Raw genomic sequence first — 56,012 nt, forward strand, 5'->3', positions numbered from 1 at the left:
TTGGCAACAACATCAAAATCAACGGTAACCGCTTGACCGGCAGCTACAGCGCCGCTGTGCAGGTCACGCAGGACCGCGGAAAGGTTTCCAACTTCAGCTTCACCAACAACTACGCCGACGGCGGACACTGCACCGTGAACATCGCACAGAAGACCTACGGTCCGCTGCAAGGCACCGTCATCAAGGACAACAAATTCGGCCGCGACACCGACAACTACAACTGCGGCATCATCGCGTCCACCGCAACCACCATCGACCACGCCCGCAACTTCTTCACCGACGGCACCCCCGTCACCATCCGCAAGGNCCCCACCAACCCGCAAGCCCCACCAAGAATTCCCTCGCGGGAACGAGGCGGGCCCCACGTGCACAGCACGCAGGGCCCGCTTTTTTGGCTGTGTCAGCCCTCCCAACGTGCGTAGCTCACCATCGATCAACGCTGGCCGTCTTCGGAACTCGCCCCTTTCCAGTTGCAGGGGTGCGCACCAACTTGGCACCATTGACTATGCAAGAAGCATCACAGCGGATTTGGGCGGGCACGACCCGGTGATGCACGGTTTCGAAAAAGATTATTGGGAACAGCACTGAAACGAGACCGACGATTCACGCGTTGGCGTACCGAATCCCCATCTCGTCCCGGAGACGAGCTCACTCACTCCCGGAACAGCGCTTGACGCCGGATGCGGTGCCGGCGCCGAAGCCCTCTCGTTACGTGAGAGTAATCTCCAGATCTCGCTCGTGACGATTGCGCCCCCGCGAGCACGGTGGCACTATCTCTTCGCGACGCTCAACCATTCACGTACGAGGAGAGAACATGCCCGTCATTACCGTCCCGGTTCAGAACGATACCGACGTTGAACTTCACTATGAAGATGTTGGCGTCGGCAATCCCGTCGTGCTCATTCACGGCTGGCCCCTCAGCGGCAGGTCGTGGGAGGGCCAGGTGCCCGCACTGGTCGACGCCGGCCACAGGGTCATCACTTACGACCGCCGTGGGTTCGGTCAGTCATCACAGCCGTGGAACGGGTACGACTACGACACGTTCGCTGCCGACCTCAAGGTCGTTCTGGACACCCTTGACCTGCGAGAGGTCACCCTGATCGGATTCTCGATGGGCGGTGGCGAGCTCGCCCGATATGTCAGCACCTACGGCACCGATCGCATTGCGAAGCTGGTCTTCGCCAGCGCAGTGCCGCCGTACCTCTGGAAATCGGATGACAACCCTGAAGGGGGTGTCGACGAAGCGCTGGCCCAGTGGTTCCATGACGGCTTGACCGGAGACCGGCCGGCGTTCCTGCATGAATTTCTTCAGATGTTCTTCACAGCGGGTAAGCCATCGTTGGTCAACAAGCCCCAGGTCAGCTCCGAGCAGATTGCCTATAACCTCGATATCGCTCTGCTGGCCTCACCGAAAGGCACCCTCGACGGCACGACAGCATTCGCGACGACGGACTTTCGCGATGATCTGACGAAAATCACCGTGCCGACCCTGGTGATTCACGGCGACTCCGACACCATCGTGCCGTTCGAGGTCAGTGGCAAGCGCACGCACGAGGCCATCTCCGGCAGCGAACTCGTGCTGATCGAAGGCGCGCCGCACGGTCTCATCGTGTCGCACACAGATGAATGGAACCGGCACGTACTCGCCTTTCTGGCCAAGTAGCTGAACCAAGGAGGGTTCTTCACCTGCGGTGGAGGACCCTCTCAGCAGTAGTACGAGGTTGATGACCACGATTGCGGCGCGATCGCGCCGGGGGTTCCTGGGCCGAATACGGTCCGTGCGCAAAACCCCACTCAACGCAGAATGAGCCACCTTTTAGTCTGATGTCGGGATGAGATTCTCGGCGCGATAGCGGTTAAACAGGGCGGTGAAGGAGTCGATCGTGCGGTGGTGCGGGGTGAAACCCGCGAGGCGGCTCTTGGTGATGTCGGTGAAGACCTCGATGTTGCGGCCGAGATCGGCGTCGGTGTGCCACCACGAGGCGATGCGCCCCAGGTCGGCCTCAACGAGGCCGTTCGCGGCGGCGAGTTCGGCCCAGACCGGCTCCAGGCCGGCCATCTGAACCTCAAGGGGACGCGGCTCGTTCATGAAACCCTGCGGCTCGACGCCGAAGTATGCGGCGATCTTCGGCCACATCGCGCGCCAGCGAAAGACGTCGCCGTTGACCACGTTGAACGCCTGGTTGGCGCCGGCATCCGTTGTCGCTGCCCACACCATCTGCTCAGCGAGGATCGTCGCGTCGGTCATGTCGGTGACGCCGTTCCACTGGGTCTCGCTGCCGGGGAACACAAACGGAATACCGAGGTGCTTGCACAGGGACGCCTGCGCGGCGAGGGTGAGGCCCATATTCATCAGGTTGCCGACAGCGTGACCGATCACGGTGTGCGAGCGGTGCACCGACCAGGTAAATCCCTGGCGAGCGGATGCCGCGAACAGCTCGTCTTCCTGCGCATAGTAGAAGTTCGCCACGTCGAGGCGCGGTTCGTCTTCATGGAAGGGGGTGTCGGGCATGTTGCCCTGCCCGTAGGCCTCGAACGGGCCGAGGTAGTGCTTGAGTCCGGTGACGAGGGCGACGTGGGCAACCGGCGCGTGGGCGAGCGCGGCGAGGAGGTCGCGGACCATGCCGGCGTTCACCTCGATGTTGAGCTCTTCGGTTTCTTGACGGGACCACGCGGTGAAGAAGACCTGCTCGGGGTTCTCGTCGGCCAGTGCTTGCTGGAGGTCGGCGGCGGAGCGGAGGTCTGCCTGAATCCACCGCACCCCGGGGAGGTCGCGGCCGCTGCGGCGTGCGAGGGCGAGCACCTGCCAGCCCTCGGCCGAGAGCTGGTCGACGACGGCGGATCCGGTGATGCCGGAAGCTCCGACAACGAGGGCGGTGCGGGTGCGGGGCTGGGGTGAAGTAGTCATTACTGGGTGCAACCTTCTGGGGGACTAGGTATTCCTCCCGCCGTGGCAGCCCAGGTGATGGGTGAGGCTGACCGGGCCGGATGCGGCGGCACGACCGCCGCTGGCGGGCATCCGTTTTTGAGGTGAGGTTGGGCAACGACGACAACGCGCTCACTAGACGCGCGGCGGTGAGTGTTCCTCCGCAACGACGTCTGGCCTGTTTCGCTTGAGCCAACCCGATATTTTGACAACGATCACAACGATGATCAGGCCCAGGATGAGGCCGAATACGGCCGACATCGCGGTGTCGGTTAGCCAGACGACGACGGGTCCGGCGGATTCGACAGCGCCGGTGACGGCGTGCAACACGTCAGAGGGGCCATGCCAAAAAGTCTCGGCCAGGTTGGTGATCACGAGGTGGCCGCCGACCCACAGCATGGCAACCGTGCCAATGATACCGATCACGCGAAATACGGCCGGCATGGCGGCCACGATGCGGTCGCCGGTGCGGCGCACCCGTGGCGCGGGGTTTTTCATGAGCGACAGGCCGATGTCGTCGATTTTGACCAGCAGCGCGACCGCGCCGTAGACGAGCACCGTCATACCGAGGCCGATCACTACCAAAGCGCCCAGCGTCATCCAAATGCCAAAATCGGGGTCGAGGCTGGCCAGCGCGATCAGCATGATCTCGGTGCTGAGAATGAGGTCGGTGCGGATGGCGCCGAAGATGAGCTTGCTCTCATCGCGCGATTCGGTTTCGCCGGCGGCGTGATGAGCGCCGAACCATTCGGTGACTTTCTCCGCACCTTCGAAGCACAAGTAGGTACCGCCGAGAATGAGCAGCCAGGGCAACACCCAGGGCGCGAACGCTGACAGGAGCAATGCGAGCGGGATGATGATGATGAACTTGTTGAACAGACTGCCCAGTGCGATGCGCCAGACGACGTGCAGCTCACGCGCCGGCGACAGCCCTTGAACGTATTGCGGGGTGACGGCCGCGTCGTCGATGACGACGCCGGCGGTCTTGGCGCTGGCTTTAAGCGCGGCGGTGAGGATGTCATCAACGACGGCGAGCAAACCGACTGACATTTGGTTCTCCTTGGATGGGGTCCGCGTGGGGCAGCGGCAATGTTCTCCAGAATACCGTGAGGAGGTGGTCGTCGACATCTGCGCCACCGGGATGGGGCGCGGCGTACCGGGGTGGATTTGACGGGCGGAGTATCACGGCACCTAAACTGCAGCTCACCGCCCACCCTGATCGACGCGGTTCCAGACGGCCTCAAGGACGTCGACAGCGATTGGGTTGGCGCGTACGTCTCGCGTCCTTACCTGGCCGGTGGCCCAGATGCGAGCTTCGTGTACCTGGGTGAGGTCGATGAGGCCGTTCATTCTTCGCGGCCGCCCGCTCGGGAGCGGGCGGCCAGCCTTGGCATGCCGATGGGCTCGCCTTGCCCGAGTCGATGCGCCCGGAGCTGATCGCGCCCTACCTGCTCGCCCACCTCAACTAGCACCACTAGTCCAGACCGGCACGCCCGGTCTGGACTGGTGGCAAGCGTCCGGCTCGACTAACGAGAAGGAGCGAGCCTTGACTGCTCCCGTGACGGGGTGGCGTCGGGGAGGGCCGGGAGCGCTACTTTTTCGTCGAAATCGCCCTCAACTAGCTGATGGCGCATTACCGCTCAGGGAGAACGGTGTGCCACGGATGCTTGGGCCTTGACCGGGCGGCTCGCAGCTAGTGCAGAACTCCGCAGGCGACCGGGTCTGTCGCCTCGGCGGGGAGGGTGGGGTCAAGTTCGCTCGCATTTTCGGGATCACTGAGGTTGTACGTTCCGTTGCCGTCGTAGTCGTTTCCGTGGATCACGACGACGCCTTGACCGTCGCGGATGGCTTCAGCGATCTGCGCGGCGGTACCGATTCCGGCCACGTCCGTGAAGCTGATGTTGGTGCGGAGGTAGTTATAGGAGCCGTTCTTCGAGACGGGGAACCGGGAAACGTCCAGAAAACTGGCCGGCGTGGTGTCTCCACTGGTGTTCAGGGAGACCACAACGGGGCCGTAGGCCGGAACACCCTCCACGGTGTTCAGTCGCCCGTCACCGTTGCTGTCCAACTCCAGGGTGGGGCACTCGTTCTGTGCCTGTTCCCCATAGTGGATGTGCTGGGCGTGCGGAGCATCGGGCGTCAAGCCCTTTGCTCGGATGCCGATCGCCCGGATCGTCTCGCCGCGAACGACCGCGATCGCCTTTCCCGAGGCTCCTGAGCCGTTAAGCGCCGTGAGGTTGGCGGTCAGCACTACGTTGCCGCGCACGGGTTTTGGGACATGTGCTGATGCCGGCACAGCGCCCAGTGACACGGCGACCAGCGCGATAGCACTCGCTCCGAGTACCAATCTGATGTTCTTTTTCACGATTCACTCCATTGTGTTCGCGCCCATCGGGACGATCCCCATGGTTAGATGCGACAGCGTTAGTTCGTAGCCGTCTATCAGATGGATTGGTTTTATTCGCGCGCGTCCTTCGCCCGCGAGAACGGCGCCGGTTGCGTCATCATTCTCGGGTTGGTTGATGGGCGCAGCCATCGCACCGCAGCTACCCGCCGAGTCCGCAGCACACTGACCCGGGCCGTGGCACCAGCGTGGGTGGTGACATCCGCTCTGGCAATGAGGGGGCGCCTAGAGATCTCAAAGGCTTTGCCTACCAGGGCCCGCAGGTTGTCGACGGCAGCAGTTCAAGGCCCAACCCAAAAGCAGCGGCGGGCTGTGCCAGTCCACGGCTCGTCGCGCACGGTTGCTCACATCGCGGGCGCTGGAATATCTCGGACAACATGGCCCTTGTACCAGCTATGACTACTATCGCAATCATCGGAGCTGGCTCAGGACTCGGGGCCGCCGTCGCGCGGCGCTTTGGGGCCGAAGGCTTCACCGTCGCTCTCATCGCCCGCCACCAGGGACGTGTCGATGCCCTCGCCGCCGAACTGCGGGCCGAGGGCATCTCAGCTCACGGTTTCACCGCCGACGTGCGCGATCCGGCCTCGATCACTCGCACTCTCGAACAGGTCGCAGAGACTCTCGGCCCGATCGAGGTACTGCAGTACAGCCCGTTGCCACAGAAGGACTTCATGCGCCCGGTTCTGGAGACCACTCCGGCCGACCTCGTGGGCCCGATTGAGTTCTCCATCTACGGACCCGTCGCCGCCGTTCACCAGGTCCTGCCCGGCATGCGTTTTCTCGGCGCCAACCGAGGCACCATCCTCTTCGTCAACGGTGGATCCGCCGTGACTCCAGGCCGCAATGTCACCGGCACGTCGATCGCATTCGCCGGACAGGCCGCCTACGCGCAGCTGCTCAACGAAGTCCTCGCAGAAGAAGGAATCCAGGTCTCCCAGCTCATCATCGGCGGGCGTATCATCGCCGGTGACCCCGAGAAGGACCCGTCAGTGCTCGCTGAGCACCTCTGGAATCTGCACAGCCGTCGCGATCGCTTTCGCCACCAGGTCAGCGCTGACTAGACAGCATCTTTCACGGATGAGCATCCGTTCTAGAAGAAATGTCTTAACCTCGCCAGACGTTGTCTGTGCGCGTACGTTATTGAAAGGAATTTGCTCATGAGCAAGACGTGGTTTATTACAGGTGCGTCCAAGGGCTTTGGCCGCGAGTGGGCGGAGGCCGCGCTGGAGCGTGGGGACTCTGTCGCGGGCACCGCACGCAAATTGGAAACACTCGACACCCTCCGTGACGAATACCCCGAAACGTTTCTGCCTCTTCAGCTTGACGTCACGGATAAGGCTGCGGGCATCGCGGCCGTGCAGAAGGCAGCCGAGCACTTCAGCCGCCTCGATGTTGTCATCAACAACGCTGGATACGGTCATTTCGGCATGGTGGAGGAGGTGACTGAAGCTGAAGCTCGAGCGCAACTGGAGACGAACTTGTTCGGCGCCCTGTGGATTACCCAAGCGGCGTTGCCGATCATGCGTCAGCAGGGTTCGGGCCACATCATCCAGGTGTCGAGCATTGGCGGGATCAGCGCGTTCCCATCTGTTGGCATCTACCATGCGTCGAAGTGGGCACTGGAGGGTTTCTCGCAGTCTCTCTCACAGGAGGTTGCAGGCTTTGGCATCAACGTGACGCTGGTGGAACCCGGTGGCTTCTCGACCGATTGGTCCGGGCCATCCGCCTCACATAGCAAGCAGATGTCGGAGTACGCCGATGTCCGACAGGCCGCGGCGAATCGTCCCTCGGCGAACAACCCGGGCGATCCTACGGCCACCCGCGGCGCGATCCTCAAGGTCGTCGACGCGGAAAAGCCGCCACTGCGCATCTTCTTCGGTAAGGCGCCCCTAGACATCGCCACGAAGGATTATGAATCACGCCTGGCGACGTGGAACGAATGGCAGCCGGTTTCGATCGAGGCACACGGCCACTGAGACTCTGCTGAGTGACATCGTCGGCGTCTGAAAACTTGTGGCGCTGACGCGGGCCTCGGGAATTGGACGCCCCCTGGCCCGCCGATCAAATCGTCAGCATCCATTCTGGTCGTCAGTGAGTTGCCCATTCGCTATTCGCGGTGATCGCCACTTGTGCAGCGGAATTTCCGCCCATTTCAGGTACTCATAGACAAGGCGGGTTTTGTCATCACCAGCCGCGTTGTTTCCACTCGGAGAGCTTGCTCCGCTCGGCTCCAATCGTTGTCCCTGCTCCGTGGCCGGGGTGCACCAGTGTGTCGTCGGGAAGGTAGTCGAAGATTCGGGTGACGATGTCGTTGTACAACGATGTGAAACGCTCAGCATCACCGTTGGTGTTCCCAACTCCGCCGGGGAACAGCGAATCGCCAGTGAACAGATGGGCGGGACCAGACGGATCGCGGTAGAGCACGGCAATCGACCCGGGGGTGTGTCCGCGCAGGTGGATTACTTCGAGTTCAATGCCTTCGATGGACCTGACGTCCCCGTGGTGCAAGGGCATGTCTGTAGGCACGGCAATGTCCGCGATATCGTCGAGACCCGCCGCAGTTGGTGCCTTCGTGAGTTCCCTGACCTCGCCAAGTGCCCGCACATGATCCCAGTGCGAGTGTGTGGTGATTATGAGGGCCAGCCTGGCGATGGCACTCGTGTCTTTCTGTGCATCTTCGAGCAGGGTGAAGATAGCGGATGCATCGTCCGCGGCGTCGATCAGTACCTGCGCGCCATTGGATTTCGAAGTGAGTACGTACACGTTGTTGCTCATCTCAGACACTGAGATGCTGCGAACCGTAAGGTCATTGAGATCGTGCATAGTCCTGTTCCTGTAACCGGTTGTTGGTCTCGCTCGGTGGCGTCGACCAATTCAGCAATCACCCATTTTTTTGCTACTGCGGCATCGTCATTTCTCCCAATGGGCCCCAACCTTCAGCATCGATACGCTCGCTGATGACCTCTGGAATCTTCACGAGCGCTTGAGGCATGGCCTTCATAGCCGCCGAGAAGTGACTGCTGTTCACGTGAGCTCCCGCGGCGTCATCGTGGAATGCCTCGACGAGGACGAACTGGTGAGGATCGTCAACACTGCGCGACCAATCGAACCACAGGTTGCCTGGTTCTTGGCGCGTGGCCTCTGTGAAGTCTCGTGTGAGGTCCAGCCAGCGATCACTCCACTCTGGTTTTACAGTGAACTTGGCAACGATGAAAATCATGGAATGGTTCCTTTCGTCGGTCACGTCCCATTGAATGGTGGCGCTTCCTAAAAACCTGACGGTGAGTTGTCCTAGTTTAGGTGGGGCCGCCGATAGTGGCAGTTGGATGATGGATGTTTCGGCGCCGGGCTCGTCGGGAAGTTCTCCGCACTGCACGACGACTGGGTCTATGCCTGCGATCGCCACTAAAACTACGTGTCCCGGGTACGACGGCAGCGCCAGAGGAGGGCTTCGTGCAGTCGCCGACAGTCCTCTTAAGGCACCGCTCAAATCACCGTGACGATCCTGCTGACCAATTTCAGCCTCCACAAGATCACCGCGTTCATCAGCGACAAAATCAAAGCCAACACGAAGAAGCAGACGTTCGGCGAACCGGGCGTGGCGCTCGTCCGACGCCGCGACCGGGAATTCTATGACTCTGTACACCGGGACCTACCCGCCAGCGGTGACGCCGTCAGGTACGGCCACAGCGCGCACACTATCCGATGGGACCGGCGGATCTCCCCGGAGAACCTAAACCGGCCCATCGAGGCCACTTGTACCGTCCGAGAGGGCAAACCCTTAGCGTTCTGGACAATCCGACGTGCCCTGAAAGGCCCAGAATCGCCAGTCCGGCAGCCAAACGCCGCGAATGGCCGGTCGAGGTTCGCGCAGCAGCATCCGTTTAAGCAAGAAATCGCTCCTGAGAAGTCTCAGGAGCGATTTCTTTTTGTTCCGACCGGGCGGTTTCGTGAAGAGTTTCGCGAACGGCCCAAATGTGGGCTGTTCACGTAACCCAGCAGGGCGCGGATCGAGAGAATACCGGGAAGTGTTTTTCCTCCGCACTGCGCGCGGTTTTTCTCCACTTCGCAGAAATCAGCACTCAACGCTTGGTCGGGATTTAGGTGACCGCGGCGCGGAGCGCGGCCGTGCGCAGCCTCCTGAACTGCCAGCGGTCACCGCACTGTGAGTGGATGTCCTTGAGCGGTAGCAACAAATCGTCGATGATGCGGCCTTTGACACTGCATCGAGCATCCAGACCTCTCTTGGCCGCAAGGCCCACGCCGAGAGGCATCGACGTGGCACGGGCGGGAGTTGACAGGGTAGTACGGTGCGAGAAAACCTCGCATGAAATCCCCGCGGCTTTGCCGGACATGCCTCAGTATGAGAGTTGTGACCGACACTGACACCGACGCCGAGCGTGGGAAGCGGATGCGCAAACTCGTCGAGCTCGTCGTCGACCCTGTGCGCCGCTACCTGTACCGCCGCACCGACGCCGCGACGGCCGACGACGTGATCGGCGACACCCTTCTGGTGTGCTGGCGCCGCCTCGATGAGGTGCCCGACGATGCCCTCCCGTGGGCGATCGTCGTCGCGCGGCAGTGCCTCAGCAACGCCCAACGTGCCGAGCGTCGCCGCATCCGTCTTATCGGCCGCATTATCGCCATCGACCCGCCGCTGGATGCTGCGGACGAGAACCCCGCAGCATCCAGCGGCGATGGCACCGTCGAGGCGGCCCGCGTGACTGCCGCTCTTGCCTGCCTGCGTCGAAACGACGCCGAGATTTTGCGGCTGTGGGCGTGGGACGAGTTGACGAGTCCGCAGCTTGCTGTTGTGCTCGGCATCAGCGCCAACGCAGCGGCGATCCGTCTTCACCGGGCTAAGGCGCGCCTTAAGCAGGAGCTACTGAAATCCGTCAGCGCGACCGGACATATCACTTACGACGAAGGGAGCGAGAATGCACGACGATGACCGTGCGCTGCGCGATCAGCTGCGCGCCGCCGATCCGGCCCGCGCGCTGCTCCCTGCCTCGCCGACGTGGCTCGACCACAGAATAGAGCAGATCATGACCGACCAGTCCTCCACCACTACAACCGTGACCCCCGAGGCGCCGCGACGTGCCTTTCGGCGGTGGATGCCGGCGGTTGGTGTCGCCGCCGGCCTCGCCATCGCTGCTGCGATCGTCGCGCCCCTCGTTTTCGGTGGCCCAGAACCTACCGTCGAGTCGCTGCGGCCTCCCACGGACGGAGGCCTCGCGAGTGGAAGCTGCCTCGTGCTTGAGCCGGCGACCGTAGCTGCGCAGGAGCAAGCGTTCGCCGCGACGGTGCTGTCGGTCCAGGGCGACACCGTTGTGCTGGACGTCACGGAGCGCTTCGGCGGCGACGTCGCTGACCGCGTCGAGGTGGCGCAGGTCGATGCCATGACTTCAGACTTCTCGGGCGTACCCTTCGAGGCCGGCCAGAGCTATCTCGTCGGCGCAGTCGATGGAACGATCACCGGGTGCGGCGTCACCGGGGCCGACAGTGCCGAGCTCCGCGCGGTCTACGACGCAGCGTTCCCCGGCTGACGGGAACAGTGCGGGGAATCGCCCTGATAACGAGATGCCACGGCGGTCACTGCGAGCGCGGTGGCATTTCCCAAAAGCCCCACGACGCCGTCGCCGTGTGAGCGGGGCCAGCCGCCGGTCGTTTGGAGTTATGGTGCTGACCAAGGACGACAGTCCAGGCTATATTTTCCATATTCTCGCCGGCAAGTGAGGCGTGTCTGACTCAAATTCGCCAGTCCGGCAGCCAAACGCCTCGGATACCGGGCAGACGCTCGCGCAGCATCCACTTGAACAAGAAATTGCTCCGAAGAATCCTCAGAAGCGATTTCTTTTTGTTCCGACCAGACCGTTGAATCGCATCGGCTTGGGCTGACTCTGCGCAGCACCTGGCGGCGCATTCCCCGCACCACCGGTTTCTGTGCGGTTTGCGCACGGGTATGTTCGGCAGAATGAGCGACGAGATGCCCCGATTTTAGCCGGAGTACCGTGCTGAATGGCGAGCATGGCTGGCGCAGCATTTGACGCGCGGCATCCGTTTGGGTGGTGTCGTGGAAGAAATCGTCGGGCAGGACGGGCCCGAGTTACGACGAACTATAGTGTCGGAGACGCTTGCCTTCGGCTGGATCGACGGCGAGGGTGACAGCATCGACAGCGACTGCACCATGCGCTATTTTCCAGCCGCAAGCGCGAATACGAACTCACGGCTCTGTGCAAGCGAAGGCTACCTGTGCGGCATAACTGGCGACGATCGTTTTTTTGCAATCGGGGTGATCGACAAACTGTAGGGGAACCATGTCGCGGCGTTTTGGGACAACTGCCTTAATCGGCCTCATGGCCATTCTGGTGTTGAGCGGATGCTCGGTGCCCGCACCAGAGTCGGCCGCGACCACCGATCCCTTTAATTTAGTGGCACCCATCGAGCCGACCTGGACCGCAGAGGCCGATCTGGTCGGGTATCCGATCTACCACGACGGCTTCGTCGCCTCATACGTTGCGGCCCCAAACGGAGCGCTCCATGTGGTCGTGTGGGACGCGGCCACTGGCTCTGAGGTGTGGCGCGACATCGCAGGGTTAGGGGCTACCTCTTCCGGCCTCATCACCCTGGCCGGCTTGGAATCAGGCGGAAAGTCCTTCGTCACCTACCTGAGCCCGTCGTCGAACCCGGACGACGCAGACAGCTGGTCCGACCTTATGATCGCAGAGATTGGCACTGCTACCTCAACGATCGGCATGGACAGTGAAATCTGGGCGCAGACGATCCCGACCGTTTGCGCCGATCAAACCGCGGTGTGTTTCTCCGGATTCCTGAAGGAGACAGCGGGTGGCGACAGTGCAGGGTTTCGCAGTGAGCCCGATTCAGGCACCATCGTCGTCGATACCGACGTCGTGCCCGCAAATGCACGCAGGATCGGTGCGAACCTCTTCTCCACCAATGACCGGTCGGACGGCGCAATTGAACAGCTCGGGTACAGCGCCGGCGGTGCCATCGTGTGGCAAGTTCCGTACGGTGAGGTGTTTGGTGACGGCTACTCAGCCGACGGCGGCACACACTGGGGAATTTTCGCCTCGGATGCGGTGATTGTGGGTGAGGGTCATTTCGTCGACCGGGACAGAACCTACGGCAGTGAGTATGTGGCAAATGCGACCCTCCAAACGGTGGTCGGTCTCAACCCTGCGAGCGGTGAGGTGCTCTGGCGCCTCGCCGGTGCTGAGAACTGTTGGGGGGATGCGAGCGAATTAGAGCTCATCGACGGCCTGGTTCCCCTGTGTCGCATGAACGCGGGAACGACGACCAACGCATTCGGATCCGACGGCACCACCATGGAAACAACACGGGCAGATTACGACATCGATCTGTTGGGCGTGGATCCGCTTTCTGGCGAGGTCGTCTGGACGTCACCGCTGGGCGATGCAGGCTTAGACTCACCGACTTCCGATCTCTCCTTTCAAAGCCTTTCGGGCATGCGACCCGTCAATATCTCCGGCACGGCCAGACTGGTCGATATCCTGCGGGGTGAGGCCAGCGATCTGCCTGACGGTGCGATTCTGGCGTGCAACGACCCTCGGGACCCGTTCCAGGCGCCGAGCCTCGAAACCGAGACCGAGACCATGTCGGAGTATGGCGCCGGGAGCGATTTGATTCCGTGCACGAGCGACCTGATCGCGATCGAAGGCAACGCGTACTCTGCCGCTGCCGTGCGTATGGCCGGCCGAGAAACCGTCGAGAACACCTTCGTCATTGGCGGAGCGTCGGGGCTGTCGTCCTACACACTGTCCGACTGATCCGGGCGCATCGGAGAATTCGCTCGCCCGCAATACGGCATAGTTATCGAAGGTCCTGTGTTCGCGATCGGAGACGATCGACGAACCACAGGGAATCTATGTCACGGCAGGTCACGAAAACCGCATTGAGCGGGATGATCGTCATCGCCGCGTTGAGCGGATGCGCCACCACCACTGCAGAACCGAAACCGACCACGGCGGCTGCCGTTACCGACTTCGTAACCCCCATCGAGCCGACGTGGACGATCGATGTCGACCTTGTTGGAAAACCGATCTACCAGAACGGCTACGTCGCATCGTATGTCGCGGCTGCGGACGGCGCACTCAACGTGATCGCGTGGGATGCCACGAGCGGCGTCGAGGTCTGGCGCGATGTTGCGGCCGTTGGCGCCGCGACCCAGGGCGTCGTGGTCAACCTGGATGGCCTGGAGTCGGGCGGAAAATCCTTCGTCACCTACCTGAGCCCGATCGTGGGCGATGACTCCGGCTGGACCGAGCTCGTGATCGCGGAGATCGGCTCCGGCATCTCGACGTCCATCACCAACAACATGGTCTGGGCGACCCAGCGGCCAGCTGCCTGCGCCGATGACATCGCCGTGTGCTTCACCGGATTTCTCCAAGCGGCCCACGACGCCGACAAAGCTAAGTTTCACGTCGACCCCAAAGGCGGCACCATCGTGGCCGATACCGATGTGGTGATGCCCGCTAAAGCCCGCATGCTCAATGACCGCCTCTTCTCCACCAACGCGCGCACCCCCGACGGGGTGGAAGAACTCGGCTACAGCGCCGACGGCGCCATCGCATGGCAGATTCCCTACAGTGACATCTTTGCTGAGGGCTACTCGAGCGACGGCGGTTGGAACTGGGATCTGTCCGCATCCGCAATCCGGGCGGTCAACGTGGCCGGAACACTCAGCCTGGTCAATGCGCTCACGGGCGACGTCACCGACCTTCCCGACGGCGCAATCTTCGCCTGTGGTCAGTACCGCGACGGATTCGAAGCGATGCAGCAGAGCAGCGGAGACGTTTTTGCGTATGGTTCCGGGTACGATGAATTCCCGTGCACGAGTGACCTCGTCGCGATTGAAGGCACCGCCTACTCGGCCGGCGCTGTGCGCATGGGCGGTCTCGAAACCGGCGAGAATACCTTCGTCATCGGCGGAGCATCGGGGTTGTCGTCCTACACGCTGCTGGACTGAACCTGAGGTCGTGCCCGAGTCATCCGCTCGCCGAGCCGTGAATTTGCCTCCGACTTCATGTCGTTGCCGGTTGGCGACCTGGTCAGATTGCTCCGGGATCAGGGCATGAATGCCGCTGTCCCGAAACATCTTTCGCTTCGCTTTCGACGAATACGCTTGATTACCCATGGCCCGATCCCGCGTCGCGGGCGGACGGTTTGAGACCGCGGCCCTGCACGATGGAGGCGAGAAACCGGACACCTGCTGCTGGCGAAGAACTGTGAAGCATTTCAAACCACCTAAAAAGTAGGTGTTGCTTCGATCAATAGAATCCCCTGATCAGTGGGCAGGCGCAGCGTCACGTTTCACTTGGCGGCACCGGGGCGGATGCATGTGGCATAAGAGGTTGGCAGTAGCTGCCTGGGCTTTTGGATGTGCGACAGCATCAGATTTTATGAGACTCGATTGTTCTAGTAGCGTTGTAAACATGTTGTTCGTGGTGGATGCGTCTTCGTCGGTGTCACTGGCGATGCAGATTGCCGTGCAGGTGCGTTCCGGGGTGGTGAACGGCGATCTGAAACCGGGTGACCGGCTGCCTCCGGCACGTGATCTGGCTGAGTCTTTGCGCGTGAATATGCACACGGTGTTGCGCGCATATGCGGAGTTGCGAAACGACGAGGTGATTGAAATGCGTCAGGGGCGCGGGACGTTCGTGCGCAAGGACGCTGGCTCTGGGCTTATTCGCGTGACCGAGCTGGCCGCACAGTTTACGCACGAGGCGCGAAAGCTGGGATTGACCCGGTCAGATATTTTGCGATTGATCCAGAGGGGTGAAATTACATGAGTGAGAAAAACGTGAGTGCCGAGATGATCCGGAGGGTTCTCGCGGGAGCCGCATCATGCGTACCGGTGCTGGTGGTGATCATCTCGTGGTGGGTCTGGAAGGATCGCCTTCCCGCTGAGCTCGCCTCGCACTGGTCGGGGTCGGGGCCGGCCGACGACGCAATGGCCGTGGGAGCCTTGCTCGCCCTGAACCTTGGACTGACGGGCGTGCCGGCCGTCGCCGGAGTCGCGATAAGCGTCTGGCCCGGAATGAGCGCGCGGGCCCGGCGAGGTGCCTATTTCTTCCTCGGCGTATTCGGCGGGATGGGTGCCGCCACCTGGTTGCTCTCGGCGGCCTTGACGATGCAGGTCGGCGACCCGTATGAAGTCGTCCTCGGGGCATGGGTCATCGTGTTATTCGCCGCCGCTGGCTATGGGATCATCCCCTTCCTTATCGCACCAAAGCCCCGACTCAAGGCGACAGATGTCGAAAGGCGCATCGAATTCGCGCCCAGCGCTATCGGTGCTTGGTCTCAAACGATCGCGGGAAACATGTTCCTGTGGGTTGCAATCGGACTGATCATTCTCGGTTCCGTCCTTTATGGGCCAGCAATCATCGCCGGGCAGGCTTTGGACCAGATCGTTGGCATAGCCGCGATAGCCGTCGCCGTTGTCTTAGTCGCATCGTTTGTCCGGTTGCGCGTGACTGCAGATTGGCGAGGTCTGCGGGTGGTCTCGACCATTTTTCGGATTCCGTTTAAACGCATTCGCTTAGACGCCATTGCTGTCGTCGAGGCCGCTGATCTTCAGCCCATGGAGTGGGGCGGGTGGGGGTATCGAATCATGCCCGGACGATCCGCGATCATTTTGAGGAAGGGTCCCGGGCTAGTCGTGACCACGCGAAACGATAAGCAGTTCGCAATCAGTCTCGACGATCCCGAAACGCCGGCAGCCTTGCTGGCAACACTTCGAGACGGAAATGCTGCAGCGCCGGAGAGGCAGATAGAAAGCAAGCCATGACGGGAATAACCGGCCGCGGGGCTTCTTTCGGGCGATCCGCGTCAGAAGCTCCGGATCTTGTATGTCTAGGGTTTCTAGACACTCGGCAAACACGGGATCCGCGTCCGCAGGCCTGCAGGCGAACCGATCTGGGCGAGTGGGGTCATGAGTCAATCCTCAGAAGCGAACGAGAAGAACAGGACCGCGCAAGGTTAGTTGCTTTCTAGTCGTGCGAATTTAGTTCGCGATCGATCCACATCACCGAGACTGCACGAAATTTACGGCACGATGTCATGGCATCATCCCTGCGGTGGATACGAAAGGGACTGGGACGTGCCGCATGTTGAGTTGCAACGCGAACTGCTGGAAACGTAAATAACATACGTATTATTTCTGCTCTGGATGCCGTCCTGATCGTCGGTATCGTCTGCTTATGATGCAGATCTCGAAGCTTGACGTTGGGTACCTGTGGGTCAAGCGTATTGTGGCGATTTTCGGAGTGATCGTCACCTTTCTCGGCATCAGGGGTGTCAGACTCCAGGGTGTGGGCATCTTCCACTTGAAAGAATGTTGGAACCCTAAGCCTCGTGCGGGTCACGGATTATCCGATACTGGCACCACTAATTGAAGGCGAGCCATGAAATATTTTGTAGCTGCAGTCTGACTATCGGTTGGGATCCTGGGCACGGTGGAGATTCTGTCAACATTTTTTGACACGGCCACGCGGGCGACGATAAACCCATTCAACTTCTTCGGATTCTTCACCATGCACAGCAACATCATTCTGGTTGTTGTGCTGCTGGTCGCCTCTGTCGTCTCCCTCTCCGGACGACGCCAGTTCAGTCCCGGTCGTTGATGTTGGCGCGAGGTTGTGCAACGACCAACATAGTCATCACCGGCGTTATGTAGAACGTGTTGTTGGCGGGACTTGAAGGTGCTGTGTCCCTCGCGTGGGCTCTACGCTCTGGCCATTGCTATTGCACCGGTCGTTTTCGCCGGCCGCTTCCTCGTCGCGCTGCTCGTGGTACGGCGCCGTTCCGGAGAGCCGCAGCGTCGCCAGGAAGCCGAGCACGAGAAACCCGGCCGCAGCGAAGGCCGAGTAGCGGGTGCCGTCGCTGAAGGCCTCCCGCGCGGCATCCGCCACGGCCGGGCTCTGCGCCTCCAGAGCCGGGATCGCGGAGCCAGCACTGTTGACGACCGCGTCGACGATCTGCGTCTGGGTCTGGGCCGGCAGGCCCGGCACGGAGGACAACTTCGCGTCAAGCGATGCACCGACCGCGGTGAACAGCACCGTGCCGAGCACCGCGATCCCGAGCGCGGACCCGATCTGCCGGGCGGTGCTGGAGGTGCCGGAGCCCTGGCCGCTCTGCGCCACGGGGACGTCCTTGAGCACCACGCCGGTCAGCTGCGCGGTGGCCAGGCCGACGCCGATCCCGTAGACGAACAGGAACGGCACGACCGTGAGCCAGGTGGCGTCCGCGGTGATGATGATGCCGAGCCCGGTGACACCGATGATCTCCGCAACGATGCCCATGCGCACGATCGTCTCCGGCGAGGTCTTGTTGCCGAACGCGCCCGACAGCCCGCTGGCCACGAACGACCCCAGCGCAAGGGCGAGCAGTACGAAACCGGTCTGCAGGGCGTCATAGCCGAGCACGTTCTGCAACCAGAGCGGCAGCGAGAGGATGATGCCGAATTCGCCGAGCGACACGATCATGGCGGCGATGTTGCCGTTGCGGAACGAGGGGATCGCGAACAGGGAGAAAGCGAGCAGGGTGCTCTGGCCGGCCCGCTGCCGGTAGCGCCCCCAGGAGACGAAGGCGATCCCGGAAACGATGGTGAGCAGAAAGACGAACGGGATAATCGACCAGGAGTACGGCCAGGTCCAGTCGCCGATCGTTGGGGCGTTGTTGGTGAGCCACCAGCCGTAGGTGCGGCCCTCGATCAACCCGAAGACGAGCGAGGCGCTGGTGATGACCGAGAGGATGGCACCGACCACGTCGACGCGGCGAGGCTCCCCGGCATCCCGGGATTCGACTACGAAGACCAGCACGCCGATGATGATGACGATGCCGAGGGGCACGTTGATGCCGAACGCCCAGCGCCAGGAGAAGTAGGTGGTGAGCCAGCCGCCGAGCAGCGGGCCGACGGCCACCATGCCACCGATGGTCGAGCCCCAGATCGCGAACGCGATGCCGCGGTCCCGGCCACGGAAGGTGGCGTTGATGATCGACAGGGTGGTCGGCAGCACCATCGCGCCGCCGACGCCCTGGATCAGTCGGGCCAGGATCAGCAGGTCGCCCGACTGGGAGAACGCGGCAAAGACGGATGCCGTGGCGAAGACGATCACGCCGAGCACCAGGAGGCGGCGGCGACCGAAGCGGTCAGCGAGCGTGCCAAACACGAGCAGGAGCGCGGCGAAGACGAGCGTGTAGCTCTCCTGCACCCACTGCACCTGGGTCGACGTGATGCCCAGGTCATCCACGATCGAGGGGATGGCGACGTTGATGATCGTGGAGTCGACGATGATCAGGGCGACCGCGACGCTAATGAAGACGAGGCCGGCCCAGCGACGGCGCGCCGAGGCGGCGGCGGTGGGGGCGGTGCTGGTCATGCGGGTACCAGCCTTCGCGTTGACGTGGGGGAGGAGCTTCGGATGCGAATGGCGATGGTGACGGTGAGAATGACGACCACCGCGACGAGGGCAGCGATCGCGGCCGGGGTGGACAGAAGGGTTCCTGTGAGGCGGGCTGCGGCGATCCAGGCGAGTCCCCAGCACAGGGAGGCGGAGGGGGTAAGCCGGCCACGTCCGGAGAAGGCGATCAACACGCCGACCAGACCGGCCACCGCGATCACCCCAACTGCCCAGACGTCCGCGCTGATGCCGAAACCGCCGAAGCCGGCGGCGACGAGCACGGCCGTCACGTTCGCCGCGGTGGCAATGCTGACCCAGCCCAGGTACAAGCCGATCGTGCCGTCGGCGACGATCGTCTCGACCAGGTTCTTCGGCCGCGAGGCGAGGGTGAGCTGGAACGCCCGCACAAGCACGGCCAGAAGCAGCACGATCACGGGCACGCTGAGTACGAGCAGGTCGAATTGGATGCTGAGGATCCAGGCCGCGTTCAAGACCAGCGACGCGGCAACCGGGTAGCCGAGGGCGCGCTGCCGGGCATCCGTTGTCTGCGCCGGCAAAAACTGCCAGATGGCGTAGGCGATGAGGCCGAGGTAGATCGGCGTCCAGATGCTAAATGCCGGGCCGGCGGGGGCGATCAGGGTCGCATCGGCGGCCAGGGCCCCGCCCGACGCGTTCTGGATCGCGGTTCCACCGGCGGCGCCCGAACCGATGAACGATCCCACGATGGCTAGGATCGCACTGACCAGCACCACGGTCTGACGCAGACGATCGTTGCTCTGTTTCATCTCAGTCTCCTAATAGTCAGCTAGCTGATTAGTTGACGCTAGCACTAGATTAGGGGCATGACTACACCTGATCCGGAACCCCCAGCGGAGCAGGAGCCGAGACCGGCGCCAGTGCAGGAATCCATGGCCTACTGGCCGACCGGACGCCTGCTTTCGACCGCCGCGCGGCTGGTCGAACACGCCTGGGTGAAGGCGCTGGACCAGCTGGGACTGACCCACGCCGGCATGATCGCACTGCATCTGCTCAGCTCGGGGCCGCTCAGCCAGACCGAACTCGCGCAGGCCGCCCGCGTGCAGACGCAGACCATGTCCCGCACCCTCGAACGACTCGAACGCGAGGGCTACGTCGTGCGCACCCGGGATGAGCACGACGCTCGGCGACACTCCGTGGTCAGAACGGATGCCGGCGCCGCCGTCTGGGAGAAGTCCCGCACGCTCGAGGCCGACCTCTTTCCCGAGCTCGAGAACGCGGACGCGATGCGTGACGCGCTGCTCACGATCATCTCCGCCTCCTCGGCCCGCCGCTGGTAACCCGTGCCGTCCGACATCTAGCAAGCGGGGCACCCCAAATAAGCTAGCAACGATCTGGACCATCGATCGGGGATGCGGTAATCTCGCGCCGAAACGTCGCTGTGACGCGGGGTCGCGAGGCGAGCAGCATCCTCTTTGGCATTACGTCCCCTGGGATGAGCCGAGCATCGACTTTGCCGTCCTTCGCCCGCGAGTGGGAGTGGTTCCAATGTTTCGCTTGATCTGCACGCATCCGTTGCACAGATTCCGCCCCGGATCCATCTTGATCTCCACACCGGGGAGCAGGCGGCCGAGGTAGCGCTATTGCTGGCGCTGGGGGCGACGGAAGTCTTCTGGGACAAGCGACCAGCAGATGCTGACTACGTGATCCTGGCGGATCCCGAGGGCAACCGGTTTTGCGTTGTGGATACGGCCGGCTGAGCAGGGCGAACTTTTGCTCCGTGCGGGTCAGGAGTGAAGGAGCGCGCACTCAGGCCTTCGGATTCGGTTCTGGCTACACTCGCTGGCTGGTGCCATGCTGCTCATCTTCTGGTACGGCGGCGCAGTTCGACGAGGTTGTCGGCATGCTCGAACGCTCCCACCCTAAAGTCGCCCAGACGCTCCACGACGCCCGCGCAACCATCGACACCAGCATCCTCACGGAGATGATTCCCGTTCCCGAACTCACTGCGGCATAATCAAAACCACTGACCCGCACAGTGCCGAGAAACTTCACCACCCAGCGGGACATGACCCCCCATTTCCAGCCCGGTCAGGCGAGTCCGGTGTCCCATTGTGCTGGAGCCGCTGTCATCGGATTGTTCGTGATGGTATCGACTGCGTCCTCGGGTCCAACCCGATATTGCACCATCATGTCGTGATCCTCGTGCACGGTGTTGTGACAGTGAATCATGTATCGGCCACGATGTGGCCCGAACTTCATCAGTACCTTGACGTTTTCATTCTCGCCGACGTAGACAACGTCTTTCGGACCCTTCTCATATGCGAACGGGGCCCGACCATTCCGGCTGAGAATCTGAAAGTCGATCAGGTGAACGTGCATGGGGTGGTACCAGCCGCCAGCATTGTTGGCAAATTCCCAAACCTCAACCGAGTTCAGTTCCGGATTCGCCAATACCTCACGGTATCCACTGGCAACGACTTGCTCCCACGTACTGCCGTTCACGGTCCACAAACCGTTGTTTCGGTTGACTCGGAAGGAGCGCTGGATCGTCGCTGCGGAAGGCTTTAGCGACATCGCCTCGCTAGGGGCCAGCTGCACGGGAATCGTATTCCAGGTGGGATCGGTCGTGTTGACCGTGTCCGGAACAACGTCGAAAGCCATGATCGAATTCGTGAACTCGTAGTCGACGTTGTTTTTGTTAGACAGGTTGCGCAGCTCGATCCGTTGGCCCGGCGTGTATTTACGGAAATCGATCAGGATCTCATAGCGCTCGGCTGGGGCGTGGCGCCAGCTCGCCACGGACTGGGACACCGGCATCAGCCCGCCGTCGGTGGCGACGACTGTGACGGGATCGCCCGTGCTGAGAGTCGGACGCAACGATCGGGAAATGCAGGCGTTCATGATGCGGAACCGGTAAACGCGCTTCTTGACCTTCATGACCGGCCACGGCCTGCCGTTGACCAAAATCACATCGCCCCAGAGCCCGGAGTGGTCACTGTCATCAAAACCGAGCGATCCATCGAGCGCGAACATGGCGTCATTAATGGTCAGTGCTACGTCGAATTCTCCCTGGGGAAGGAGCGCTCGTTCCAGCGGATCGTGCAGGTGGTACTGCGCGGCCAGGCCCGAGTAGACGTTGATCGCGGTGTGATGCACCGCATGATCGTGATACCACAAGGTACGGGCCGGTTGAAAATTGGGAAATGCGTAGTCCTTGCGAAATCCCGGATTCGTAATGTCGTTTGCGTAGCCGTCATATTGCGGCAGCGAGGCTGATCCGTGCAGGTGTGTGGACGTATAGAGCGGGTGGCCGTCGAACGGATGCTTGGCAGGTAGCTGATTACGCATGCGCAGCACAGTCTTCGTTCCCTGTTCGACGCTAATGGTAGGACCAGGGAAAATACCGTTGTACCCAAGAATTGGCGTCTTTAGTCGGGGAAGAATAGCGGCGCTGGCCGCCACCTCCGCGACGGTAAAGTACTGGACGGGCGCGCCATCAACGGGATCAATACCCGATCGATCAGGTCGCAAAATGGGCGCCTGAACGAACGGTGTTTGATACGGTCGGGGCAACTCGCTCGGATCAAGAGCACTCGCGGCTCCTGCTTCCGCCTTCCGCAGGGGAAGTGTCAACAAACCCACTCCCACCGCTCCTGCACCACCTAATAACAAAACCTGTCGCCGAGAAATAGCCATATTGTGAATCTCCCTCACTGTTTGAGTAGGAACGTATCCGGCACCGGAGAGAGGGGCTAGGGATCGTTTCTTACGGGACTGTGACGCCTAATGCCGGGAGAGAATCGGGCACTATGTACGTCTTCTAGAACCAGCGCAACTGCTACATCCTGAAATTCGCATACCAGGGTGGCCCCGATGGTTGTGTCCTGCACGGTGTGCGCCCGTTTGGTGAATTGAGACAATCGTGCTGCGCAATCTGTCTCACAAAAACAACGTCGACGACAGTTCACGAATTCGATCATTGCTTTCGACGTCATTCCGAACACGTCCGGCGGCTGGTTTCACCCCGTGCATGAAAACCGCGACATGATGGTGCAATATCGCGTTGGACTCGAAGACGTGGCGGATATCATCACGAACAATCCGATAACGGCAGCCCCGGCACTAGGGGACACCGGACTAACCTGACCGAGATGGAAGTGGGGCATAGTGTGACGGCTGGCGACCGTGGTGCGAGCACGACGCGCATTCGCGCCACGGTGGTCGTCATCGTAACTTTGGCCGTATTTTTAGGGTTGCGTTTGTGGGTTGTTGAACCGCTGACCGTTTCGTCCAACAGCATGGAACCAACAGTTGCTCGCGGAAGCATAATTTTTTTGCTGAAGACCACTCCGTCAGCGGATGCTTTCACCCCCGGGCGGCTCGTGGTCTTCCAAAGCCCCAAGGACGGTCACACGACGATCAAGCGAGTGATCGCCGTCGGGGGTCAGCAGGTCGACATCCGCGATGCCATCCTGTACGTGGATGGGGTTCGGGTCAATGAACCCTTCGTGGATCACAGCCGAATCGATGGTACATATTTTGGCCCGGTGACAGTTCCGTTGGGTTGTGTCTTCGTTCTGGGTGACAACCGCGCTGTCTCCATCGACTCGCGCGAATTTGGCGCCGTACCGCTGGAAAACTTCGACGTGTCACTGCTCTGGCCTCGCACCTAAGCTGACAGGCTCATCGCCTGTTTCACGCAGCTTGTCCGAAACGCTGGATCATGCAGGCCGACCCGCGGTTGTTTCGCGCCTATTGCTTGAAGGAAGCCTTCGCGCGATCTTCAAACTGCCTCTCGATGAAGCGACCGTGGCTCTGTTAGCGCCGACGGATTCAACTGGTCGACGTAAAGGTCGTCACGCCGGGTTCCCGCCGAAACTTCTGCACGCGACGACAGCGGCTGAGCGCCGGGCCAACGAGCGCAACGAGAGGACTGGCGATCCAATATGCGCAGAGGGCCGCGCGGCGGTCTGTGAACGTCGCTATGCGGAGACTCGGAGGGGCTCGAGGGCGGCTAGCACGAGGTCGAGGCCGAAAATGAACTCCTCGGCTGGGTCGTAGCCGGCGGCGATGAGCGCCGCGGCGGACTCGTTGAGGTAGGGGAACTCGTCAGGAGGAAGCTGGGGTAAAAAGACGTTCTCGGCCATGTCCGCGAACTCATCGGTGGTGTCGAACGGCACGCTGGCTGCGTGCAGGGCGAAACCGTAGACATAGCTGTCGAGCAACCAGTTGGCGTGCGTCGCCATCAAGACCGGGAAGCCAGCCTTCCGCAGGCAGGCGGTGACCGCTTCATGGTGGCGGAGGTTCGCGGGCCCCGCCGATGTCCGTGACTCCATCAAACCGATCGCCCACGGGTGGCGTGCGAGAACCTGTCGGGCGGATATCGCCCGCCGTCGCATCGCCGACTGCCAGTCGGTCCCTTCGGGCGCGAGCTCGATCTCCTCGAACACGAGATCGACCATGGCGTCCAGCAACTCCTCTTTGCTTGCCACGTAGTGGTAGAGCGACATCGCGCCCGCGCCGAGCGCGCCAGCCAGCCGGCGCATGCTCAGCCCGTCGACCCCCTCGCGGTCGGCGAGCCGGACCGCTTCAACTACCACCCGCTGCTTGCTCAGGACCGCGCCTGACGCGACCTGTTCTTGTTCCCTCGCAGACACGGGTCTCCTCGCTCGCTCGAACGGCTTGACAATCGCCTAGCGCTCCTTCATCGTACAGTGTACGACGTACAGTGTACGACGTACGGTGTACTAGCCAGCGAAAGTCGCAGCTCGAACGTGAGGAGGCTTGTGTGGGAATCAAACAGCGAACGAATGCTGGAGCACGCCTAGCGCCGGGGGCGAGTCCGACCGGGGCGGCGACGATGTGGGCTGCCGTGCACCACCGCTACGGCCCGCCCTCAGTACTTGAGTTGGCCAAGGTCGGGCTACCACTGCCCGGTCGAGGCGATGTGCTCGTCCAGGTGGGCGCGGCCTCGGTACATCCTGGCGACTACTTCGTCATGACCGGTGAGCCGTACGTGGTGCGCCTGGCATTCGGGCTCCGCCGGCCGCGCCACGGCGTCCCTGGCAGGGACCTCGCTGGCGTGGTGAAAGCGGTCGGGAAAGATGTCACCGCTCTCCGCCCCGGCGACGCGGTGTTCGGCTGGAGCACCGCTGGAACGCTCGCGGAGTATGCCTGCGTTCCGGTGGACAACCTCGTGTCCGTGCCTGCCAACCTGTCGGACGTGAACGCGGCAGCGGTGCCCACGTCGGCCATGACGGCGTTGCAGGCATTGCGCGATATTGCGAACGTTCGGCCGGGCCAGACGGTGCTGGTCACGGGCGCGTCGGGCGGCGTGGGCTCCTTCGCCGTACAGATCGCCAAGGCGTTTGGCGCCGAGGTGACGGGTGTGTGCAGCACCCGCAATGTCGACTTGGTCCGGTCGCTCGGTGCCGACCACGTCGTTGACTACACGAGGACCGACTTCACCCGCACCGAGCAGCACTACGACGTCATTCTCGACAACGTGGAAGCCCAGCCCCTGGCGGCTGTCCGCCGAGCGCTGACTTCCACCGGCACCCTCATCCCCAACAGCGGACGCGGCGGCCGCTGGCTAGGCCCCCTCGGTCGGATCGTCACAGCGCGCGTGCTGTCCGGGTTCACCCGTCAGCAGCTGAAGCCGTTCACTTCGGTCGCGAAGCGCCAGGACCTGCTCACCCTGGCCGACCTGCTCACGACCGGGCAGGTCACGCCCGTCATCGACTGCACCTACCCCCTCGACAAAGCAGCCGACGCCCTCCGCCACGTCGGGGCCGGCCACACCCGAGGGAAGGTCGTCGTCACCGTCTGACGACCGGACTGACGAGAACGACCCCACCCGTGCCTATGCACGCCCAGACCTGCCGCCACTCCGGCGGACGGACCGCTCCTCTCGAAAGAAGAACCGATGACCATCCAAACGAAAACCCCGAACCTGCTCGACAACCCGCCGATCCCCGTGCAGGCCAAGCTCGCGGCCGCATGGACCAGCTTCATGTTCCTCTACATCTATGTCGACTACTTCCACCTCTACAAGCCCGGCGCCATCGACGATATCTTGGTTGGCGTCGTCTTCAAGTTCGACATCACCCCGGCGTTGTTGACCGCGTTCCTCGCGCTGATAGCGATCCCCGCCCTGATGGTTATGCTCTCCATGACGCTACCCGCCCGGGTGAACCGCGCCATGAACCTCGTCGTGGCATCGCTGTACATCCCCGTCACGGTGTTCAACGCGGCAGGGGCGTCCTGGGACTGGGCGTTCTTCGACGGCCTCTCCATCGGACTTGAGGTGCTGCTCCTGGCCTTCATCGTGCGCTCCGCCTGGACATGGCCCCGTACCCACCGCCGTCCCAGCCGGTCCCGCGACAGCCGACCTTCGACAGTAGGTATCCGTGTAAAGCCCTTCGGCGGGAAGCCCACCACTGCGGACACTGGACCGTGACCGTCTCAGTCGCGGTATGCGCAGAGAACCTGCTCTCGAACGGTCTGGTGTCCGCGCGGGCGGACTCGCAGGCCGGACCGCCGCATCGCTTCCTTTCCTCCGGGACGGGGGCAGTTGCGACACCGGGAGAACGTGACCATATATGCACCATAAACTCCAGAATCTGACCAGATTCAGTCCGTATTCCACTGCGCAGTGCGTAAACGAAATCTCATGAAACCTGCGGAATTCTGCGGCATTCTGCCCGTGTTACATGTTGGCGACAAGGCCAAGACGCCTATCATTTGAAGGTTTTTGCCTTCATTATCTCGTTGCCGACTGTCTCCGAAAACCCGCGGATTCCCCTGTGTTTACAGGGAACCGGGCGGTTCGCTGCCTCCAATTGTCCGTCATCGTTTTGAGTCATTTAGTGATGAATGTGATGGGTAAATGATGACCTTGTGAACCGCTTTTGGCGGGCGCACAGTCGTGGAATGACCGCGGCCCTGACGCGGTCCATGACGCTGACCGGCGCACCGCGCATCGCCTCGGCAGCCGAGTTGCAAACCCCGCCCACGCGCTCGTTGCCAGCCGAGCCGTTTCATGAAAGAAGCCCCGGTTCGCCGCCGCTGAGGAGAACCCCGAGCTCGGGCAACTCGCCATCTAAACTTGGCCTAGTACGAGCGAAAGGAACCACCATGAGCATGGAAGGCGCGGCCTGGAGCTCGCTGCACAAGATCTCGACCGCCAGGGACGCCAAGCACGGCTTCTCCCGTGAGTCCGTGCGGCGGATCATGACGTTCGCGGTGCCCTACCGGTCCAAGCTGCTGATCTTCATCACCCTCTCCACCGTGGGAGCTTTCCTCGCGGTCGCGACGCCGGTACTCGCCGGCCAGGTGGTCGACGTCATCGTCGCCCAGGGCGCGGTCACCACGATTGTGTGGCTCGCCGTCGTCATCGCGCTCGTGGCCGTGGCCGACGCCGCCGTGTCACTCGTGACGCGCTGGTACTCGGCGCGGATCGGTGAAGGCGTGATCCTCGACCTCCGCACCGCCGTCTTCAACCACGTGCAGAAGATGCCGATCGCGTTCTTCACCCGCACACGAACGGGCGCCCTCGTGAGCCGCCTCAACAACGATGTGATCGGCGCTCAGCAGGCCTTCAGCGGCACGCTGTCCGGCGTGGTCACGAACGTCGTGGCGCTGATCCTCACCCTGATCGTCATGCTCAGCACGTCCTGGCTCGTGACGGTTCTCGCCGTGATCATGCTCCCCATCTTCCTGGTACCCGCCCGCCGCATGGGAAGCCGCCTCGCCGCGCTCCGCCGCGAGGCCGCCGACCACAATTCCGCCATGAGCACGCAGATGACCGAGCGCTTCTCAGCGCCCGGCGCCACCCTCGTCAAGCTGTTCGGCCGGCCCGACGAGGAAGCCGAGGAGTTCCGTGTCCGCGCCGCCCGTGTCCGCGACATCGGTGTGCGCGCCGCGATGCTGCAGTTCGTCTTCTACACCGCACTGATGCTCGTCTCCGCTCTCGCCCTCGCGCTCGTGTACGGGCTCGGCGGCGCCCTCGCACTAGCCGACCAGCTGAACACCGGTGACGTGGTCACCCTGGCGCTCCTCCTCACCCGCCTCTACGCGCCGCTCACCGGCCTCGCAAACGCACGGGTGGAGATCATGAGCGCGGTGGTCAGCTTCGAGCGCGTCTTCGAGGTGCTCGACCTTGACCCGCTCATCAAGGAGAAGCCCGACGCCGTCGCCGTTCCCGAAGGCCCGGTGTCCGTCGAGTTCGACAACGTGCGCTTCGCTTACCCGTCCGCGGACAAGGTATCTCTTGCGTCTCTCGAGGAGGTTTCCACATTGGACACCCGCGGCGGTGAGGAGGTACTGCACGGCGTGTCCTTCAGGATCGAGCCGGGTCAGACCGTTGCCCTCGTTGGTTCGTCCGGTGCCGGCAAATCCACGATTGCGCAGCTCCTCTCGCGCCTGTACGACGTCGACAGCGGCGCCGTGCGCCTCGCGGGGACGGATGTCCGCGATGTCACGTTCGCCTCCATGCGGCACACCCTGGGCATGGTGACGCAAGACGGCCACCTGTTCCACGAGACCATCCTCTCCAATCTGCGCCTCGCGAGGCCGGAAGCGTCCGACGATGAGGTGTGGGACGCCGTCCGCCGTGCGCGGCTCGAGCCGCTCATCCGGTCCCTGCCCGACCAGCTGAACACCATGGTGGGCGAGCGTGGCTACCGATTGTCCGGGGGTGAGCGCCAGCGGATGACCATCGCGAGGCTCCTGCTCGCCCAGCCGCGCGTCGTCATCCTCGACGAGGCGACGGCGGCGCTGGACTCGACATCTGAGGCCGCCGTGCAGGCGGCGCTCAGCGAGGCGCTCAAGGGACGGACAGCGATGGTGATCGCACACCGCCTCTCCACCATCCGCAGCGCGGACCTGATCCTCGTGGTTGAGGACGGCTCGATCGTGGAGCGCGGTACGCACGAGGAACTACTGGCTGTGCGTGGGCGGTACGAGGAATTGCACCGGACCCAGTTCGCCGTGCAGAAGAATGTTGCGGCGGATACGGATACGGATACGGAAGCGCTACGCGGGATCTAGTCACTGAGCACTTCGCCACCATGCGGTCCGGCGCCTGAGCCAGACGACCGACGAGTCGGTGGCGCTGGTAATCACGGCCGCGTAATCGACTCCGGCCCGGTGGCCTCACGTCAAGCGCGGGCGGAGCGCGACCTGAGTTGGCGAAGGGTGGCTTCGATGCCGGCGGCGTTCTGCCGAGGAAAGCCGAGCAGCTCGTAGACCTTTCCCTGAACGGCTGGGACGGTGCTGTAGTCAAACGTCTCAGTAACGCGCGTAGACGTGGGCGTGAGCGGCGTGAGTTCCCAACGCCACCGGTGTCCCGCGGGGTGACGCCACTCTACAAGCCGACCGTCTTCGATGCGCGTCACCGTGCTGGTGATGCGATACGGGACGCCGAACTGCTTCATCGCTACCGAGAATTTTGCGCCCTGGGTGAGCCGCCGCGGCCCCGACACCGTACCGCCGACGGTGCCCGAGCCGTCCAGCTCACCGTGACGGTGCGGATCAGCCACCAACGCGAAGACGTCTTCGGCCGAAGCCGACACCTCAACAGTGCGCGCGACTTGGCGAGGCCCTTGCTCAACCTGTTCGACCGTCATACTGCTCAGCCTAGGTGGGGGCTGTCTCTTAGACAATGTTTCCGGCCCGACGCGCTGCACGTGGGCCTTTCAGGAGCGGCATCGATGCAACGAATTGCCGCTACGCGGGGTCGACACGGGCGCCGTCATCCTCGTCGCCCCAAGACTCAACAAGCGTGATTCGCCCGCGCGAATCCCGAATCGAAAGCACGAGCGCAATGATCGCGGTCGCGATTCCGATAACGCCCAGGGGGTTCGCGATACCAATAGCGATATCCAACGCAGGCTGTGTGGGTCCGCTGATGATTGTCTGCAAACCGCGAGGTGTTGAATCTGGAAGCGTGAGTCCCAACAAGAGTCCGATAACGCCTGATGCAAGGAAAAACACGTATGTTATCGCGCGAGTTTCGAACCCTCGACGTGCCGTGCGTCGTACCGCGAGCCCCGTGAACACCAGCAAGGCGGCAAAAATCACACCCAGCGTCGCCGCGTAGATGATGGTGAGGTCGCCACCGATCCCGAAGAGGTGGCGGCCGAAAGAGATCCACGCGGCCACCGCGATACCAGCAACCACGACCACGCCACCCATGTGCCCTGAGCGCGAGGCACCAGGCGTCGCGCGAACTCGAATTACGCTGTACGTCATCACGCGCTCTCAATCACTGTGCTCGTTACAACCGTAGCCATGGAAGTGCTTGCGCGTGCGCACCTCCACAGATGGACAAGCCCGCGAACCGCGAAATAAATGCGACGCTATCCGACAACACACCCCTACGCCACTTGGGACTGCGGCCGGTTCGATCGACTCATCTAGCCATATTGTTCGCCGGATGATGGCTCCCGCGACGGGGAATGCGGTCAGCAGCAAGCTGGCCATGTGGCCGCCGACGACACGGATATCCTCGAGGTGCATCGGCGATGCGGACCACGTCTTCCAACGCCCGGTAGGCGGCGTCATCGGCATTGGAGGTCGCGACCGTCTCCACCGAGCGTCGGATTATCAAGATCCTCCTCGTGCAAGCACCAAATCGCGGATCCGTTGAACAGCCTCATCCGCGTCCGTGCCACCCGTCCGACTGACATCCCACGCCGCGATGACCGGATCGACGGTCGGCGTGGTGGTTCTTCGCGAACACGAGGCTGCGATTGCCCAAATCGTTTGGTCGGCCGGAACGGTAAACGTGAGCGTGGCACGCGCAGCAGTGGTCTGCGCGAAGCCAAGCTTGCTCAGGGCGATCCCCGACGTGGCGTAGATGACCGAACGCGCAGGCACCCGCCACGGCGCCAATTGGTCAGCTGCGGAATCTCCAGAAACTAGAACGTGGACTCCAGCGGATGCGCCGGCGGCCACAACCGCAGTCGACTGGTCAGTGACAGGGCGCCCATTTGTTGTCCAGCAGCCGTGTGTCCGAACGGACCAAGCCATTCAGAGCGAGGAGGACATTCGCAACCGCCCGGCGTGATCCGCAGACCTGTCGGACGCACTCTGGGTAAATGGTGGGCAACTGCGTGTGCTCGAAAGCGCAGCAGGAAGAGACCGAGAACTTGAAAATGCCATCATCCGCGCGAACTTTCGCAGCGGTCATCGCCGGGTGCGAGGCCGCGTGGACCTTCTTCAACGCGGTCTTCAAAGTCCTCATCCCCGACCGTCTGCCTGTCGCCTAGGACGGGCACAGGCACGTGCTCGTTACCTTGCGGTCCGTGGGCTCGAACGAGTGGGCTGCCCGTGGTCTCCTGCTGAGTTTCTCCCAAGTGTCACGGCGGGAACGTGCCATCAGCACCGCTCAGTTGTGAGCGGTTACGCGGCACTCTCGTGGAGAGACGCCGAACTCCTTGCGGAAGGCCCTCGCGAACGACGCCGCATCGTCGAATCCCCAGCTGGCGCCGATAGCAGCGATTGGCCGCTGTGCGAGGCTCGGGTTCAGGAGATCACGCCTGGCTTCCTCGAGTCGGCGGTGCCTGATGCGGCCTCGAACGGTTTCTTCCTGTTCCTCAAACAGCTTCTGCAGGTAGCGCACAGAAATGTGGTGCGCGGCAGCAATGCCTGTTACTGACAGCCTGGAGTCGCCGAGGTGAGAGACGATGTGTTGGTCGATTCGTGCCAACAATAGTCGGCGTTGAGCATTTTCATCGCCCGAAGTGGCTTCGTCGAGACGTTCGCCGAGGGTTGCGGCTACGAGTTCGAAGATTGCATCCGACACCTGAAATCCGCGCCCCAGTGAGTCGCTGTCGAGCTGTCGACTCATCTCTCCAAGAAAGCTCGACGTGATCGCCCCGAGTCCGCGCCGGCCGGAGAACCGCGATGCCGTGAGTGACGACAACTGCCTGTGGTTCAGGCTGAGGGATTTCAGAGGAAACATAACAACGAACATACGGAAGGAGTCATCGAAATCGAGTTGGTAGGGCCGGCGCGTATCGTAGATGGCGAAATCTCCTGGAGCGAGAGCCGCATCGCGGCCGTCCTGGGTGATTACGCTGTAGCCGCGTAGCTGTAATCCAAGCTTGATGAAACCGGGGTCGGCGCGCGCAATCTGCCGCTGCGTGCGTCGTACCGACACTGCGGAACCGGTGACCGTGCTAATTTCTGCCGATCCGAGCTGCTGGGAGACCAGTGCGCCGTCGAAGCCAGCTGGAGTGAAGCCGTCGGGCAAGTCAGCGGTGAGCGGAACGAAACTGCGACTGACGGCGTCGGTCCAGGCGTCGAACCTTTCGACCGTGTCGAGTTCGGAGCAGTCAAGCATTTCACGCCCCGAACCGGACACCGACGGAACAAGTGCCAAGGTCATTGCAGCCTCCACGTCGTCGTGTGTGCCGCCCGCTCGTTGATAGGAGGGCGCTTGCGAAAGCATAACCCGGCCGGACGTGCATGGTATCGGAGTATCCGTACCTGCAGCATCTGGCCGGGCGCCGTCATTTGGGTTGTACGTGGGCGCTCAGGCCAGCACTGGTATCTGGTTCAGGAATTCCAGGACGAGTTGAGTGAATTCATCTGTGCGTTCGAACAGGGTAGCCTGACTGCTAACCGGACCCGTGAAAACATGCCACTGCGCTCCGGGGATCGCATTCGCCGCAAGCAGCCCAACTACGATTGGCGTCAGCAGATCTTGCTCACCGCCGATGGCCACGGTCGGCGCGGAGATCGAGGTCAGCTGGTGCAACGTGTCGTGGGCGAGGTCGGCATCCCACTGTTCAGCCACCGTGGCCATGCCTTCTGGCGTGCTCGGGAACAACGGGTCGACCTGCTGCGTGTGGGTGCGAAATTCGGGCGTCGACAGAAATTCGGGCAAATAGGCGATAGCGAGGGCGCCGAGGACTACTCCGCGATCACCGGTGCGCCACGGGTGGGCGAGTGCGGACAGCATGGCAGTCTGGAAAGCGCTGGCGCGCCCCCAAGCCGAAGCAAGTACCAGTTCGAAGGAGAATTCGTCAGTTCGAAGTTCAGGAACTCTGAGCATGAACATAGAGTGACGGACGGCCACGATAGCGCTGCTGCGATGCCTCATGAGCTCGGCTACGTCAGCTAGCGGCCGCGGCCTTACGCGGTCATGAACCGCTCCAACATGGACTGGTGCAGACAAAACCACGGCTGTTCTCACCTTGTGCCTCCACTACCTTGTGGCCATTACCCAGCGGCTACCTCAGAAGAGCGGGAAGAACTCGTTGCGTGTGATGCGCTGGATGAACACAAGCCCTGGAACGGGTAAAGCGATCTCGATGTAAGCGAATCACCTTGACGACGATCCTAGAGCGCTGGAGTAACAAGCCACCCACCGCGAATACGGGTGCGCGACCGAGGTGCGCGTCGGGCACAGTACTGTGCGCGTTCGGCGCAGTGCGAACAGCGGTCGATGGGGGAGGCTCGAAGTACCGACCTGATTCTGAATGAGCGGTCGGTCCATCACGTTCAAAGGAGAACACAATGCGATCGGATTACATCGTCGTCGGAGCCGGTTCGGCTGGCAGCGTCATAGCGCGCCGCCTCATCGATCAGGGCCACACGGTTCACGTCATCGAGGCAGGGTCAGTCGACACTGACCCGAACATTCACAACCCGCAGGGGTGGCCTGCTCTGCTGTTCTCCCCCAATGATTGGGCTGTCATGACTGCCCCGCAGATCCACGCAGCAGGCCGAAGCCTCTACTGGCCGCGCGGCAAGGTTCTCGGTGGAAGCAGCTCGCTGAATGGAATGATCTACGTTCGGGGACATCACAGTGACTACGACGGGTGGGCAGCGGAAGGTAACACCGGATGGGCGTGGAAAGATGTCTTCCCGCTCTTCAAGCGCAGCGAGGACCACATCGGCGGGGCATCCGAGTACCACGGCGTCGGTGGCCCACTGAGCGTCGAGAAGATCATCGATGGTCGGGCACCCACTGCTCAGGCCTTCGTCGATGCTGCGGTATCGCTCGGCTATCCCGCGACAGACGACTTCAACGGAGCGGTGATGGAGGGCGTTGGTTTCAATGACACCACAACGCGAAAGGGTAAGCGGGCCAGCGCCTGGCAGAGTTTTATGGTGCCCGTGCTCGACAATCCGCGTCTCACGGTGACGACCGGTGCCCTCGTGCATCGCATTCTGATCGAAGGTAATCGGGCTGTCGGTATCGAGTACGAAGCTGGCGGTGAGGTCGGCCGGGCTTTTGCCGACGCTGAGGTCATCATCAGTGCCGGCGCGATCGGTTCGCCCAAGATTCTGCTCCTGTCGGGAATTGGTGGCCGTGAGCAGCTCGACGAGCACGGTATCGGTGTTATCGCCGACCTGCCCGGTGTGGGTGAGAACCTGCACGACCACTTGTTGGTGAGCAACGTCTACGAGGCCAAAGAACCGTTGCCGGCGGGAGCGAATAACCTGCTCGAGAGCCAGCTGTACACGCGCAGTACCGATTGGGATGGGCCCGGCCCCGATCTGCAGCCGCTCTTTCTACACCTGCCCTACCCGACCGACGGCGGTGCCGTGCCTGAGAACGGCTACACGATTGCACCGGGAATCGTGCGTCCGGCGTCGCGGGGAACCCTGCGGCTGGCGTCGGCAGACCCGAACGAGGCGCCGATTGCCGACCCTAACGTTTTTGCCGATGAGTACGATCTCGAAGCTATGGTCGACGCGATCATCCTGTGCCGGGAGATCGGTCAGCAGGATGCCTTCGCACCGTTCCGCAAGCAGGAATTCGCCCCCGGCCCCGACGTCACTACCCGCGATCAGCTTCGCGAGTTCGCACGTCGCTCGGTGGGGACCTATCACCACCAGGTCGGCACCTGCCGTATGGGCTCCGACGACGCGTCCGTCGTCGATGCATCGCTTCGTGTGCACGGCATCGACGGTCTGCGCGTCGCGGACGCCTCGATCATGCCGCGCATTTCCAGTGGCAACACGAACGCACCGTCGATCATGATCGGCGAGAAACTCGCCGAGCTGCTGTCGAATTCAGCGGATGGCGTGGCCCAGACCGCGCAGCTCAGCGGCGCCCACAACTGAACTCGACCACACGACTAATAGAAAAGGACGATCTATGACTATCGAAAGCAATACCAGCGCGGCCGTCGGTGAACACGGAAGCGAAGATGAGCCCGTATTCACCACCGGAATGCTCATCAACGGAACGTGGCGGCAGGCCGACGAGACCTTCACCGATCTGAACCCCGCCAATGGCCGCCCCCTCGCCACGGTTTCCAGCGGATCGGCGAGCGACATCAATGAGGCCGTCGCCGCCGCGAGGGCCGCGCTCACGGGCGCCTGGAAGACCACGCCGGGTGCGGTCAGAGGTCAACTCCTCAACCGCATCGCCGATCTCATTGAGCGCGACGGAGAGTACCTCGCGCGACTGGAAGCCCTCGACATCGGCAAGCCCCTAGCCCAGCCGGGAATGCTTGATGTGCCCAACGCCGCAGCAACGTTCCGACACTTCGCTGGATGGGCGGACAAGATTCAAGGCACGACCATCCCGACAGCCGGTGCGATGGGGCGACCCACGCTGTCGTATACGGTGCGCGAGCCCGTCGGCGTTATCGGTGCGATCGTGCCATGGAACACTCCACTGATGATCGCAGCGTGGAAAATCGCGCCCGCTCTTGCAACGGGAAACACGCTTGTCGTGAAGCCCGCTGAAGATGCCCCGCTGTCGATTCTGCACCTCGCCACTCTGATCGTGGAAGCGGGGGTGCCGGTAGGCGTAGTCAATGTTGTTCCCGGAATGGGGAGCATTGCAGGGGCGGCGTTGGTCGAGCATCCGGATGTAGACAAGATCAGCTTCACCGGAAGCCCCGCGGTCGGCCGCCAGATCCAGATCGCTGCAGCCGCGACGTTCAAACGGGTGACGCTGGAACTCGGTGGCAAGACGCCGCAGATCATCTTTGCCGACGCCAACGTCGAAGCGGCGGTCGGTGGTTCGGCAATGGGTCTGTTCTTCAATCAGGGCGAGGTGTGTGCTGCAGGAACGCGCATTCTGGCCCACCGTTCGATATACCAGCAGGTCGTCGACGGTCTGGCGGCGGCAGCGTCGGCACAGGTGCTTGGCGATCCTTTCGACAGCACGACCACGATCGGAGCGTTGGTCAACGAAAAGCAGCAGAAGAGCGTGCTCGCCTATATCGAGAAGGGAAAGGCCGAAGGAGCGCGCGTCGTCGCGGGCGGCGACACGGGAAAGTCCGAGGGCTTCTACGTACGACCGACCATCTTCGCCGACGTCGACAACAGCATGACGATTGCCCAGGAGGAGATTTTCGGACCGGTCGGCGTTGTGATTCCGTTCGACACTGAAGAAGAAGCGATTCAGATTGCAAACGGCACGCCGTACGGCCTCGCTGCCAGCGTCTGGACCTCCGACGTCTCCACCGCACACAGAGTGGCCGCGGAGATTCGCGCGGGCGCCGTGTGGATCAACGGCTGGGCCGCAATCGACCCCGCTCTGCCCTGGGGCGGCATGAAGACCTCGGGCATCGGCCGCGAACTCGGTTATGCCGGTATTCTCGCCAACACCGAAGAGAAGGTGGTCACGGTCGTTCTCTAGACGGGCATGCCGGGCTGCATCCTGAACTTTGCAGGCTGAGCGCACGCCAATGCGGCGGAGGGGTACAAGAGCTCCTCCGCCGCGTTCTCCTACCGCGGCATGATCAGCCCTGCGTGGAGCGCACCTGGATTCAGTCGAACCGGTTCGTAGCCAGGCGTCGCAGGGCGAGGGCTAGTGCCAGTCGCACGCGTCCGCGGGGAGGGCGCGAACTCAGCATGGGTCGATGCGGGCTTGAAGTCCCGATCGTGCGCGCACCGTCGCCGGCGATCGACGATATCGCCGGCTGGTCGGCCTGTGTCGAGCAGACCGACGCGTTCGTCACTGAGATGCTGGCCGGAATGACCCTCCCGATGGAATCGTCTCTGGAGCAGATCGGGGGCGTCCCCACCTATGTCGTCACGCCGATCGGCACGGTGGTCGGCGACGATGCTCCCATATTCCGCAGCATTCACGGCGGCGCCATGATCGTGGGCGGCGGCGACCTCACCCGTGTGATGACGGAGATTTCAGCGCTCAGCGCGCCAATCACACGCTGGGCGCCGGACTACCGGCGACGCTCTGGAGGATGCCGAGGACGTCGTGCCCCTTGCCGCCCGTTCGGGACGGGACGTTGTTGTTGTGATCGGTTTTGGAGGTATAGGGGAACTTATTGCCCGTCGCCAGGCGCCGGGCAAGCGCCTGTTGATCGCCGACTTCAGCCAGGAAGCTCTCGATCGGGTCGGTTCGATGCTGCGCGTTGACGCTACGACGTCACCGAACACAAGGTGGACGTTTCGTCCGCGGAATCGATGGCGGAGTTGGCGGACGTGGCATCCGCTCTGGGATCCGTCGTGCAGGTGATTCACACGGCGGGACTCTCGCCGGTGCAGGCATCGGTGGCGGCGATCGTCGCGGTGGACCTGGTGGGGGTGGCTAACATGCTGGAGCTATTCGGTGCTGTGATCGCGCCGGGCGGAGCGGGCCTGGTCATCTCCAGCATGGCCGGTCACGGTGTTGAGCTGTCGGCGGAGGACGAAGACGCCCTCGCCACCCTGTCCGCGGCCGAATTGTCTGCTCTGCCCGTGATTCAGGGCCTGACGGAACCCGGGATGGCCTACGGTATCGCCAAGCGGGGAAACCAGGTTCGTGTTCAAGCGGCCAGCGTGGAGTGGGGTCGTCGTGGGGCCCGCGTCAATTCGATCAGCCCGGGCGTGATCTCGACCCCGATGGGGCAGCAGGAACTCAACGGCGAACACGGCGACATCATGCGCGCGATGATCGAGTCCTCCGGAACGGGACGCATCGGCACACCGACCGACATCGCCGACGCATCCGCTTTTCTTCTCGGCCCGACGGCGTCCTTCATCACCGGCACCGACCTGCTCGTCGACGGGGGAGTGGTGGGTGCACGAAGCGCATCCTGAAGGCCAGTGGCGCGTTGGGGCGGGGCAACCGATTGCCCCACGCCCGCAAGGTCATTTCGACATGGTCTCGCGCGGGTATGGCACGACAGACTCATTACCAACTCGCCGGACTGCCAGTGCCATCACGCGCTCCTCGCTAGTCCAGTCCCTCGACGATCTCAGCGGCTACGGCGCCGGCTTGCGCGCTCAGCAGCATTCTGAAGGGCGCGGTTTAAGTCGACGATCAAACGTACGGCGGGAGCCCATTTGTTGTCCAACAGCAGTGTGTCCGAACGGACCAACCCATTCAGAGCGACGAGGACATTCGCAACCGCCCGGGGTGATCCGCAAACCTGTCGGACGCACTCGGTGATGTCGTGCCCTTCATCGATGGTCCGAATCATCTCAACCGTCTCCACGACAGTACGGTCGACAATTCGCACGTGAAATGCCTCGGGTTTACGAGCCCGTCTGTCGTCGTACGGTGCTTTGCGGCAGCCAGGTCCACAAAAGACGCGCGGTCGTCCGGTGCCCGCGGCCGGCGGCAGCGCAACGCCACACCGGACGCATTGGGTCGAGGTCATCCGTCGGATGGTGACTTTCTGCAGGTCGCTCATACTCAGGAGGAGCGCCAGGCTGCACAGTTTCGTCACCGACGCGAACTTCAGGTGCTTGCCGAAACGGTAAGCCGTGGGGCCTTTGCCGTGCACCCGCCAGTCGTAGACCGTGGAGATGGGGATGCCCGGGTAAGCGGCCAGCTCGGCAACGTCCATCAGGGGTTCGAGCCCCCAGTCGTCGGTGGGATGGGAGGTTAGCTTGTCGTCGTGGATACTCATGCCCAGAAGGTGTGCACGTCGATCCCGGACAATCGGGAGGTACCGAAACCGACGTCGGCGACTCGCACGAGAAGGCCGAATCACCGGCTCTGGCACTCTGAAAGTGATGGGTAGTGATGGGAACATCAAATCTTCAACCTAAAAAGTACTGGAAACTCTTGAGTTTCCGGGACCTTTGGTGGGCTGTTCACGTAACCCAGCAGGGCGCGGATCGAGAGAATACCGGGAAGTGTTTTTCCTCCACACTGCGCGCGGTTTTTCTCCAGTTCGCAGAAATCAGCACTCACCGCTTGGTCGGGATTTAGGTGACCGCGGCGCGTAGCGCGGCCCTGCGCGGCCTCCTAAACTGCCAGTAGTCACAGCGCTGTGTGTGGATGTCCTTGAGCGGTAGCAACAAATCGTCGATGATGCGGCCTCCCACGGACGGAGGCCTCGCGAGTGGAAGCTGCCTCGTGCTTGAGCCGGCGACCGTAGCTGCGCAGGAGCAAGCGTTCGCCGCGACGGTGCTGCAGATCCAGGGCGACACCGTTGTGCTGGACGTCACGGAGCGCTTCGGCGGCGACGTCGCTGACCGCGTCGAGGTGGCGCAGGTCGATGCCATGACTTCAGACTTCTCGGGTGTACCCTTCGGGGCCGGCCAGAGCTATCTCGTCGGCGCAGTCGATGGAACGATCACCGGGTGCGGCGTCACCGGGGCCGACAGTGCCGAGCTCCGCGCGATCTACGACGCAGCGTTCCCCGGCTGATCTACGCCCGCGAGAGCGGCTGGGGGCAACAGTGCGTGGAATCGTCCCATCTGGCATCTCGCTGCCGCGCCGCACACTGCGGCTCTGCCTGGCCGAGGAGCTGCGGCGTTTGAATCCCGACGGGGTCTTCGGCAAAACTGTTCGCAGCCTCGGCACCTCTACGGTGCATGGGAAAGCCAGGTAGAGTCAAGCGGCAGGCCACAGGAACGCGAGCGTTCCGCACTGATCGCCGTATAACGAGGGACCGCCCAGGGCCCGACGACGGGAAATACCAGCGCGTCAATTAGATTGGCGCTGGTGCCCCCACTCACCGGATTCTAGAAAGGAACCCCAAAACATGGTCCATAGAGTACGAGCAGTCATCGCCAGGGAAAAGGACGCCCCGGTGTCACTGGTGACCATCCTGGTGCCGGACCCCGGTCCCGGCGAGGCCCTGGTGGACATCATCACCTGCGGAGTCTGCCACACCGACCTGCACTACAAACAGGGCGGCATCGGTGATGACTTCCCGTACCTGCTCGGCCATGAGGCCACCGGCGTGGTCAGTGCCGTGGGCCCTGACGTCACCCAGGTGGCACCGGGTGACCGGGTCATCCTCAACTGGCGCGCTGTCTGCGGGCAGTGCCGCGCTTGCGCCAAGGGCCAGCCGCAGTACTGCTTCAACACCCACACCGCTACGCAGAAGATGACGCTCGAGGATGGCACCGAGCTATCGCCCGCGCTCGGGATCGGTGCCTTTGCCGAAAAGACCCTAGTGGCGGCCGGTCAGTGCACCAAAGTCGATCCCGAAGCGGATGCCGCTGCCGTCGGATTGCTCGGCTGCGGCGTGATGGCTGGCATCGGCGCCGCGATCAACACCGGTCAGGTCAAGCCGGGCGAGTCCGTTGCCGTAATCGGTTGCGGCGGCGTGGGTATCGCCGCGATTGCCGGCGCGAAGCTCGCCGGCGCCACAACCATCATCGCGGTGGACATCGACGACAACAAGATCGCGATGGCCAGGTCGCTCGGCGCCACCCACGGGGTCAACTCCAAGGAGCACGACGCCGTCGACGCGATTCGCGCCCTGACCAACGGCAACGGAGCGGACGTGGTGATCGACGCGGTCGGCCGCCCCGAAACGTATAAGCAGGCGTTCTACGCCCGTGACCTCGCCGGCCGGGTGGTCCTGGTGGGCGTGCCCGCACCGGACATGAAAATCGAACTGCCGCTGCTGGACGTCTTCGGCCGCGGTGGGTCCCTGAAATCCTCGTGGTACGGCGACTGCCTGCCCTCCCGCGACTTTCCCATGCTCGTGGCCCACTACAAGCAGGGCAATCTCAACCTCGACGCCTTCGTCTCCGAGCGCATCACGATCGACCAGGTGGAAGAAGCCTTCGTCAAGATGCACGAGGGCACGGTCCTCCGCTCGGTCGTGGAGCTCTAATGGCCGTCACGATTGAAAACTTGGTCACCTCGGGAACCTTTTCGCTCGACGGCGGCACGTGGGAAGTCGACAACAACGTCTGGATCGTCGGCAACGACGAGGAATGCGTGATCATCGACTCTCCGCACGACGCCGCGGCGATCATTCGCCAGGTGCGGGGGCGCAAGGTGCTCGCCATTCTGCTCACCCACGCACACAATGACCACATCGGCGCGGCGCGGCAAGTCGCGCAGGCGGTGGGCGCTGCCATCTACCTGAACTCGGAGGACCTGATTCTCTGGGATCAGGTGTACCCCGATGTGCAGCCTGACCGGCAGCACATCGACGGGGACCTGTTCGAGGTCGGCGGGACCACGCTGCGGGCTATCCACACGCCGGGACACTCGCCGGGGTCAACCTGCTTCTATCTCGAGAGTGAAAAAACGGTCTTCACGGGGGACACGCTGTTCCACGGCGGCCCGGGTGCAACGGGGCGGTCCTACAGCGATTACCCCACCATCCTGGCCTCAATTCGGGAACGCCTGCTGACCCTGCCGGCCGACACGGTGGTGCGCACCGGCCATGGCGACAACACCAGCATTGCGGCCGAAAAAGAAACGCTCGCGAAGATTTCTCAGTAGTATCCCACCGCGGCCGGGCCGGCCACGGGCGGAACGCGCGCTCACGGCATCCGCTGCCCGCACCGACGAAGGGCCGTACTCATGGTGTGAGTACGGCCATTCGTCGGTGCGGCTGCAGTTACCTCGAGGCCAGGATGTCTGTTTCCTTGTGGTGCATCCAGTCCTTGAACAGCTGGGTGACCGCGCCCAGGTTGAAGGGCGGGTAATCCGTGGCGGCGATGAGCTCCCGCAGGTAGTCCGTCTGAAAGTCGGCCTCGGAATTGTGATCCGGCAGCGCGGCCAGGCGCTCAAGCCTGAGCTGGATGTTCGCCTCGCGCTCCGCCAGGGGTGGCACGGTGATCACTTCGGTCATGACGTCGCGGGCGTACCAGGCCTGCGCGTCAAACATGTTGAACGCGTAGAACTGGTCTTGGGTACCCAGGTAGAACAGGTTGGTGTTCTGCTGCCACACCACTCCCTTCTAGAGGTTGGCCGGGTGCAGCACATTGGCGTCGTGCGGTAGCTGAATGTGATGGACGCGGCGCCCATCGTGTGGGCCTGCATGCCGATACCCTCAGCGGAATAGCTACTGTCGATCATGAGCAGGTTCTTGCCGTAGAACCGCTCGGCTCCGCGAAAGTCGTGGGCGTGCAACACTTCGCCGGGGAAGGACTTGATGCCCTTAGACTCGGGAACGGTCGGTACGGAGAAGTGGCCGGTGGCGACCACGAGCTTGTCGAAGACGTGGGTCTCGATGATGTTGGTCTTGAGGTTCTCGACCGTCCGGGTGAATTCCTGGGTGTCCTCGTTGTAGCTGGTGCTTTGAGTTCTCCGGCGATGTGCCGAGGTTGCCGCTCGTCCTGGTCGGTGCCGTAGCGTAAGCCCCTTAATGCAAGAAAATGCCCCGAGTCGATCTGGTCTTGGGCTGTTCCCCAGTTGCTTTTAGCGGTTCTGGCTGTTTCCCGCGACGAGTTGCGTCAGTAGGCGGATGAGCTCTCGGCTTTCCTTCGGTGACAGATGGGAGGTCATCTCGGCCTCCGCCTCACGGATTAGAGGGAGCAGCTCTCGCACGAGGGAGCGTCCGCGCTTGGAGAGAAAAGCCAGCACTCGGCGCCGATCTGCGGAGTCGACGTTGCGATAGCACAGCGTCGACTCGATAAGTTGATCGACCACTCGCGTCAGCGTTGGCCCCGTGATATTCGTCGCGGCCGCCAACTCGGCCATCGGTGACGCCGTGTGGTCGAAGAGATATGACAGTACGCGCCACTGGTCGAGGCTGATCCCATGTTCTCGGAGCCGGCGTTCGATCTGCCCCGAAAGCAGCTGGTTTGCTTGAGAAACCAGCTGTATGTTCGGTCCGTCCACGGGTAGGGTCGCGCCCTCGGAGGGTGACGCTTGCACTTTCGTCCTTTCCACGCCGGAACTATCAACAATAGAATGCTGTTGATAAATTCTAAGTCGAAGTAATCCATTTGCATGCGAACAAGGGTGTTCTCTTGGCAAACTATAAGCGCCGACACCGACACAACGCTCCGGTCCCCGATGACACGATACGAATCGGGTTGGCCGTTCCGCTGCAGGGGCCGGCCGGTATATTCGGGCCGTCCTGCGAGGCCATAGTCGAGTTGTGCGTTTCTGAGCTGAACGAGACGGGGCTGCTCGGCCGTCGAGTAGAGATTGAGACCATCGATGCGGGGGCACCGCCCCCGGAGATCGCCCAGACAGTGGCGAGCCTGATCGATCGCGGGCGTATCCAAGCGCTGACGGGCTGGCACATCTCATCCGTGAGAAGTCATCTCGTCCCTGTTGTGGCGGGCCGTATCCCCTACGTCTACACCTCCTTGTACGAGGGCGGGGAACGTCATCCCGGAGTCTTCTGCTCGGGGGAGACTCCCACGATGCAGATCGCGCCCGCCCTGTCCTGGCTGCGCGACCAGCTTGGCGTGCGTCGCTGGTTCATCGTGGGTGATGACTATGTGTGGCCGCGTCGTTCAGCGACCGCGGCGATGAGCTACGCGAGGGCGCTGGGGTTGCAGGTGGTCGGCTCGCAGTTCGTTCAATTCGGCACGGAGGACTTCTCGTCCCTGATCAGGCGGCTCAGCCGTTCCGGGGCAGACGGCGTGCTCATGTTCCTAGTAGGGCAAGATGCCGTTGCTTTTAATCGCGCCTTCGCACGCGAACACATGGAGCACCGTGTCATCCGCTTTTCACCGCTCATGGAGGAGAACATGCTGATCGCGTCCGGCCCCAGTGCGATCGACGACATGTATGTCTCCGCTGGCTACTTTCGCTCGCTGTCGACGGCAGGCTCGCTCGATCTCGTCGGCGAGTACACCGACAACTTCGGAGCGGATGCGCCTCCGCTGAACAATCAGGCGGAGTCCTGCTACGAGGGCATCGCCGTTTTGGCGAACCTGATTCGTGCCGCGCAGTGCCTGGACGTGTATTGCCTGACCGCGGTGTCGGAGGGGGTCGGTTACGACGGTCCACGGGGAGCCGTCGAGTTGAGGCGCGGCCATCTTCAGCAGAAGGTGCACTTGGCGCGGGCCACCGTGGCAGACTTCGACGTGATCACGACCCTGTGAGAGGGCCGCGACTACATCGAGCGGATGGTACGGCGCCGATCCATCCGGTCTTGTGCGGATTCGGCCTCCCGTCGATTCGCTCAGGAGGAGGCGACGGCCACCTGTCCTCGGTCGGTGTAGATCGGTCCGTCACCGTGAGGACGCACATCGAAATCGAAGATCTCGGTCGGCAGGAACACCGAGCAAGCCGCATTCGGTATGTCGACGACGCCGCCGATGCGACCCTCGATGGGGGACGTGCCGAGGATCAGGTACGCCTGCTCTCCGGTGTAACCCCACTTGGTCAGGTATTTGATCGCGTTCAGACAGGCGTTGCGGTAGGCCTCGGTGGCGTCCATGTACAGGTTTGTGTTGTCGCGGTGATCGACCGAGATCCCCACGAATGTCAGCCACTCAGAGTAGAGCGGCGCGACGCGCCCCGGCATGAAGACTGGGTTCCTGTGGATACCGTACTTCTCCATTCCTCCCTTGATGAGGTCGACGCGCATATCGATGTAGCCACCCATTTCGATGGCACCACAAAAATTGATCTCGCCGTCGCCCTGGCTGAAGTGCAGGTCGCCGCCCGAGAGCAGCGCACCGTCAACGAAGACCGGGTAGAAGATCCTGCTGCCCCGCGAGAGGTTCTTGATGTCCATGTTGCCACCGTGCTCTCGGGGAGGAACGGTGCGCGCACCCTCGCTGGCGATGCGGTCGGCCACGGCTCCGCTTGCCGTGCCTGCGAGCGTGCCGCGGACCGTGGGTGGCAGTGCGAGTGCGGGAACACGGTGCGGGTCGGTGTCGATCAGCGCCTGCTCGCGACGGTTCCAGCTCGCCAGCAGATCGGGCGAGGGGGCCGTGCCGAAGAGTCCGGGGTGCGCGATGCCGGTGTACTTCACCCCGGGAACGTGACGCGATGTGCAGTTTTGCCCACTGAAATCCCAGATGGCTTTGTAGGCCTCGGGGTAATAGTCGGTCAGGAACCCGCCACCGTTGACCTTCGCGAAGATACCCGAGTAGCCCCATCCTTCGCCGCAGTTTTTGCCGACGGTCTGTGGAACCGGACCGATATCGAGGATGTCGACAACGAGTAGATCGCCCGGCTCTGCCCCTTCGATTCTGATTGGTCCGGAAAGCATGTGGCAGGGGTCGAGGTCGACATGGCGAACATCGTCCGCTGAGTCGTTGTTGCCGATCTGGCCGTCCGTCCACTCCTTGCACTCGATGCGGAACTCGGCACCGGGTTTGACGGTCGCCGCCGCAGGAATGTCTGGATGCCAACGGTTGTGACCGGGAACGGCTTGCTGTGCCATGGGAAGGTTCTGATCGACGCTGAAAATGACTTCTGGCATGAGTAGTCCTTAGCTGAGTATCGAGTGAATGTGCTGGTGACGTGCCGTCAGTTCTTGGGGAGTCGTGGATATCGCGGGTCGCGAACCGGCCCGACCGACGCCCGTCTCGCGGACGGTACCGAGCGGACGACCTCGGGTACTTCACTGCTTCGCCCGGCCTGAGTGAAGGCGTAGTCCAGTGCGCGTGAGCGAGACCCAAAATTAGGAGCCGTGAATACCCGAGCCGCCATCTGGCGGCAATTCGGGCAGGAAGTATCGGAGGTATTTCCGGTAAGGGAGAGATCGGCGTCGAACTCTCCGCAATCGGGACAGCGAAATGAGTAAAGAGGGATAATTATCTCCTTTCCTTTTATTCAGTTTATATTCATTTGGAAGTAAATGTCCATCGTGATACGCGATCGGATGAAGCCGGTCCCATGGTCATTCAGGAGTCCGGTCGATACGGCTGAAGGGCAGCTCCGAAGGCACCCGGTTTCTTAAAGCGATGTATAATATTTTTATTTGAAAGTATTTTACGTCAATTGAGTCTCAATGTAGAGTCCCGATCGATCCGCGCCGATGTCTCCAACCGCCCGGATCTCACGGCACAACACTTCAAGGAGTTCTTATGCTGAAGGTACGTCCCGACTTTTCTCGAAAACGTCTGATCGCGCGGATCGAAGGCGCGTCATGACAGATCAACAGCAAAGTTCGCCATCCGCTACCGCCGTCGTTGTGACGGCGAGCGGTGTGCCGCTCGCCGTCATCGGTTTCGGCTTCGCGATCATCACCCTGTCTCTCTTCAACGTGGGCGCGCTCGCCGCCGGGGCTTTCTCCTTCTTTCCTATAGTGGCGATGGGAACCGGGGGGTTGGCAATGCTCATCGGTGGCATCTGGGAGGCTCGCTCGGCGAACGTCTTCGGTGCGACCTTCGGGGTGGCGTACGCCTGCTTCTTGCTGACGACAGGGGCCTTGCTGCAGTTCTTTGCTCCGGGTATCCGCGAAGCCGCAGGCGAGGTCGTGTTTAATCAGGCCTTCGCCGCTTATCTGCTCATCTGGACCGTGTTCACGGCGGTGATGACGATCGGCTCTTTCTATGTCAACCTTCCCGCCCTTCTCGCCTTCGCGCTGCTGACCATCGTCTATCTTCTTGTCGGGCTCTCGAACCTCGTCACTGGTGATGCCTCCGTTATCCTGACGAGGATCGCCGGCTGGGCGGGGCTGCTCGACGGCGTGGCAGCCTGGTACCTGGGCCTTGGCATCCTCTTGAATGTCATAAGTGGCAAAACCTTGATGCCGATGCGGCCGTACGTCCCCCACGCAGTATCGAATAGGAGAAAAGCATGACTACGGAATATGAAACCTTCGAGCTCGGGGACATCCTCCTGCAATCGGGAATGACGCTTCGAAACGCCAAGCTCGCCTACAAGACCTTCGGGACACTCGATGCCGATAAAAGCAATGCAATCCTCTTTCCCACCTGGTATTCGAGCTTCATCAGTGAGAATCAATGGCTCATCGGCGAGGGGATGGGCCTCGACCCGGCGAAATACTTCATCATCGTGCCCGCCCTGTTCGGAAACGGCCAGTCCTCCTCGCCGAGCAATACGCCGGAGCCCAGCAACGGCCCACGTTTTCCCAACGTCACGATGAGCGACAATGTGAGCTGCCAGCACCGGCTGGTCACCGAGCACTTCGGCATCGAGCACCTGCGTTTGGTGCTTGGCTGGTCCATGGGTGCAGGGCAGGCCTGGCAGTGGGGAGTGCAGTATCCCGAGATGATGGATGCGCTCCTTCCGTTCTGCGGCTCCTCGAAGACGGCGCCGCACAATGTCGTCTTTCTGGAGGGCGTCAAAGGTGCTTTAACGGCAGATGCGGCCTGGGACAACGGTTGGTACGACAAGCAGCCGAAAACGGGGCTCCGTGCGGCGGCCCGCGTCTACGCAGGCTGGGGATTCTCGCAGGCGTTTTACTGGAACGAGGAATGGCGCCAGTTGGGATATACCTCCCTGGAGGACTTTCTCGTCTCCTATTGGGAGGGGTTCTTCCTCGGTGGACGCGACGCTAACAATCTTCTGACCGAGCTGTGGACGTGGCAACACGCCGATGTCGGGCTCACCCCGGGCTACGACGGAGACACGAAGAAAGCCTTGGGTGCGATCACGGCACGGATCATCCAGATGCCCGGCATCAAGGATCTGTACTTCCCCCCGGAGGATGAGGATTGGGCCGCGCAGCACATCGCGAACAGCGAAGTGCGCCCGATCCCGAGCACCTGGGGCCATTTCGCCGGAATCGGAGCGAACCCCGTCGACACCGAGTTCATCGATAAGGCAGTGAAGGAACTGCTCGGCGACTAACTCGTACCGCCGGGCAGCCCGGCGAACGCAGATGCGGCCTCACACCATTCGCTGTGAGGCCGCATCTTTTCGAACGCGTGGGCTGATTCCCTTCGTGATGCTCCTGCGGCTGTCAATTGATGTTGGGTTTCCTTTCTCTCGTGGAGCCAGTCCCTGAATTGGGTAGCGAGGGTATCGTCTCGGTTGAGTCCTCGTTCGAATCGGGAGAGAGTGCCGGGCCAAGTGTTGAAGTGGTGGAGCGTCGCGGAGGGTGATGTGGAGCTCCTGGCGCGTCCTGCGTAGGTTGGTGATTGAGTGCGGTTTTTGCGGGTCGGTTGGCTCACGGTAGAGTTCCCGGAAAATGTATCGTTTTAGGCAGCGCATGATTACCTTCTTGGTCTTGCATGGAGTCGCCAGGGAGACGGCGTGGGCTGCTTCCTTCGGGTAGAATCGCGGCCGCGCAAAAGTGCCGAAGCGGGTGGCGACGTCGACGATGAAATTCGGGGAATCTGCGTCAAGTTGAGTAAAAAAGGACGAGTCGGCTATCCGTAAAAACAAATGCGCATGACCAATTACCACTCGTCATAATCGACAGCATCGGCGTGCGTTGTGACAAGTTGCAGGCGATATTCCACCTTGAGCTATCGCTATGCCGAACTCTAACGCCACAGATAGACCGAGGAGCCCGTGTCTAAGTCAGAATGATGGCTCATATTCGTCGTGCGGCGGCCGGAGTCGCTCCCGGTAGATTTCGGTTGGATTGCGCGACATACCGCCTCGTTCCACTGCGACATGAGCCTAGACAGAAACCGAACGCGAGACCTGTCGCGGGTCTTGCCGGTTCTCTAAAATGTGTGTAGTCGAGCTTTCGCAACGCGTGACCATCCCGGGGGGGGGCGGCAGCGGAACATCGATTGTGAGAAAGCCGGGAGAATATCTGGGGTTGATAGCCATGCCCGGGCAAAGCACCACCTGCTGGATGATCGCCAGACTCTTGACTGCGCCGTGGTTCGCGGGTACTTTGCTGGAGCGCTCTGAACGCGCTAGCCGGGCTGCCTACCCATGCGCGGGGTCAGGCGGGGTCGACGCGAGCAGGGAACGCTGCCTCGGCCCCACGCCGCCTAGCGTCGTCGTCGACGACGAACTGCACAAAATCCTCGTCGCGGTCGCCTATGACGACGTCTTCGACTGTGTCTGGGGGCGGTTCTCCTGGCCAGACAGTCTGGCGAGTAGGCCGGTCGCGTTCCAAGCGTATCCCTGAGTCGCCACCCAGTCGCGGAGCTGCTTGCGGGCGTCGGCGTAGTCGCGGTGCCAGCCGAGCGGGGCCGAGCCGTGCTGGTCGGGGTCGTAGGCGCCGGGCCGGTGCAGGTGCAGCGCAGAGAGTTCCCAGACGAGTTCGGGGTGTCGATGCCAGAACGGTGGCACGACGGTTGCTGGCAGCCCGTAGGTGCGTTGCAGCCAGTTCACCCACCGGTTGCGTTCGATCCATTCAGCCTCAGCGTCGTGGGCATTGAGGAGGTTCCAGTTGATTTGATGCAGCGGTTCCGCGGTGAGCGGCCCGTCGAGGTTGTCCAGCGAGCTCTCTCCGAACGCGTCATTGTGATTGCCGAACACTTCCTCGACCTAGGATTTTGCCATTGCAACCATCACATCCGAAAACGGATAAGCCGGCGTGAGGCGCTTCCGCCTCGTGCAGAATCGCATTCTGCGTCGCCGGCGCATCCCGTTCGGTGCCGGGAGTTCACCGCTGGGCCGCCCGATCCACCTGATAGTTCGTGCGCGCGAGGTCCTGGCCGATCCTCTTGGCGACGACGATAGGTTGTCCCTGTTTGATTCTCACGTGAGCGCGCTGGTCCGAGGTAATTGCGCGCGGCGTGCCACGTGCAATGAAGGAGGACGTGCGGCTTCACGACCGTGCCCGGCCGACGACCGTTCGGATATCGTTGATGACGATCGTTTCGGGTACTGGCACGCGCCGTCTCTCGGATTGACGATGTCGGGTCGACGCTCAGTGTTACGTCACTCCGGAGGAAATGGGCAAATCAACCGGCAAATCAAATGGACACGAAAAAGTCCCGGTAGATCTCGCGATCTACCGGGACTTTTTCGTTTGGTCGGGCTGACAGGATTCGAACCTGCGACCCCTTGACCCCCAGTCAAGTGCGCTACCAAGCTGCGCCACAGCCCGCTGCTTCCACAACGCGATTTCAAGATTCGAAACCTGCGGAAGACAACTGTAAGAGCTTACCGCTTTCTAAGAGGACCCAAGAACACCTGGCTGGCGATCACCCCGCGGGTGAACCCGGTCGCCATGGCGGGGTTGTCCTTCCCTGGTGGCGTCAAAATACCGTGGCGGCTATCAGACCGTCAAATAGCTTGACGGTAATAACGCCGTCAGATTACATGAAGGTAATAAGACCGTCAGGAGGCGATTATGGTGGCAGCACGAGGAGAAGTGAAAAGCATCGAGGCTCTCGGTCATATGCTGCAGCGAGGGCGCCTGGTTAGCGGGCTCACGCAACGACAGCTCGCTGGCAAGCTCGAGACCGACCAGAAATATGTCTGGGCTGTGGAGTCGGGCAAGAACACCATCATTCTCGAGTGCATTTTCGCGATCATGCGAGAGACCGGAGTGCGGATGTATATGAAGATCGACTTCCCATCCGATGATTCTGTCGCCGACGTCAAGGACGAACCCCGTGGCTGACCTGCGGGTCGAGCTCTACGGTGAGCTGGTCGGGCATCTAGTCGGGCACGATCGCAGCGAGTTCGATTTCGTCGCCAGCAGAAACGCGATTGACACTTTTGGGCTCGGCAGTAAAGTCCTCTCCGAGTCGGTGCCCTCGACATCCACGCGAATCGCAATCGGGCTGCACGTCGCCGAAATTTCTTTGCCGAGTTGCTTCACGAGGGGCAGCACTCGACAATCTCACCGCCGAGGTCCGAGGTCCGAGTTTCGACCGGCGACGTTGCTGCGGACGTTCAGGTCAGGGTCTCACAGGCCGTGAGAAACCACGACCTGCACGGCAAGAACATCAGCATGTTGCACATGCCCAATGGCACCACGTGGATCGCCCCGGCCTACGATGCTGTGCCGCAAACTCACCTCGACAGCGGCGGCAAAATGGCGCTGGCCATCAATCATAAGTATCTGCACGCCGCACTCACGATTGACGATCTCGTTGCAGAAGGCGAGGCCTGGAAGGTGCGGTCACCGCGAGCGGTCATCACCTCAGCGCTCGAGGCTGTTGACCTGTTCGTTCGCACGGAAAACTTCGTCGAGAACGCTTGCGCAGGGCTGCAGCACGACGTCTCCAGGTTCACCAGAAATCTGCTCGATGGCCGCGCGACCGGCGACGGCGAGTAGTTCGTGCACAACCAAGCTGCTCGCTAGGCTGAACGGCATCATGCATATTCGAGACATTGGCGTATCGCCGCTCAAGGGTGGCCGCCACCAGCCACGGGAGAACGTTCTGCTCGCGGTTGACGGTCCAATCGGCGACCGCGACTTCGCGGTCGTCGATCGGGATGCCGGCACAATTCTAAAGACGGTTGAGCATCCGCTTCTGGTGACGTGTGAGGCACAGTGGGTTGACGGGGTGCTTGCCGTCAAGCTCGATGGCCGCCGCGTTGCTGCGGAACCCGAAATGACGGGCGAGTATCTCGACCTGGACTACTGGGGTCGATCCACCGCCATGCACGTGGTCGCGGGGCCGTGGGCGCGAGAATTCTCGCAGCTGCTGGGGCGCAGCGTCATCCTCACGCGCAGCGTGACAGCGGGAGCCGTGGTGTACGGCGATTCCGTCACGATCAGCACGACGAGCTCGCTTGCCCGGCTGGCCGCCGAATCCGGGATCGCGGTCGATCCGCGCCGGTTCCGTTCCACCTTCACGATTGATACCGGCGACGCCGACGCGCACGTCGAAGACTCCTGGGCTGGGCGTGAACTCGAGCTGGGGGGAGCCCGACTCCTCGTGAAGGGTGGCATTCCCCGGTGCGCGGTCATCGATATCGACCCCGACACCGGTGCTCGCGGAACACGCCTGCTGAAAACTCTCGCCGGCTACCGGCTGCAGGCCAGCGACATTATGTTCGGCGTTTACGCCGAGGTGATCCGCCCTGGAACAGTGTCTGTCGCAGACGGCGTGCGGCTATCGACAGTGTCACCCCGCTGAATTCAGTCAGCACTCTGAGCGCACGGCAATCATCGCCCGCCTTCTTCAGTCGCTCGTCGGTCAGCTGGTAGCTCACTGCCGCACCGGAATCACCGGCGGTCGTCTCACCTCACGGCACGTATCCGAGAAGCCGGCACGTGTTCCAACCAGTGCCACGGGGGCAAACACGTGCCGCGAGGAGGCGACAAGGAGAGACGGCGCGGTTTAGCGGCGGATTTCTGCGTCGGCGCGCAGCCGGATCAGCCGCTGCGGGCCATCCTCTTTCAGCTCGGCTAGGTCGCTGCGCGAGGAGAGAAAGTCGGTGAAGGAACGAAAACCGAGCGGCTTCTCATTGAAGGACGGGTCCATGCGGCGCATCTGGTTCTTGATCGTGCCCGTGTTGAGCCACTCGTCGGCATCGCCCTTGGCGTGACCGATCTGCAGCGCTCGCACCAGGAGCTCTGTGGCCAGAGTCTGTGGGTCAATGTCGTCGCCGGCCTCAGGCTCGTCTAACTGCGCGTCCTCGGTGTGCGAGAACATGGGATTAGTGGCGAACAGACGGGCCTGGATGGGTGCCGGGTCGGGCACGGTCTCGGCGGGTTCCGGAGCCTTTCTGCTGGCCTTGGGCCTGCCAGCGGCGGCTGTCGCGGTGGCGTTGTCGATTCCGGGTAGCGAGTCGTAGTCCTCGAACTCGTCGCATGCCGCCGCCAGCGACGTGCTGGTCGACCCCGCGACACCGATGCCCACCACGAAACGACCCAGCCGCTTCGATTTCTGGGCCAAGGCGATGTAGTCGGAATCGCCAGCGATGATGATGACGTGGGTCAAATCGGGCAGCCGAAAGAGGTCTTCGACCACGTCGACGGCCAAACGGATGTCCGCACCGTTCTTGGTTCCGCGGGTGGTGGTGGTGAACAGCTGAGTCAGGTCCACAGCGCGCGACATGAGCTGGCGCTGGTAACTCGCGTTGACGGGAACGGACCAATCGGCGTAGGCACGATTGACGACCAGGGTGCCAAATGACGCCGCAAAGTCGATGATCGCGTTGAAGTCCACCGTCGCGGCGGTGAGGCGCGCGGCGATCTCGGGGTCGGCATCCGCACTCGACTTATTGAAATTGCGGATGCCGTCGCGCTGAAACGCATTGCGCCCGTGCAGCTGCTGATACCGCGAGATGACGATGTTGTCGAAGTCGATATAGAGGCCGACGCGCGCATCGTTGGGTTCAGTCATGGTGAGCTCCTTAGCCACAGGCGGAAGACTCAGTTGCGATCCGGTGTGTACAGTCTGCGCCGACCGGCGGGCAGAGGGCAACTCGGTGCGTGGTCGCGCCGCTGACATTGTTAGACGCTGCCTCGCCCAATCGCGTGCCACGGCGAGGCGTCTTCCGAGGTTTGCTAGGCCGGAGATTGAGGATCTCCGTCCTCACCGTAACAGTGGGTTAGGGAGCGATCTGCTTGACCGGGCGCATCAGGATCTCCTGGATGAGCACGTTGGCCGGCTGCGCGAAAGCGAAGACCAGGGCCTGGGCTACGTCTTCGGACTGCATCGCTTCTAGCTGGGTGCGGCGGGTCAGGAGAGCGTCGCTGACGTTCTCGCCGAACTCGGTCCACACGGCGCCCGGTTCGAGAACCGAGACTCGGATTCCCTCCTCGCCGAGTTCTTTGCGCAGGGCATCGTGAAAGCCGACGACGGCGTACTTCGTCGCGCTGTAGACCGACCAGGTGGCTGCGCCGAATCGGCCGCCGACGCTCGAAACGGAGCAGATCATTGCACCGGCGCGACCACGCATGAGGGGGATGGCCGCCTGGGTGCAGTTCAGCACGCCATACAGGTTTGCATCGATCATTGCCTTCCAGTCGGCGGGGTCGCTGCTCTCAAATGGTGAACTGATGCCAAGGCCGGCGTTGTTGAAGAGCAGGTCTACTCCACCGAAACGGGTCTTGATCGTGGCGAACATCGCGGTAACGGCGGCGCTATCAGCCACATCGAGCTGCATCACCGTGGCGGAGTCGCCAAGTTCGGTGGCCAGCGCCTGCAAGCGCTCCACGCGTCGGGCGACCAGGATGACGTGTGCACCCTCTTCGACGAGGAGGCGTGCTGCCGCTTCACCGATTCCGCTAGAGGCTCCGGTGATGACGACGATTTTTGCGGTTAGGTCCTGCATTTTCATGGGTGTGGCTCTCATGCTCGTGATGAGGCAAGAAAGGCGACCCAGCGCTGATTCACGGGGTGGTGGAATCAAAGCACATGGCGCAGCACTACACCGGACAGGCGCTGGAGAACCCAGACTTGCGCGAATACTCAACTGTACAGTTGATGGCACCGGACCGTTCGTTTGCCCACAGAAATGGAATTTTCAATGCCGAGAAAATTCTCGACGGACTGGGGCGGGACCTCCGGAATCCACGCGAGCGCGCTCTCCGGCTACGACGGTGTGAAAGAACTCGCCGATGCTGCGCGCAAGTCGCGCGTAAGCGTTTCGGGCGACCCGGTCGCATCCGCTGCGGTTGTCTTGAAAATTGTGGATGCCGCCGAGCCGCCACTGCGCATCTTTTTTGGGGAAGCCCCGCTCAAAATTGCACAGACGGAGTACGCGTCGCGACTGGCCGTCTGGGAAAAATGGAACGCTTTGTCCATCGAAGCCCAGGGCTGAACGAAAGAACAATGAAGTAATGCAAATCTCGCAGTGGGCGTCGTCGGGGGGCCGCCGAAATCATAACGAGGGTCGGTGCCATGCGGGCTCCACAAGCACGTCAGCGACGCGGCCTTGCTCCGGAATTATCGGCAGCGATCGGGTCTACCCATAATTGAGCCAAGGCACCGGGCCAACGATCGGCGGGAGATACTGGAGGGATGGACGACAAAGATACCCTGGCTGATTTTCTCCGCTCGGCCCGGGCTCGACTCACGCCAGCCGATGTCGGGCTTCCAGTCAACCCGCTCGCGGCGGCCCGGCGAGTGCCGGGCCTTCGCCGTGACGAAGTGGCCGGGCTCGCCGGCGTGAGCGTGGACTACTACGCGCGCATGGAGCAGGGTCGGGTAACGCAGGCATCCGACGCAGTGGTCAATGCGCTCGCCGGGGTGCTGCACCTGAATGAGGCCGAGCGCAACTATCTGTTTTCGCTATTGTCGGCGTCGACCGGTGGGCGCACGCAACAGCGGCGTCGCACCCACACCGTTCGGCCGTCGGTGCGCACCATCATGGACTCCTTCGCCGCGCAGCCCGCGTTCGTGCTCGGCGTTGGCATGGACGTGCTGGCTATGAACGACCTCGCCAAGCTGCTGCTCAAGGACTTCACGCCCGGAGTGGGGCTCGGGCGCAGCATGGCCAGATGGACATTCCTCGACCCAGCGGCGCGCACCCTGTACTTGGACTGGGACATTGTGGCGTGCGACGTGGCAGCCATGCTCCGCCACGACGCGCGATCCCACCCCAACGACCGGGCACTCAACGAACTCATTGGCGAGTTGACCGTGAAAAGCGACGAATTTCGCGCCTGGTGGAGTCAACACCGGGTGTGGGAGTGCACGTTCGGAGTTAAGCGTTTCGTGCACCCGATCGTTGGCCGGGTTGACGTGGACTACGAAACCTTCCCGGTTCCGGGCGAACCCGACCAACAACTCTTTGTCTACAGCACGCAACCTGGGTCTGCCTCAAGCGACGCCCTGCGCATTTTGGCCTCGTGGCGAACCAATCAAACGGATGCCGCCGCGCTCGAGTCCATTCGCTAGCGCTTTAGAACCCTTCGGGCATTCGCGGCAGGTACGGTGCCTCGAGCCGCGCGCGCTCCTCCGTGCTGAGCTCGAGGTCGAGCGAGGCGATAGAGTCGTCGAGGTGCTGCTGCTTCGTTGCCCCGACGATCGGCGCCGTCACGGCAGGGTTGCCCGACACCCAGGCCAGGGCTACCTGAGCCCGCGGCACTCCGCGCTCGGCAGCAATGTCGGCCACGACGGACGCCACAGCGCGATCGCCGTCCTCCGCCTGCGAGTACAGGGCCTGGCTGATCAGATCCGTTTCGGTGCGGGCGGTCGTCTCGTCCCAGTCGCGGGTGAGTTTTCCGCGGGCAAGCGGGCTCCACGGGGTGAGGCCGATGCCGGCATCCGCTGCCAGCGGGTACATTTCTCGTTCCTCTTCGCGACTGATCAGGTTGTACTGGCTTTGCATCGACACAAATGGCGTCCAGCCGTTCACCTGCTGCAGGCGCAGGGCCTTGGCAAACTGCCAGGCAAACATCGAGGAGGCGCCGAGGTAGCGTGCCTTACCTGAACG

General features: G+C 62.3%; 55 protein-coding genes, 1 tRNA gene and 2 pseudogenes (1 of these 58 running past the window's edge). 33 read left to right on the top strand and 25 right to left on the bottom strand.

Features of this window, described 5'->3' with window-relative positions:
- Positions 1 to 814 precede the first annotated feature (814 nt).
- Positions 815 to 1,663: an alpha/beta fold hydrolase gene (locus tag CXY75_RS04505; protein ID WP_104081654.1), complete on the top strand. Its 849-nt coding sequence runs from the start codon at positions 815 to 817 to the stop codon at positions 1,661 to 1,663.
- A gap of 153 nt (positions 1,664 to 1,816) precedes the next feature.
- Here CXY75_RS04505 and CXY75_RS04510 read toward each other — a convergent pair whose 3' ends face one another.
- The 4 genes from CXY75_RS04510 to CXY75_RS04520 form a co-directional block, all read right to left on the bottom strand.
- Positions 1,817 to 2,908, bottom strand: coding sequence for an SDR family oxidoreductase (locus tag CXY75_RS04510; protein WP_104081655.1), 1,092 nt, complete (start codon positions 2,906 to 2,908; stop codon positions 1,817 to 1,819).
- 153 nt (positions 2,909 to 3,061) lie between these two features.
- Positions 3,062 to 3,976, bottom strand: a complete 915-nt coding sequence (locus tag CXY75_RS04515) for a DUF808 domain-containing protein (protein ID WP_104081656.1) — start codon at positions 3,974 to 3,976, stop codon at positions 3,062 to 3,064.
- A 153-nt stretch (positions 3,977 to 4,129) separates the two neighbouring features.
- Entirely contained in the window at positions 4,130 to 4,276 is a 147-nt protein-coding gene (locus CXY75_RS19730) for a hypothetical protein (RefSeq protein WP_158251120.1), read from the bottom strand.
- Between the two features lie 343 nt (positions 4,277 to 4,619).
- Positions 4,620 to 5,291, bottom strand: coding sequence for a hypothetical protein (locus CXY75_RS04520; protein WP_104081657.1), 672 nt, complete (start codon positions 5,289 to 5,291; stop codon positions 4,620 to 4,622).
- A 434-nt stretch (positions 5,292 to 5,725) separates the two neighbouring features.
- On the opposite strand from CXY75_RS04520, the gene CXY75_RS04525 reads away from it, so the two are divergent.
- Positions 5,726 to 6,391: an SDR family NAD(P)-dependent oxidoreductase gene (locus CXY75_RS04525; protein WP_104081658.1), complete on the top strand. Its 666-nt coding sequence runs from the start codon at positions 5,726 to 5,728 to the stop codon at positions 6,389 to 6,391.
- A 96-nt stretch (positions 6,392 to 6,487) separates the two neighbouring features.
- Complete coding sequence (locus CXY75_RS04530) at positions 6,488 to 7,306, top strand: SDR family oxidoreductase (protein ID WP_104081659.1); 819 nt, start codon at positions 6,488 to 6,490, stop codon at positions 7,304 to 7,306.
- A 208-nt stretch (positions 7,307 to 7,514) separates the two neighbouring features.
- Here CXY75_RS04530 and CXY75_RS04535 read toward each other — a convergent pair whose 3' ends face one another.
- Together CXY75_RS04535 and CXY75_RS04540 are read right to left on the bottom strand one after the other, a co-directional pair.
- Positions 7,515 to 8,153 (bottom strand): MBL fold metallo-hydrolase, encoded by a 639-nt coding sequence (locus tag CXY75_RS04535; protein WP_104081660.1) that lies wholly within the window; start codon positions 8,151 to 8,153, stop codon positions 7,515 to 7,517.
- Between the two features lie 73 nt (positions 8,154 to 8,226).
- Positions 8,227 to 8,550 carry a putative quinol monooxygenase gene (locus CXY75_RS04540; RefSeq protein WP_104081661.1) on the bottom strand — a complete coding sequence of 108 codons (324 nt, stop codon included), beginning with the start codon at positions 8,548 to 8,550 and terminating at the stop codon, positions 8,227 to 8,229.
- Between the two features lie 276 nt (positions 8,551 to 8,826).
- Here CXY75_RS04540 and CXY75_RS20370 point away from each other — a divergent pair, with 276 nt between their 5' ends.
- From CXY75_RS20370 to CXY75_RS19735, 9 genes are all read left to right on the top strand, one after another.
- Positions 8,827 to 9,324 (top strand): hypothetical protein, encoded by a 498-nt coding sequence (locus tag CXY75_RS20370; RefSeq protein WP_104081662.1) that lies wholly within the window; start codon positions 8,827 to 8,829, stop codon positions 9,322 to 9,324.
- A gap of 378 nt (positions 9,325 to 9,702) precedes the next feature.
- Complete coding sequence (locus CXY75_RS04555; protein WP_199182364.1) at positions 9,703 to 10,281, top strand: RNA polymerase sigma factor; 579 nt, start codon at positions 9,703 to 9,705, stop codon at positions 10,279 to 10,281.
- Complete coding sequence (locus CXY75_RS04560; protein WP_104081665.1) at positions 10,268 to 10,876, top strand: hypothetical protein; 609 nt, start codon at positions 10,268 to 10,270, stop codon at positions 10,874 to 10,876. Before CXY75_RS04555 ends, CXY75_RS04560 begins: the two co-directional genes overlap by 14 nt.
- Before the next feature lie 527 nt (positions 10,877 to 11,403).
- Complete coding sequence (locus CXY75_RS04565; RefSeq protein WP_146069366.1) at positions 11,404 to 11,640, top strand: hypothetical protein; 237 nt, start codon at positions 11,404 to 11,406, stop codon at positions 11,638 to 11,640.
- A 7-nt stretch (positions 11,641 to 11,647) separates the two neighbouring features.
- Positions 11,648 to 13,138, top strand: coding sequence for a hypothetical protein (locus CXY75_RS04570; RefSeq protein WP_146069367.1), 1,491 nt, complete (start codon positions 11,648 to 11,650; stop codon positions 13,136 to 13,138).
- A gap of 98 nt (positions 13,139 to 13,236) precedes the next feature.
- Entirely contained in the window at positions 13,237 to 14,337 is a 1,101-nt protein-coding gene (locus tag CXY75_RS04575; protein ID WP_146069368.1) for a hypothetical protein, read from the top strand.
- A gap of 466 nt (positions 14,338 to 14,803) precedes the next feature.
- Entirely contained in the window at positions 14,804 to 15,160 is a 357-nt protein-coding gene (locus CXY75_RS04580) for a GntR family transcriptional regulator (protein WP_104081669.1), read from the top strand.
- Positions 15,157 to 16,158: a hypothetical protein gene (locus CXY75_RS04585; protein WP_104081670.1), complete on the top strand. Its 1,002-nt coding sequence runs from the start codon at positions 15,157 to 15,159 to the stop codon at positions 16,156 to 16,158. Before CXY75_RS04580 ends, CXY75_RS04585 begins: the two co-directional genes overlap by 4 nt.
- A 667-nt stretch (positions 16,159 to 16,825) precedes the next feature.
- Entirely contained in the window at positions 16,826 to 16,993 is a 168-nt protein-coding gene (locus CXY75_RS19735) for a hypothetical protein (RefSeq protein ID WP_158251121.1), read from the top strand.
- 45 nt (positions 16,994 to 17,038) lie between these two features.
- Here CXY75_RS19735 and CXY75_RS04595 read toward each other — a convergent pair whose 3' ends face one another.
- Together CXY75_RS04595 and CXY75_RS04600 are read right to left on the bottom strand one after the other, a co-directional pair.
- A complete protein-coding gene (locus CXY75_RS04595) occupies positions 17,039 to 18,751 on the bottom strand; it encodes an MFS transporter (RefSeq protein WP_104081672.1) in 1,713 nt (570 codons plus the stop codon).
- Complete coding sequence (locus tag CXY75_RS04600) at positions 18,748 to 19,557, bottom strand: tryptophan-rich sensory protein (RefSeq protein WP_104081673.1); 810 nt, start codon at positions 19,555 to 19,557, stop codon at positions 18,748 to 18,750. Before CXY75_RS04600 ends, CXY75_RS04595 begins: the two co-directional genes overlap by 4 nt.
- 57 nt (positions 19,558 to 19,614) lie before the next feature.
- Here CXY75_RS04600 and CXY75_RS04605 point away from each other — a divergent pair, with 57 nt between their 5' ends.
- Entirely contained in the window at positions 19,615 to 20,088 is a 474-nt protein-coding gene (locus tag CXY75_RS04605) for a MarR family winged helix-turn-helix transcriptional regulator (RefSeq protein ID WP_233201728.1), read from the top strand.
- A 303-nt stretch (positions 20,089 to 20,391) separates the two neighbouring features.
- Complete coding sequence (locus CXY75_RS20375; RefSeq protein ID WP_233201729.1) at positions 20,392 to 20,508, top strand: VOC family protein; 117 nt, start codon at positions 20,392 to 20,394, stop codon at positions 20,506 to 20,508.
- Between the two features lie 331 nt (positions 20,509 to 20,839).
- Here the strand turns inward: CXY75_RS20375 and CXY75_RS04615 are convergent, their stop codons facing one another.
- Positions 20,840 to 22,399 (bottom strand): multicopper oxidase family protein, encoded by a 1,560-nt coding sequence (locus CXY75_RS04615; protein WP_369826671.1) that lies wholly within the window; start codon positions 22,397 to 22,399, stop codon positions 20,840 to 20,842.
- A 503-nt stretch (positions 22,400 to 22,902) separates the two neighbouring features.
- On the opposite strand from CXY75_RS04615, the gene lepB reads away from it, so the two are divergent.
- Entirely contained in the window at positions 22,903 to 23,424 is a 522-nt protein-coding gene (lepB, locus tag CXY75_RS04620) for a signal peptidase I (protein WP_104081676.1), read from the top strand.
- A gap of 309 nt (positions 23,425 to 23,733) precedes the next feature.
- Here the strand turns inward: lepB and CXY75_RS04625 are convergent, their stop codons facing one another.
- Positions 23,734 to 24,408, bottom strand: a complete 675-nt coding sequence (locus CXY75_RS04625) for a TetR/AcrR family transcriptional regulator (protein ID WP_104081677.1) — start codon at positions 24,406 to 24,408, stop codon at positions 23,734 to 23,736.
- A gap of 131 nt (positions 24,409 to 24,539) precedes the next feature.
- On the opposite strand from CXY75_RS04625, the gene CXY75_RS04630 reads away from it, so the two are divergent.
- From CXY75_RS04630 to CXY75_RS04645, 3 genes are all read left to right on the top strand, one after another.
- Complete coding sequence (locus tag CXY75_RS04630; RefSeq protein WP_199182365.1) at positions 24,540 to 25,580, top strand: NAD(P)-dependent alcohol dehydrogenase; 1,041 nt, start codon at positions 24,540 to 24,542, stop codon at positions 25,578 to 25,580.
- 96 nt (positions 25,581 to 25,676) lie between these two features.
- The gene (locus tag CXY75_RS04635) at positions 25,677 to 26,210 is read left to right on the top strand and encodes a DUF6326 family protein (protein ID WP_104081678.1); all 534 of its coding nucleotides are present in this window, start codon (positions 25,677 to 25,679) and stop codon (positions 26,208 to 26,210) included.
- A gap of 677 nt (positions 26,211 to 26,887) precedes the next feature.
- Positions 26,888 to 28,801, top strand: coding sequence for an ABC transporter ATP-binding protein (locus CXY75_RS04645; protein WP_104081679.1), 1,914 nt, complete (start codon positions 26,888 to 26,890; stop codon positions 28,799 to 28,801).
- A 110-nt stretch (positions 28,802 to 28,911) separates the two neighbouring features.
- Here CXY75_RS04645 and CXY75_RS04650 read toward each other — a convergent pair whose 3' ends face one another.
- The 4 genes from CXY75_RS04650 to CXY75_RS04665 form a co-directional block, all read right to left on the bottom strand.
- On the bottom strand, positions 28,912 to 29,379 hold the full coding sequence (locus CXY75_RS04650; protein ID WP_104081680.1) for an SRPBCC family protein: 468 nt from the start codon (positions 29,377 to 29,379) through the stop codon (positions 28,912 to 28,914).
- 100 nt (positions 29,380 to 29,479) lie between these two features.
- Positions 29,480 to 30,004, bottom strand: a complete 525-nt coding sequence (locus tag CXY75_RS04655) for a hypothetical protein (RefSeq protein ID WP_104081681.1) — start codon at positions 30,002 to 30,004, stop codon at positions 29,480 to 29,482.
- A gap of 1,138 nt (positions 30,005 to 31,142) precedes the next feature.
- Positions 31,143 to 32,144: a helix-turn-helix domain-containing protein gene (locus CXY75_RS04660; RefSeq protein WP_158251122.1), complete on the bottom strand. Its 1,002-nt coding sequence runs from the start codon at positions 32,142 to 32,144 to the stop codon at positions 31,143 to 31,145.
- A gap of 147 nt (positions 32,145 to 32,291) precedes the next feature.
- On the bottom strand, positions 32,292 to 32,813 hold the full coding sequence (locus CXY75_RS04665; RefSeq protein WP_146069369.1) for an alpha/beta fold hydrolase: 522 nt from the start codon (positions 32,811 to 32,813) through the stop codon (positions 32,292 to 32,294).
- A 464-nt stretch (positions 32,814 to 33,277) separates the two neighbouring features.
- Between CXY75_RS04665 and CXY75_RS04670 the strand changes: the two genes are divergently transcribed.
- The 3 genes from CXY75_RS04670 (at position 33,278) to CXY75_RS04680 (ending at position 37,768) form a co-directional block, all read left to right on the top strand.
- Positions 33,278 to 34,834 (top strand): GMC family oxidoreductase, encoded by a 1,557-nt coding sequence (locus CXY75_RS04670; protein ID WP_104081684.1) that lies wholly within the window; start codon positions 33,278 to 33,280, stop codon positions 34,832 to 34,834.
- 34 nt (positions 34,835 to 34,868) lie between these two features.
- Positions 34,869 to 36,365, top strand: coding sequence for a phenylacetaldehyde dehydrogenase StyD (gene styD / locus CXY75_RS04675; protein WP_104081685.1), 1,497 nt, complete (start codon positions 34,869 to 34,871; stop codon positions 36,363 to 36,365).
- 788 nt (positions 36,366 to 37,153) lie between these two features.
- Positions 37,154 to 37,768 carry an SDR family oxidoreductase gene (locus CXY75_RS04680; RefSeq protein WP_233201731.1) on the top strand — a complete coding sequence of 205 codons (615 nt, stop codon included), beginning with the start codon at positions 37,154 to 37,156 and terminating at the stop codon, positions 37,766 to 37,768.
- A 158-nt stretch (positions 37,769 to 37,926) separates the two neighbouring features.
- Here CXY75_RS04680 and CXY75_RS20380 read toward each other — a convergent pair whose 3' ends face one another.
- Positions 37,927 to 38,583: a helix-turn-helix domain-containing protein gene (locus tag CXY75_RS20380; protein ID WP_233201732.1), complete on the bottom strand. Its 657-nt coding sequence runs from the start codon at positions 38,581 to 38,583 to the stop codon at positions 37,927 to 37,929.
- A 404-nt stretch (positions 38,584 to 38,987) separates the two neighbouring features.
- On the opposite strand from CXY75_RS20380, the gene CXY75_RS04690 reads away from it, so the two are divergent.
- The 4 genes and pseudogenes from CXY75_RS04690 to CXY75_RS04705 all read left to right on the top strand — a co-directional run bounded on the left by CXY75_RS04690 (position 38,988) and on the right by CXY75_RS04705 (position 41,372).
- Positions 38,988 to 39,329 carry a hypothetical protein gene (locus CXY75_RS04690; protein WP_146069370.1) on the top strand — a complete coding sequence of 114 codons (342 nt, stop codon included), beginning with the start codon at positions 38,988 to 38,990 and terminating at the stop codon, positions 39,327 to 39,329.
- A 55-nt stretch (positions 39,330 to 39,384) separates the two neighbouring features.
- A pseudogene (locus CXY75_RS20385) lies at positions 39,385 to 39,513 on the top strand (OpcA protein); the annotation flags it as partial.
- A 153-nt stretch (positions 39,514 to 39,666) separates the two neighbouring features.
- A complete protein-coding gene (locus tag CXY75_RS04700; RefSeq protein WP_104081687.1) occupies positions 39,667 to 40,752 on the top strand; it encodes an S-(hydroxymethyl)mycothiol dehydrogenase in 1,086 nt (361 codons plus the stop codon).
- Positions 40,752 to 41,372 (top strand): MBL fold metallo-hydrolase, encoded by a 621-nt coding sequence (locus CXY75_RS04705; RefSeq protein ID WP_104081688.1) that lies wholly within the window; start codon positions 40,752 to 40,754, stop codon positions 41,370 to 41,372. Before CXY75_RS04700 ends, CXY75_RS04705 begins: the two co-directional genes overlap by 1 nt.
- 118 nt (positions 41,373 to 41,490) lie before the next feature.
- Here the strand turns inward: CXY75_RS04705 and CXY75_RS20390 are convergent, their stop codons facing one another.
- From CXY75_RS20390 to CXY75_RS19745, 3 genes are all read right to left on the bottom strand, one after another.
- Positions 41,491 to 41,823: a hypothetical protein gene (locus CXY75_RS20390; RefSeq protein ID WP_233201738.1), complete on the bottom strand. Its 333-nt coding sequence runs from the start codon at positions 41,821 to 41,823 to the stop codon at positions 41,491 to 41,493.
- The gene (locus CXY75_RS20395) at positions 41,721 to 42,080 is read right to left on the bottom strand and encodes a hypothetical protein (protein WP_233201733.1); all 360 of its coding nucleotides are present in this window, start codon (positions 42,078 to 42,080) and stop codon (positions 41,721 to 41,723) included. Before CXY75_RS20395 ends, CXY75_RS20390 begins: the two co-directional genes overlap by 103 nt.
- Positions 42,081 to 42,293: 213 nt before the next feature.
- Positions 42,294 to 42,767 (bottom strand): MarR family winged helix-turn-helix transcriptional regulator, encoded by a 474-nt coding sequence (locus CXY75_RS19745; RefSeq protein WP_158251123.1) that lies wholly within the window; start codon positions 42,765 to 42,767, stop codon positions 42,294 to 42,296.
- Positions 42,768 to 42,847: 80 nt separating this feature from the next.
- On the opposite strand from CXY75_RS19745, the gene CXY75_RS04720 reads away from it, so the two are divergent.
- The gene (locus CXY75_RS04720; protein ID WP_233201734.1) at positions 42,848 to 43,936 is read left to right on the top strand and encodes a substrate-binding domain-containing protein; all 1,089 of its coding nucleotides are present in this window, start codon (positions 42,848 to 42,850) and stop codon (positions 43,934 to 43,936) included.
- A gap of 80 nt (positions 43,937 to 44,016) precedes the next feature.
- Here the strand turns inward: CXY75_RS04720 and fmdA are convergent, their stop codons facing one another.
- Both fmdA and CXY75_RS20960 read right to left on the bottom strand, forming a co-directional pair.
- Positions 44,017 to 45,267 carry a formamidase gene (fmdA, locus tag CXY75_RS04725; RefSeq protein ID WP_104081689.1) on the bottom strand — a complete coding sequence of 417 codons (1,251 nt, stop codon included), beginning with the start codon at positions 45,265 to 45,267 and terminating at the stop codon, positions 44,017 to 44,019.
- A gap of 47 nt (positions 45,268 to 45,314) precedes the next feature.
- On the bottom strand, positions 45,315 to 45,620 hold the full coding sequence (locus tag CXY75_RS20960; RefSeq protein ID WP_104081690.1) for an FmdB family zinc ribbon protein: 306 nt from the start codon (positions 45,618 to 45,620) through the stop codon (positions 45,315 to 45,317).
- Positions 45,621 to 45,936: 316 nt separating this feature from the next.
- Here CXY75_RS20960 and CXY75_RS04735 point away from each other — a divergent pair, with 316 nt between their 5' ends.
- Both CXY75_RS04735 and CXY75_RS04740 read left to right on the top strand, forming a co-directional pair.
- Complete coding sequence (locus CXY75_RS04735; protein WP_158251124.1) at positions 45,937 to 46,593, top strand: acetate uptake transporter family protein; 657 nt, start codon at positions 45,937 to 45,939, stop codon at positions 46,591 to 46,593.
- Complete coding sequence (locus tag CXY75_RS04740; protein WP_104081692.1) at positions 46,590 to 47,606, top strand: alpha/beta fold hydrolase; 1,017 nt, start codon at positions 46,590 to 46,592, stop codon at positions 47,604 to 47,606. The genes CXY75_RS04735 and CXY75_RS04740 overlap by 4 nt, the downstream gene beginning before the upstream one ends.
- A gap of 1,051 nt (positions 47,607 to 48,657) precedes the next feature.
- Here CXY75_RS04740 and CXY75_RS04745 read toward each other — a convergent pair.
- Positions 48,658 to 49,160 (bottom strand): annotated as a pseudogene (locus CXY75_RS04745) (hypothetical protein).
- Between the two features lie 536 nt (positions 49,161 to 49,696).
- Positions 49,697 to 49,773: transfer RNA gene (locus CXY75_RS04750), tRNA-Pro, on the bottom strand.
- A gap of 246 nt (positions 49,774 to 50,019) precedes the next feature.
- Between CXY75_RS04750 and CXY75_RS04755 the strand changes: the two genes are divergently transcribed.
- From CXY75_RS04755 to CXY75_RS04770, 3 genes are all read left to right on the top strand, one after another.
- On the top strand, positions 50,020 to 50,292 hold the full coding sequence (locus tag CXY75_RS04755) for a helix-turn-helix domain-containing protein (protein WP_233201735.1): 273 nt from the start codon (positions 50,020 to 50,022) through the stop codon (positions 50,290 to 50,292).
- Positions 50,293 to 50,589: 297 nt separating this feature from the next.
- Positions 50,590 to 50,952: a HipA domain-containing protein gene (locus CXY75_RS04765; protein WP_104081694.1), complete on the top strand. Its 363-nt coding sequence runs from the start codon at positions 50,590 to 50,592 to the stop codon at positions 50,950 to 50,952.
- A 40-nt stretch (positions 50,953 to 50,992) separates the two neighbouring features.
- Entirely contained in the window at positions 50,993 to 51,760 is a 768-nt protein-coding gene (locus CXY75_RS04770; protein ID WP_104081750.1) for an MOSC domain-containing protein, read from the top strand.
- Positions 51,761 to 51,964: 204 nt separating this feature from the next.
- Here the strand turns inward: CXY75_RS04770 and CXY75_RS04775 are convergent, their stop codons facing one another.
- Positions 51,965 to 52,972, bottom strand: coding sequence for an NYN domain-containing protein (locus CXY75_RS04775; protein ID WP_104081695.1), 1,008 nt, complete (start codon positions 52,970 to 52,972; stop codon positions 51,965 to 51,967).
- Positions 52,973 to 53,180: 208 nt separating this feature from the next.
- Positions 53,181 to 53,906 (bottom strand): SDR family oxidoreductase, encoded by a 726-nt coding sequence (locus CXY75_RS04780; RefSeq protein WP_199182367.1) that lies wholly within the window; start codon positions 53,904 to 53,906, stop codon positions 53,181 to 53,183.
- A 195-nt stretch (positions 53,907 to 54,101) separates the two neighbouring features.
- On the opposite strand from CXY75_RS04780, the gene CXY75_RS04785 reads away from it, so the two are divergent.
- Entirely contained in the window at positions 54,102 to 54,395 is a 294-nt protein-coding gene (locus tag CXY75_RS04785) for a hypothetical protein (protein WP_104081697.1), read from the top strand.
- Positions 54,396 to 54,595: 200 nt separating this feature from the next.
- Positions 54,596 to 55,474 (top strand): helix-turn-helix transcriptional regulator, encoded by an 879-nt coding sequence (locus CXY75_RS04790; RefSeq protein ID WP_104081698.1) that lies wholly within the window; start codon positions 54,596 to 54,598, stop codon positions 55,472 to 55,474.
- A 4-nt stretch (positions 55,475 to 55,478) separates the two neighbouring features.
- Here CXY75_RS04790 and CXY75_RS04795 read toward each other — a convergent pair whose 3' ends face one another.
- Positions 55,479 to 56,012, bottom strand: the 3' portion of a protein-coding gene (locus CXY75_RS04795) for an aldo/keto reductase (protein WP_104081699.1). It continues 444 nt past the right edge of the window; only the last 534 of its 978 coding nucleotides appear in the window; its start codon lies off the right edge, out of view — the gene reads right to left on this strand; it ends in the stop codon at positions 55,479 to 55,481.

Origin of the sequence: Cryobacterium sp. Y11, from assembly GCF_002929535.1 — a bacterium.
In the GTDB taxonomy this organism is placed as follows: Bacteria; Actinomycetota; Actinomycetes; order Actinomycetales; family Microbacteriaceae; genus Cryobacterium.

Bases quoted from the DNA above. Each gene is read 5' to 3' on its own strand.
- CXY75_RS04700 (WP_104081687.1), top strand. From the start codon at position 39,667: ATGGTCCATAGAGTACGAGCAGTCATCGCCAGGGAAAAGGACGCCCCG.
- CXY75_RS04535 (WP_104081660.1), bottom strand. From the start codon at position 8,153: ATGCACGATCTCAATGACCTTACGGTTCGCAGCATCTCAGTGTCTGAG.
- CXY75_RS04530 (WP_104081659.1), top strand. From the start codon at position 6,488: ATGAGCAAGACGTGGTTTATTACAGGTGCGTCCAAGGGCTTTGGCCGC.
- CXY75_RS04670 (WP_104081684.1), top strand. From the start codon at position 33,278: ATGCGATCGGATTACATCGTCGTCGGAGCCGGTTCGGCTGGCAGCGTC.
- CXY75_RS04655 (WP_104081681.1), bottom strand. From the start codon at position 30,004: ATGACGTACAGCGTAATTCGAGTTCGCGCGACGCCTGGTGCCTCGCGC.
- CXY75_RS04665 (WP_146069369.1), bottom strand. From the start codon at position 32,813: ATGCTCAGAGTTCCTGAACTTCGAACTGACGAATTCTCCTTCGAACTG.
- CXY75_RS04735 (WP_158251124.1), top strand. From the start codon at position 45,937: ATGACAGATCAACAGCAAAGTTCGCCATCCGCTACCGCCGTCGTTGTG.
- CXY75_RS04605 (WP_233201728.1), top strand. From the start codon at position 19,615: ATGACTACACCTGATCCGGAACCCCCAGCGGAGCAGGAGCCGAGACCG.
- CXY75_RS04525 (WP_104081658.1), top strand. From the start codon at position 5,726: ATGACTACTATCGCAATCATCGGAGCTGGCTCAGGACTCGGGGCCGCC.
- CXY75_RS04680 (WP_233201731.1), top strand. From the start codon at position 37,154: ATGGCGGAGTTGGCGGACGTGGCATCCGCTCTGGGATCCGTCGTGCAG.
- CXY75_RS04560 (WP_104081665.1), top strand. From the start codon at position 10,268: ATGCACGACGATGACCGTGCGCTGCGCGATCAGCTGCGCGCCGCCGAT.
- CXY75_RS04635 (WP_104081678.1), top strand. From the start codon at position 25,677: ATGACCATCCAAACGAAAACCCCGAACCTGCTCGACAACCCGCCGATC.
- CXY75_RS04600 (WP_104081673.1), bottom strand. From the start codon at position 19,557: ATGAAACAGAGCAACGATCGTCTGCGTCAGACCGTGGTGCTGGTCAGT.
- CXY75_RS04510 (WP_104081655.1), bottom strand. From the start codon at position 2,908: ATGACTACTTCACCCCAGCCCCGCACCCGCACCGCCCTCGTTGTCGGA.
- fmdA (WP_104081689.1), bottom strand. From the start codon at position 45,267: ATGCCAGAAGTCATTTTCAGCGTCGATCAGAACCTTCCCATGGCACAG.
- CXY75_RS04575 (WP_146069368.1), top strand. From the start codon at position 13,237: ATGTCACGGCAGGTCACGAAAACCGCATTGAGCGGGATGATCGTCATC.
- CXY75_RS04505 (WP_104081654.1), top strand. From the start codon at position 815: ATGCCCGTCATTACCGTCCCGGTTCAGAACGATACCGACGTTGAACTT.
- CXY75_RS04755 (WP_233201735.1), top strand. From the start codon at position 50,020: ATGGTGGCAGCACGAGGAGAAGTGAAAAGCATCGAGGCTCTCGGTCAT.
- CXY75_RS04785 (WP_104081697.1), top strand. From the start codon at position 54,102: ATGCCGAGAAAATTCTCGACGGACTGGGGCGGGACCTCCGGAATCCAC.
- CXY75_RS04595 (WP_104081672.1), bottom strand. From the start codon at position 18,751: ATGACCAGCACCGCCCCCACCGCCGCCGCCTCGGCGCGCCGTCGCTGG.
- CXY75_RS19730 (WP_158251120.1), bottom strand. From the start codon at position 4,276: ATGAACGGCCTCATCGACCTCACCCAGGTACACGAAGCTCGCATCTGG.
- CXY75_RS04790 (WP_104081698.1), top strand. From the start codon at position 54,596: ATGGACGACAAAGATACCCTGGCTGATTTTCTCCGCTCGGCCCGGGCT.
- lepB (WP_104081676.1), top strand. From the start codon at position 22,903: ATGGAAGTGGGGCATAGTGTGACGGCTGGCGACCGTGGTGCGAGCACG.
- CXY75_RS04780 (WP_199182367.1), bottom strand. From the start codon at position 53,906: ATGCAGGACCTAACCGCAAAAATCGTCGTCATCACCGGAGCCTCTAGC.
- styD (WP_104081685.1), top strand. From the start codon at position 34,869: ATGACTATCGAAAGCAATACCAGCGCGGCCGTCGGTGAACACGGAAGC.
- CXY75_RS04740 (WP_104081692.1), top strand. From the start codon at position 46,590: ATGACTACGGAATATGAAACCTTCGAGCTCGGGGACATCCTCCTGCAA.
- CXY75_RS04645 (WP_104081679.1), top strand. From the start codon at position 26,888: ATGAGCATGGAAGGCGCGGCCTGGAGCTCGCTGCACAAGATCTCGACC.
- CXY75_RS20380 (WP_233201732.1), bottom strand. From the start codon at position 38,583: ATGAGTATCCACGACGACAAGCTAACCTCCCATCCCACCGACGACTGG.
- CXY75_RS04585 (WP_104081670.1), top strand. From the start codon at position 15,157: ATGAGTGAGAAAAACGTGAGTGCCGAGATGATCCGGAGGGTTCTCGCG.
- CXY75_RS04540 (WP_104081661.1), bottom strand. From the start codon at position 8,550: ATGATTTTCATCGTTGCCAAGTTCACTGTAAAACCAGAGTGGAGTGAT.
- CXY75_RS04660 (WP_158251122.1), bottom strand. From the start codon at position 32,144: ATGACCTTGGCACTTGTTCCGTCGGTGTCCGGTTCGGGGCGTGAAATG.
- CXY75_RS04650 (WP_104081680.1), bottom strand. From the start codon at position 29,379: ATGACGGTCGAACAGGTTGAGCAAGGGCCTCGCCAAGTCGCGCGCACT.
- CXY75_RS04690 (WP_146069370.1), top strand. From the start codon at position 38,988: ATGATGCGGCCTCCCACGGACGGAGGCCTCGCGAGTGGAAGCTGCCTC.
- CXY75_RS04515 (WP_104081656.1), bottom strand. From the start codon at position 3,976: ATGTCAGTCGGTTTGCTCGCCGTCGTTGATGACATCCTCACCGCCGCG.
- CXY75_RS04775 (WP_104081695.1), bottom strand. From the start codon at position 52,972: ATGACTGAACCCAACGATGCGCGCGTCGGCCTCTATATCGACTTCGAC.
- CXY75_RS04705 (WP_104081688.1), top strand. From the start codon at position 40,752: ATGGCCGTCACGATTGAAAACTTGGTCACCTCGGGAACCTTTTCGCTC.
- CXY75_RS04580 (WP_104081669.1), top strand. From the start codon at position 14,804: ATGTTGTTCGTGGTGGATGCGTCTTCGTCGGTGTCACTGGCGATGCAG.
- CXY75_RS04570 (WP_146069367.1), top strand. From the start codon at position 11,648: ATGTCGCGGCGTTTTGGGACAACTGCCTTAATCGGCCTCATGGCCATT.
- CXY75_RS04770 (WP_104081750.1), top strand. From the start codon at position 50,993: ATGCATATTCGAGACATTGGCGTATCGCCGCTCAAGGGTGGCCGCCAC.